Source organism: Methylacidimicrobium tartarophylax, from assembly GCF_902143375.2.
GTDB lineage: Bacteria > Verrucomicrobiota > Verrucomicrobiia > Methylacidiphilales > Methylacidiphilaceae > Methylacidimicrobium > Methylacidimicrobium tartarophylax.
Genome location: NZ_CABFVA020000086.1, coordinates 1 through 51962, shown reverse-complemented (window position 1 = coordinate 51962; position 51962 = coordinate 1). Strand labels below are relative to the sequence as shown.

Here is a 51962-nt window from a genome sequence, read left to right as displayed (position 1 = left end):
AAACCAAGGCGCAACGAAGCAAACAGGCCCATTTCGCAAGCCGCAGGAGATCGCTTGTGAGATATGCAGGCTAGAAACGGGAACAAGCACATGCCGAGCCCAAGGAAAGCAGACGCGCCTGGATTTGCAAGCCGAGGCGGGGAAATTCGCTTTCCGGTCAGCCGCCATGCAGGGTGGGGCGGGACGGCAAAAGGCATTCCTTTCGCTTTTTTCGGTTGTGCCGGTCCAGTTTCAGCCTATTCTTTCCGTAGAAACGGCTTCCGGAGAAGGAAGCCACAACGGATCGATCTATGGGAAACCTGACGCGAAGGGATTTGGTGGTGCAGGTTGCGGAGGAGACCAAGCTTCCGCAGCAGCAGGCGGCGAAAGTGCTGGGCTCCTTGTTGCAGATCCTGATGAAGAGCTTCGGGAGTCGGCAGAACATCGAGTTGCGGAACTTCGGGGTGTTCGAGGTCGCTTTGCGTCGCGCCCGAGTCGGCCGGAATCCCCGAAGTCCCGGACGGGACATCACGATTCCGCCTCGCGCGGTTGTTCGCTTCAAGCCGGGGAAACAGGTCAAGCGAATCCTGCAAAAGGTCACGAAAGAACTCCTGGAGGAGGAGGCTGGGAAAAAAAGCTCGCGCTGAAGCGTCTAGTTGGGAATAGTGCCTGATCTTGCCGACCCGCTTCATGTGAAGAGCGGGAGCCGCACCATGCAGCCTCTTCCCGGATTTCGTGATTTTTACCCGGAGGATCTTGCCTTCCGGGAAGCCATCCTCTGCCGTTGGCGGAGCACCGCCCGGCGCTACGGCTTCGTCGAGTACGATGGCCCGGTGCTCGAGCCCTTGGAGCTTTATCGGAAGAAATCGGGCTCCGAGATCCTGGAGCAAGTCTACCAGTTCGCCGATCGAGGGGAAAGACTGGTGGCCATGCGGCCGGAGATGACGCCGACGCTCGTGCGAATGGTCCAAGCACGCCATCGCGACTATCGAAAGCCGCTCAAATGGTTTTCGATCCCTCAGCTCTACCGGTATGAGCGGGCGCAGCGGGGCCGGCTGCGTGAGCACTTTCAGTGGAACTGTGATATCTTGGGAGAAGAATCTCTCGAAGCGGACGTCGAGATCATCTCTCTGCTGATCGATCTCCTGCGCGGCTTTGGCCTGGGGCCGGAGGATTTCGTGGTGCGGGTGAGCGACCGTGGGTTCTGGGTCCGGTTTTTCGAGCGGCACAAGGTGAGGGAAGAGGAGCGTTATGGGCTCTTCCAGGCGATCGACAAGATCGAGAGGCAGCCGCGGGAAACGACCGAAGCGGCGTTGGGTTCTCTGGCCGCTCCCGTCTTTCGCCTGATCGACGAAGGGGAGCCATGGGAGCCGGTCGAGCGGGTCTTGGCGAGCCTAAGCGCGCGAGGGCTTTCGGGGTTCGCCGAGCAAGATTACCGCGTGGTGCGGGGCCTCGCCTATTATACGGGTACCGTGTTCGAGGTGTTCGACCGGCAAGGCGCCTTCCGGGCCATCGCGGGAGGCGGCCGGTATGACGATCTTCTGGAGCGTCTCGGCGGAGAGCGGATGCCGGCGGTGGGATTTGGGATGGGGGACGTGGTTCTCGGAGAGCTGCTTCGGGCGAAACAAAAGCTTTGCGCGAGCGTCGCGCGGCCGGAGCTCTTTGTCGTGATTTCCGAGGAAGAGGTTCGTCCTGCGGCCGTTCGGCTGGTACAATCGCTGCGGGACCAGGGCTTTTCGGTCGATTATCCGCTCCATGCTGCCAGACCCAAGAAACAGTGGGAGCGGGCGGAGGCGGTGGGCGCCCGGCATGTTCTTCTCGCGGACTTCCGCGTCATGGAAGGGAACGCCGAAGTGCGGGAGGTGGCTTCCCGGAAGAGCCAGGTCGTTTCGCTCGCGGCAATCGGATCGCTTCTGCAGTCGGGAGGCAGGGAGCGCGAATCGGGCGGCGGAGCGCCCCAGTCCTAGCTTCTCGAATTGGAAAGGATCGGGATGAGAATCGCGAACCGGTGGCGCACCCATCATTGCGCTCAATTACGGGCGGCCGACGTAGGCAAGAATGTGCGGCTGTGCGGCTGGGTCGACCGGCGGCGCGATCATGGCGGGCTTGTCTTCGTCGATCTTCGGGACCGGGAGGGAGTTTCCCAGATTGTCTTTCATCCGGAGGAGCATCCCGAGACGGCGGAGATCGGGAAGGCTCTGCATGCCGAGGATCTGGTGCAAGTCGAGGGGCAGGTGGCGCGGAGACCGGAGGGAACCGAGAACAGCGGCTTGGCGACCGGAGAGATCGAGCTGGTCGCCCATTCTGTTCGGCTGCTGGGATCGTGTCCGCCGCTCCCGTTTCCCCTGGATGCGGTGGTCGAAAACGAAGAGCTTCGGCTCGGCTTCCGCTTCCTGGATCTGCGGCGGCGGAAGATGCTGGAAAACCTCCAGCTTCGTCACCGGATCAGCAGGGCGGTCAGAGAATATCTGGACGCCCAGGGGTTTCTGGAGGTGGAAACCCCGATCCTCTCGAAGAGCACGCCCGAGGGAGCGCGGGATTTTCTGGTTCCGAGCAGGCTGATCCCTGGTTCCTTCTACGCCCTCCCCCAAGCCCCACAGCAGTATAAGCAGCTTCTGATGGTCGCGGGAATCGAGCGCTACTACCAGATAGCCCGCTGCTTCCGAGACGAGGACTTGCGAGCGGATCGGCAGCCCGAGTTTACCCAAGTCGATCTGGAGGCATCCTTTGTCGAGCCCGAAGACATTCAATTCTGGGTCGAAGGAATGCTAAGGAAGATCTTTCGCGACGTACTCGACGTCGATCTGACGCTCCCCTTCCGCCGCATGAGCTACCGGGAGGCGATGGATCGCTATGGCAGCGACAAGCCGGATCTCCGTTTCGGGATCGATCTTTACGATGTCGGCGAGATTTTTCGCGAGTCGGATCTCAAAGTCTTCCGGGCCGTCCTGGATCGAGGCGGGGTCGTCAAGGCCGTGAATGGGAAGGGGCTGGCCCACATCGCGGCCTCGGAGTTGACCGGACTCGAGGATCTTGCCCGAAGCCTCGGAGGGAAAGGCTTGGCTTATGTTCGCGTGGAGAGTTCCGGGTGGAAATCGCCGATCGGGAAATTTCTGACGGCCGGGCAGCGGGATGCGCTTGCCCGCACGCTCGGGGCGACGGAGGGCGATCTGCTCCTCTTTGCCGCCGACCAGTGGGATCTCGCCTGCGAGATCCTCGGTCGCGTTCGTCTGCGACTGGCCGATCTCTCCGGGGAGCGGAAAGGAAATACGGAATGGAAGTTTCTCTGGGTGACGGATTTCCCCTTGCTGGCCTATGATCGGGAAGAGGGCCACTGGACCTCCATGCATCATCCGTTCACCCGGCCGCATGCCGAAGACCTTCCGCTTCTGGACGAAGGGCGCTACGGAGAGCTGAGAGCATTGGCCTATGACATTGTTCTCAACGGGACGGAGTTGGGCGGGGGCAGCATCCGGATTCACGAGGCGGATTTGCAGCAGAAGATCTTCTCGGTGCTAGGCATCGATGCCGAGACACAGGAGCAGCGCTTTGGCCACCTGCTCAAAGCCTTCCGTTACGGCGCCCCACCTCATGGTGGTGTCGCACTCGGCCTGGATCGGCTCGTGATGCTTTTGGCCGGAGCCGAATCGATTCGGGACGTCATCGCCTTTCCGAAGAATCGACATGGCATGGATCCGTTGACGGGATCGCCGTCGCGGGTCGAGGCGAAGCAGCTTCGAGAACTGAAGATCACTACCGGGAGGGGCGACGCATGAGTGCACGCGGAGAGAAGCGGGGGTCCTACCCCTACGATGCGTTGAGTCCGGACGTTGCCCCGGGGAGCGAGGAAGAGCAGAGAGAAGCGGTCGCGACGGAGCGCACGCGAAAGCGAAAGACAAGGATCATTGCGACACTTGGTCCGGCGAGCGAATCCGAAGAGAAGATCGAAGAGTTGATCGCGCGTGGAGTGGACATCTTCCGTTTCAATATGTCCCATGCTTCTCCGGATTGGGTGCGGAGGACGAGTGCGTTTGTGCGCGAGCGGAGCCGCCGTTTCGGCAGAAATGTAGGGCTTCTTCTCGACACCCAAGGACCGGCCATCCGCACGGGGGATCTGGCTGCCCGGCTCGAGCTTCATCCCGGAGACACGTTTACCTTCACGGTGCGCGGGGATCCGAGCGTTGACGAGCGATCCGTTTCCGTGAACTACGACGATCTGGCCCAAGATCTGCGGGTGGGCGACGTGGTTCTCGTGGATAACGGGGTGATTCAGATGAAGGTGCTCGACAAGCAGGGCTTCCGCGTCCGCTGCGAGGTGGTCACTCCCGGGGTGATGGGAAGCCGCCGCCACATCAACTTGCCTGGAGTTCGGGTGAACCTTCCTCCCTTGACCAATAAGGACTTGCAGGATATCGACCTCGGGGTGGAGTGCCAGATGGATTACTTCGCTCTTTCGTTTGTCCGGGAGGCGAATGATGTCGATCTTTTGCGTCAGATCCTGATCGCCAGGGGATCGAAGGCGGTCATCGTCGCGAAGATCGAAGACCAAGCCGCCGTGCGGAACCTGCCTCAAATCCTGGAGTCGGCCGACGCGATCATGGTCGCTCGCGGAGATCTGGGGATCGAGTGTCCTTTCGAGGATCTCCCGATCATTCAGAGACGGATCGTGAAGATTTGCCTGCAGGAGATGAAACCTGTCATTGTGGCAACACACTTGTTGGAGAGCATGACCCAGAATCCGGTCCCCACGCGTGCCGAGATTACGGACATCGCCAATGCCGTTTACGAACAGGCCGATGCCTTGATGCTTTCGGGGGAGACGGCGGCGGGCCGTTATCCGCTCGAGTGCGTCTCCGTTCTCGACCGGGTCATCCGGCGGACCGAGCGGAGTGGAGGAGCGGGCTATGCGACGCTCGCCGAATTAACCAAGGATCAGCAAGAGATCGCCAGTGCGGCCGTCCATTTAGCGGATCAGACTCGGGCTGCGGCGATTTGCGTCTTCACGCGTCAGGGCAAGCTCACGACTGCCGTGTCCGGTCTTCGGCCTCGGTACTCTCCGATCTACGCGTTGGTCGGAGAGGAGGATCTTTGTCGGAGGCTCATGCTCTGCTACGGAAGCGAGCCGATTGCGTCCCGGTATCCCACAAGCCAGGAAGAAGGGCTCGCGATTGCGGAAAGAGAGCTTCGGAAGAGGGGGGCAATCTCCTCCGGCGACAAGGTGGTTCTTCTTTCGGAGGTGCCGCTTCTCGGAGAGCGCGCTCGTTCGGTTGTGCTTTACCAAGTCGAATAGGACGAATGAGAAGGTGGTGAGGCAATCTTTTCTGGGCTGTTCGGCGTGGATCACCGGTGCCTCTTCCGGGCTGGGAGCGGAGTTTGCCCGACAGCTCGCCCCGGAAGCCGGGTGCCTGGTTCTCACCGCTCGCCGGGAAGAGCGTCTTCGAGAGCTGGCGGAGGAGATCCGGAAAAACCACCCGAAGGCGCAGATCATCGTCGCCCCCGCCGACCTGGCCGCTCCCGAAGGGATCGAAGCGGTGATCGATCGACTGGAGACCGAACGGGTCGAGGTGGATCTGCTGGTCAACAACGCGGGAGTGGGAGATTTCGGGCTCTTTTACCGCGCTGACTTGCGCCGCCTCCGCGACATGCTCGATCTCAACGTCAGGGGCTTTACGCTTCTCCTCTGGTGGTTGCTTCCGCGAATGATCCGGCGAGGCAAAGGGTGCATCATCAACATCGGCTCGATTTCGGGCTTGCGTCCCCTTCCTTATTATTCGGCCTATGCGGCGACCAAGGCCTACGTCCATAGCCTTTCTCACGGGTTGGAATGGGAGCTGGCGGGGACCGGAGTCACCCTGACCCAAGTCTGCCCCGCGGCCGTGGCTACCGAGTTCTTCGAGCGCGCGGTGCGGTGTCCGGAGGATCTCAAGGAGGTTGGTGGCCCACCCTTCATGTGGACCTCTCCCGAGGAGGTGGTTCGCTGTTCGCTCGAGGCCGCCAGCCGGGGAAAGTCCCAGGTCACGCCAGGGTTTGTGCCCAGACTTTGCGCGGCGATCTTCTCCTACGTTCCGCTCCCTCTGCTGCGGATCGTGTACCGGGCCGCGCTGTCGGGAAAGCGCAGGCCGGGCGGGGAATTGGCGGACGAGCGGATATTCATGGAGAAGAGAAGCGATGGGCGTCCACTCTGATTCTTGGATCCGGCGAAAGGCGCTGGAGGAGAAGATGATCGAACCCTTTGTGGAAGCCCAAGTGCGACGGGCCTCCTCGGAAGAGCCGGTGGTCAGCTATGGACTCTCCAGCTACGGCTACGACTTGCGCGTATCCAATGAGTTCAAGATCTTCACCAACGTGTTCAACACCGTGGTCGACCCCAAGCTCTTCGATCCCCGCTCCTTTGTGGATGTCAGGGCCGATGCCTGCATCATTCCTCCCAACTCCTTTGCCTTGGCGCGGAGCGTCGAACATTTTCGGATCCCTCGGAATGTGATCACAATCTGCCTGGGGAAATCGACCTACGCTCGGTGCGGGATCATCGTGAACGTGACCCCGTTCGAGCCGGAGTGGGAAGGGCATGTGACCCTGGAAATTTCGAATACGACTCCGCTGCCGGCGAAGGTCTACGCCAATGAGGGATTGGCCCAGGTCATCTTTTTGGAAGCGGCGGAACCGTGCGAGACTTCCTATGCCGATCGCAACGGGAAATATATGCGGCAGAAGGGGATCACTATCCCCTTGCCGTGATCGCCGCAGCAGAACGCTGGTGAGACAGGCAGACGAAAGGGGGCGACTGGACATGAAGCGGCATCTTCTCGACCAGACTCCCGAGGAGTGGGAGATGGGGAGCGGGCCGTCCTATCAGCGGAGGGTTCTGGGCCAATGGGTCTTCGAGAAACGGGCCTCTTCTTTTGCGCAGATGACGAGCCTGCCCCTCTCTTTGCGGAGGGAACTGGCCGACCGATACGAGTTGCGCTCCCTGCGGAGGGCTCGCGTGCGGCAGAACGGCGACGGCGTCCAGAAGCTGCTTTGGGAGCTACCCGGGGGCGATGCGGTAGAAAGCGTCTTGATTCCCGCAGAATCGGATGCCGCTTTGGGGAGGCTAACCCTCTGTCTTTCGAGCCAAGTGGGCTGCGCCTACCGATGCGCGTTTTGCGCGAGCGGCCTTCTCGGCTTCCGGCGCAACCTCTCCTCGGGCGAGATCGTCGAACAGCTCCTGCAAGCCGAAGAGGCCGCCGGAAGACGTGTGGACAACCTGGTCTTCATGGGGATGGGTGAGCCGCTCGCGAACTGGGACTCTCTTTTGCGATCCTTGCGGCTCCTCACCGCCCCTTGGGGTTTTGGGTTGAGCCCTCGGCGGATCACGGTATCGACCAGTGGTCTGGTTCCGGAGATCCGAAGGCTGGCCGAAGAGCCCTTGGCCGTGGGGCTTGCCATCTCTCTCCACGCGGCAAGCGATGCCCTTCGCTCCCGGCTGATGCCCGTCAACCGCAAACATCCGCTGCCTCTGCTCCTCGATGCCTGCGACGAATACAGCAGGAAGAAGCGGCAGAGGATTACCCTCGAATACATTCTCCTTGCGGGAGTCAACGACTCGGACGATGACGCCGCGGATTTGAGCAAGATCTCCCGCAGATTGCGGGCGAAGATCAACTTGATCCCCTACAATCGGGTGGATTCGTTGCCTTGGGACCGCCCCGACCCGGCGAGGGTGGATCGCTTCGAAAGTCTTTTGCAAAAGAGCGGCTGCCGCGTCACGGTACGGACGCGGAAAGGGGAAGAGATCTTTGCGGCCTGCGGCCAGCTTCGGCTGGCGACCCTTCCGGACTCCTCCCCCATGAGGATCTAGCCTGCCTGTCCCCCCAGCGTTTTCCTGCGGCTTGCCCCTGATCGACCTGTTTTTCCGGCCGCTGCCGCATTTGTTGCTGGCCCATCGTTGAAAAGGTCAGTAGCTTCGCGAGCCATGGACCTCCGTCCGCCGGGAGCCTCCGTTCAGGTGCGGTTCGCTGCGCTTCTCGCCACTCTTCTTTTCCTCTTCGGGACTTTTCGCGCCTGGGGCGAACAGGCGAGGGAGCCATACACCCTGGGCAATCAGTTCTCCGTGATTCAGACCACCCAGATCGATGGGGGAGTGACGATCGTGCAGCACCTCTATCGGGATGGCGACAAGCTCCGGCTCGAATCCCAGCAAGGTCCCGAAACGCAGATCATCCTGTTGCGGAAGGATCAGAAGAGAGTGTACACGATCCTTCCGGCGAGCAAGCTTGTCCTGGAGAGCAGCTACCGGGACACGGGATCCGCGGCCAACCTGGGCATCCCCGCAGAGGCTGGCGCCTCTTGGGTGTTGGAAGGGAAGGAGACGATCCGCGGACATGCCTGCGCGAAGTACCGGATGAAAGGAAACCAGAAGAGCGTCTACATTTGGGTAGAGGAAGCCGGCAAGTTCCCCTTGCGGGTGGCTCTGATGGATGCGAAGACCGTGGTCGATTGGGATCAGTATCAGGCGGGCCCGCAGCCGGCCGCTCTCTTCGAGCCCCCGGCGGATTATCAAAAAATCTCCATGAGCCTCGCCGAGGGGCCGCGGTAAGGTCTTGACCGCCCCACCTCGGGTACGAACTTTGTGAGACCGGCGGGCTAGTCATGAAGACGATTCTCCTGCTAGTCGTCTCCAATATCTTCATGACCCTCGCCTGGTACGGGCATTTGAAGTTTCGCGACAAGCCGCTCCTGCTTGCGATTCTGGCAAGCTGGGGGCTCGCCTTATTGGAGTATGTCTTTCAGGTGCCGGCCAACCGGATCGGATCGTATGAGTTTTCCGTAACACAACTCAAGGTGATGCAGGAGTGCATCACCCTCTTGGTCTTCACGGTCCTGGCCTACTTTCTCTTCGGGGCCGTCCCTCGATGGAATCTTCTGGTCTCCTACGGTTTCCTGGTGGCCGCAGTCTATTTCGCCTTTAAGGGCTAGCCTGCCTGTCTCACAAGCGATCTCCTGCGGCTTGCGAAATGGACCTGTCTGCTTCGTTGCGTCTTGCATCCAGGCCCATCCGCCGCGCCTCGGCTACGAACTTTGTGAGACAGACAGGCTAACCCCAGGCTAAGGAAACTGAAGGATCGAGTAGACGGGGTATCGGGAGAGGCGTTCTTTGCCTTTGAGCCCGCGCAGTTCCATCAGGAAACCCAACTCGACCAGGCTACCTCCGCAGCTCTCGACGAGTTTCGCTGCCGCCTCCGCCGTGCCGCCGGTGGCCAGAACGTCGTCGAGAATCAGTACCTGCTCCCCTTTTCTCATCGCGTCGCGGTGGATGGTCAGCGTATTGAGCCCATACTCCGAGGCGTACTGGGTTTCGAAGGTCTGATAGGGCAGCTTGCCCTTCTTGCGGATCGGGATGAGGCCGATGCCCAGAATGTGGGCGAGAGCGCCGGCAAAGATAAAGCCGCGCGCGTCGATCGCGGCGATCTTATCGATCTTTCGCCGCTGATACCGTTCCAGGAAGATCATCATCACCAGGCGGAAGAACTGGCCGTCCCCGATGAGGGGGGTGATGTCCCGGAAGAGGACCCCTTTTTTCGGGAAATCGGGGATGTCGCGCACCTTCTCTTTCAACCGGCACAGGGTGCTTTGGAGGAGGAAAGTCATCGGACGAGTTGACGCTTCTCCTTCTTTTCCAAAGCGCGGCGCACTTTCCGTAAGGCGATGTTTTGGAGCTGTCGAATCCGTTCCCGCGTTACGTGAAATCTCTTGCCGATCTCCTCCAAGGTCATCTCCTCGTTTCCCTCCAGCCCGAATCGAAGAGCGAGGATCTTCCTCTCCCGGGCATCAAGGGCGGGTAAGAGCTCCATCACGGTATTTTTCAGGTTCTCGCTTTGGATGACGGATGCTGGATCGAGGGCGCTTTCATCCTTCACGAGCTCTCCGAGCGAGGTGCCGTCCTCTTCTTCCCCTACCGACGCGTTGAGCGAAGCTGGCTGAATCGCGATCGTGCGAAGCTCTTCCACCCGGGAGCCGGAAATCCCAAGTTCATGCGCGAGCTCTTCATCGGTCGGCTCCCGGCCGAACTCCTCGGCCAGGCGGATTGCCGTCCGCCGCATCCGTGCGATCTTGTCCACCAGGTGAACAGGCAGGCGGATCGTTTTGCTCTGGTTGGCGAGGGCTCGCTTGATCGACTGCTTGATCCACCAAGCCGCGTAGGTGCTCAGCTTCCCGCCTTTGGAGGGATCGAAGCGATCGACGGCTTTCATCAAGCCGATGTTGCCTTCGGAAATCAGGTCGAGCAGGGGCAGGCCGCTGGTCGAGTAATCGTGCGCGATCTTCACCACCAGACGCAGGTTGGCCTGAATCATCTTCTGCCGGGCAGCCGCATCGCCCTTTTGGATGCGGTGGGCCAATTCCACCTCTTCTTCTCGGCGCAAGAGGGGAACTTGGCTGATTTCCCGCAAGTAGAGCTTGAGCGCAGAATCGTTGTCGATCATGCCAAATCTATAATACGCTAGAGGCTGCCCAAATGTTTAGCCAGCATTTCTGATAAAGTTCCTGCCAGAGGCGAAGCCGATGGCCATGGATACGAGGCGGGGCTCCGGTGTTTCACCGGAGTGGTAGGAGGACGGAAAACTCGGCGCTCTCCGCGACGGCTACGCGGAACCCACGCGGCGGCGGGCTTCTTCGGCCAGCCCGGTGCTCAAATACCGTTCCCCCGTGCTGGCTCCAACGGCGACGATCAGCTTCCCGCGGTTTTCCGGCCTCTTGGCCACTTCGATTGCCGCATGGACCGTCGCTCCAGTGGAAATGCCCGCCAGGATTCCTTCCTCTTCCGCTAGGCGGCGCGCCATGGCAAAAGCATCGGCATCGGCAACGGGAAATGCCTCGTCGACGACGGAGAGGTTGAGATTCTTGGGCAGAAAGCCCGCTCCAATTCCTTGGATCTTGTGCGGACCCGGCTTGATCGGCTCCCCGCGCAACGCCTGGGAGATGACCGGTGAACCGACAGGTTCCACGGCTATGGTGCGAAGGTCGGGCTTGCGCGCTTTGATCACCTCTCCCACACCGGTGATCGTGCCTCCCGTCCCCACTCCGGAGACGAAAACGTCGATCGCCCCTGCCGTATCCGACCAGAGTTCCTCCGCCGTGGTACGCCTGTGGACTTCCGGATTGGCAGGATTCTCGAACTGTTGAGGAACCCAGCAGTTTCCCCGTTTGTCCTTCATGGTCATCGCTTGGCGGATGGCTCCGGCCATCCCTTCGGCAGCCGGAGTGAGCACCAAGTTGGCTCCCAGGAGAGCCAACAGGGTGCGGCGTTCCAGGCTCATGCTTTCCGGCATGGTGAGAGTGAGGCGATATCCCTTGGCTGCGGCAACAAAGGCCAGGGCGATCCCCGTGTTGCCGGAGGTCGGCTCGATGATTTCGGTCTGCGGACCAAGGAGACCCGCCTTTTCCGCCGCTTCGATCATCGCGGCACCGATCCGGTCCTTCACACTACCGAGTGGGTTGAAAAACTCTGCCTTGAGTGCTACGCTGGCCTGGAGACCCTGCGTGATCCGGTTGAGCCGAATGAGTGGCGTGCGTCCGATCGTCGCGATGACGGAGGGAAAGATCGACATGATATGGTTCTCTATAGAGTTTTAGAACATCTGTCAAGCGAGGACGTCGGCCAAAAAAGGAGGCGATGAACGTGGGGATTTCCAGTCCCTGGACGGAGAGGATCCGGGAAGAAGATCTCCCCGTGCACAAGATCCTGGTCCTCAAGTTCAGCTCCCTTGGGGATGTCGTCCAGGCATTGCCCGTGGCGGCGGGCTTGCGGAGGCGATGGCCCTCGGCGCAAATTCATTGGATGGCCTTCGAGGCGTACCGGGATCTTCTGACCAACCACCCTGCGATCGACCGATTTGTGGAATTCCCGCGCCGGAGGGAGACGCCGGGCGGCCTTCTCCGTGACCTCGCACGCTGCCTTGCCTCCGTTCGAGGAGAGCATTACGACCTATTGCTGGACATGCAGGGTCTTCTGCGAAGCGGGCTCCTCTGCCTTTGGAGCGGGGCGCGGCGCCGGATCGGCCCGTGGAACGGGCGTGAAGGCTCGATCGTCCTTTATCGCGAGCGGGTCATGCCTCCACCTCCTCCTGCTCAGGAGAGATATCTCGCGTTCCTTCGGTATCTGCGGGTGCCGGCCGGGCCGCTGGATTATGGCCTGAGGGCGGGACCTCTGGACATCCCGGGATTGCGGAAGGGTGCCTACGTGGTTCTTCACCCTTATGCGCGATGGAAGACGAAGCTCTGGCCCTGGCGATATTACAGGGAACTTGTGCGATCGCTTCCGCATCTCTTTTTCGTGGCGATGGGAATGGGACCGTGGTTTCCCCTCGAGGAGCACAACATGCTAGACCTCCGCGGAGCGCTTCCGATGCGGAGGATGATGGCGCTCCTGGGCAATGCGGCGGCGACCGTCGGTCCAGATTCCGGGCCCGCCCATTTGGCGGCCGCCCTCGGAGTGCCGACTCTCATCCTTTTTGGTCCGACGGACTGGCGGGAATCCGCTGCTGTAGGAGAAAACGTGCACGTGCTATCCGCTGCGGCTCCCTGCGCGCCTTGCTGGCGGACCAGTTGTCCGCAAAAAAGGCCCGTAGCCTGTCTGGCCGACATTCGTCCCACACGGGTGGGCGAAGAGTTGGAAGCGATCTGCGCAAAAACTTTACAGGTGGCACAATAAGTGCTGTCATAAGGGAAGATAATTGACAGGAAATCAAACAAGGTTTATTCTTTTTGATTAAGACACCTATGAAAACCATCGAAGTTCCGATTGAGGGAAAAAATCGGGAATGGAGCGAAGCGATTCTCCTTCGGGAGATCCGTGCGTGGCACCGGCAGGGGCGTCCTCTCTACTCGCACTACATGCGCCAGCATTTCCAGGAACTTCTCGCTGCGGGCATCCGCTACTTCGGCAGTTGGGGCAAAGCGGTGGAAGCGGCAGGACTTTCGTATGCGGAGGTTCGCCGCTACCAACGATGGTCAAAGAAAAGCATTGTGGAGCGAATTCGTCTGCTCCATGCGCAAGGAGCGGATCTGTCGTTCCGGGCGTTGATGCTTAGCCCATATGCGCCGATGGTCTACGCCGCGATCCGGCCCGTCTATTTCGGGAGTTGGAGGAACGCCCTTCTCGCTGCGGGGCTCGCTCCCGCGGACATCTATCGATATCGCTCCTGGAAAGAGGCGGACATCCTGCGGGAGATCCGTCGCCTCCATGCGGAAGGGGAGGACTTGAGTTCCAAGTACATGGATGAGCGGGCCAACTCGTTGATTGCCACCGCCAGACGGAGGTTCGGGAGTTGGGGTGCCGCCGTAGAGCGCGCCGGGCTTGATTATGCGAAGATTCGAAAGAGGAAACGCTGGACCGAGGCCGAAATCCTCGATCAGATTCGCGCCCTCGGGGAGCAGGGGGTGTCTCTCACCAGCACCGAAGTGCGCAATCGGGAGCCGTCCCTCTTCGCGGCTGCATGCAAGCGCCGATTTTTCGGGAGCTGGAGACAGGCGGTCGAATCCGCGATCGGCAAAGTCGGTAAGCAAGCGGGGACTCAGGGGCGGGGCCAAGTAGAGGCCGTCTAGATTTAGAAGAGGCCGTTTCGATCGAGAGAGAGAAGTAACGGAACGCCGCTTTCGGATGGAGGGAAGGTCCCGCGGTTAGGAGAAAGTCGTCGCGGGAGCCATGGTGTCTGATCGGAGCGGAGTTCGACCTCGACGCATGCGGTTTTGGGCAGGAATCGCCGCGCTTGGTACTCTCTTTCTTTTCGGCGGTTCTCTTTTTTCCGGGATCGCAGCCGACAATATCCGCGCTTTCTCTCCCGGTCCCGCTCCGGTTCTTCGCGTCGCCGCGAGCGAGGAACCTCCGTTCGCCTGGCGGGATCCTTCGGGCGAATGGCAAGGCATGGCGATTGACTTGTGGCGGGAGATTGCCGGGGATCTCGGACTCGCCTATCGATTCGTCGATTTGCCGGTCGACCCCGTCGCTGTGGTCCGGGCGCTGAAAGAAGGTCGAGTCGATGTCGTGGCGTTGGGACTCGCCGTTACGCCGGAGCTGGGTCGGGAGGTCTCTTACAGCTATCCGTATTATTCGTCTTCCCTGGCTTTGGCCTTTCGCTCCGAGAGCACGAGCACCGCATGGGCGGTGCTGCACTTCCTTTTCAGCCGGGAGTTCGCCTACGTGATGGGCGGGCTCCTCTTCCTTACCTTTCTTGCCGGCATCATGATTTGGCTCGTGGAGCGCAGGGAGAATCCGGACCATTTCGGCGGGAAGACGCTCCACGGCATCGGAAGCGCTTTCTGGTGGGCAGCCGTGACGATGACGACGATCGGCTATGGGGACAAAGTGCCCCGGACGCCGAAGGGGAGAGCCATTGCCTTGGTCTGGATGTTTGTGGGCGTTGTCTTGATCTCCTTCTTTACCGCGTGGGTAACGGCGGGCGTCGCGGTGGAAAAGGTGAGCAACCAGTCCCTCCAGCAACGGGGAATGGAGGGGCTGCGCTTGGGTTGCGTTAAAGGCGGCATAGGAGAGAAGTTCCTATCCGGGGAAAAGATCCGCGCTCTGACCTTCCCGACCGCCAAGGATTGTCTGGCCGCGCTGATTGCCGGAAAAATCGACGCGGTTGTCCTGCGCGAACCCACGTTACGGTATTTGGTGCGAACTGCCCATGCCGGGGAGATCGAAATCACGCCGCGAACACTGGAACGCATCGATTATGCCTTTGCGTTTCCTCGCGGGAGTTCACTGCTCGGACCGGTCAACGAAGCAATCATCCGACGGATCGGCCAGTTGAGCGATCGGGCTCGCCACGGATTTTAACCTGCCAGAGAAGGCGCTTAAAAGAGCGGGATGAAGGCAAGGACCACGAGAGCGAGCAGCGCGTTGACGGCGACTCCTATGGAAGAGACCACCTTGGATGTCTTCCCTTGGCTCAATGCCAGAACGCCCACCAAGGCACCAGAAGCATTGAGCATAAAGCCCGTCACCGCGCAGAGCCCGAGGAATTCCGAAGTGAGTTCGGTGTGATTGTCTACGGCCCGAAGGATCAGATCGAGGAAGCCGACGGCAATCCAGAAGAAGATTCCTCCGACCGCCAGGGCAACGGATAGGCGGCCTCCGATCGGACTCAGTTTCTCCGCCGCTTCCGGTAGATGAACGGACATGGCATGTCAATGTAGCAGATGGGTGGCTGCGCCAAAAGAGAAAAAGAAGTAAAGGGTCTGAACTTTTGTCCTGCGTCGGGCGACCGGCGGCTTGACAAAAAGGGGCCGTCCACGCATGAATCCAATCATTAACGCGGTCTTAAAGCGTTGCCGGCATTCCTCCGGCGGCTAACCTCATTTCTTTCGGTTCAAAGGAGTAACTTCAGCTATGATGGCGCTTGTCCGGTTGGCATTGCGCAAGCCCTACACCGTAGGTGTGATGGCGGCGCTCATCTTCGTCCTGGGTTTAATGACTATCGTGACGACGCCGACGGACATCTTTCCCGAGATCGACATCCCCGTGGTCAACGTCGTCTGGTTCTACCAGGGGATGACCCCGGAGGACATGACCAATTACATCACCACCTTCAGCGAGTTTACGTTGACCCAGTATGTCGACAACGTGCAGCGGGTGGAATCCCGGACGCTTTACGGGCTCAACGTCATTCGAATGTACTTTCAGCCGGGGACCAGCATCGATGCGGCTTTGGCGGAGACGGCAGGGATCTGCCAGACTATCATCAAGCGGATGCCCTTGGGTACCACCCCCCCCTACGTGCTCCGCTACTCCGCGTCCGAGGTTCCCGTGATCCAGGTGGCCGTGAGCGGAAAGACCAAGTCGGCCGCGGAGCTCTTTGACTATTCCTGGTATGTGCTCCGCAGGGATCTCGCGACCATTCGCGGCTCGACCTGGCCTCCGCCCTGGGGAGGAACGCCGCGGTTCATCATGGTCGACACCGATCCCAACCAACTCATCGCTAGAGGCATGACCGCAGATGGCGTCATGAGGTCGCTGAGCGATCAGAACGTCGATCTGCCCTCAGGGGACATCAAGATCGGCCAGTATGACTACTTGGTCAGCGTCAATAACATTCCGAAAAAAGTCGTCGAGCTCAATAACTTCCCGATCCAGAAGGTGAACGGGCAGCTCGTCTACCTCCACGATATCGGTCATGCGCGCGACGGCGGCGCCGTTCAGTGGAATGTCGCCCACGTCGACGGAGTCCCCGCGGTCGTCCTCCCCATGCTCAAGAACGGCATGGCTTCGACCCTGGAGCTCGTCAGCGACCTTCGAAAGCTTCTTCCCAAGTCGCTGGCCGCAGCCCCCGAAGGCGTCGACATCCGTCCGATCTTCGACCAATCGGTCTTCGTCCGCGAATCGATCCAGGGGGTGGTCAAGGAAGGGCTGATCGCAGCGACGCTGACCGGAATCATGATCCTGGTCTTTCTGGGCAGTTGGCGGAGCACCCTCATTGTCCTCACCTCGATCCCCCTCTGCATCTTGGTCGCGCTCTTCATCCTGAGCCGGATGGGATATACCATCAACATCATGACCCTGGGCGGCTTGTCGCTCGCGGTCGGCGTGCTGGTGGACGACGCGACCGTGGAGGTGGAGAACATCCATCGGAACCACGGACTAGGGAAGCCGCTCATTCAGGCAATCCTTGATGGGGCGGCGCAGATCGCGAATGCAGCCTTAATGGCGACCTTCTCCATCTGCATCGTTTTCACCTCCGTGATCTTCCTTGAGGGGCCGCCCAAGTTTTTGTTCACTCCCATGGCCTTGGGGGTGGTCTTTGCCATGCTCTTTTCCTATTTCCTTTCCCGGACGCTCGTCCCGACGATGGCCGACATGCTGATCACAGCGGAGGAAGAGGAGAAGCATCGTCAGCTGGCGGAAGGAAAGCCTGCGAGCCGGTTTCAGCGCTTCCACCACAAATTCGAGGAGCGCTTCGATGCGTTCCGCGACCGTTTTGCCGCGCTCTTGCGCCTGGCGCTCGACCATCGCCCGGCCGTGTTTGTTCTCTTCGCGGTCCTGGTCGCGGTGACTGGTCTCGTTCTGCCCGTGGTCGGGCGGGATTTCTTCCCCTCGGTCGACGCAGGGAAGTTCCGGCTCCACGTCTTTACTCCACCGGGCACCCGCATCGAGAGGACGCAGCGGATCTTCGGCCAGATCGAGCGCTACATCCGAAGCATTATTCCGGAGGAGGAGATCGACTCGGTCGTCGATAACATGGGAATCCCGTTTTTCTATCCCGCAGCCCTCGCCTACAGCGACACGATCAACGAGGGGACTTTCGACGGAGAGATCTTGGTGTCGCTCAAGGAGGATCACCGCCCGACGCCGTACTACATGAAAAAGTTGCGGGAGGAGCTGCCGCTCAAATTTCCCGGCTGCCGCTTCTTTTTCCAGGCCGCGGACATGGTCAACCAGATCTTGAACTTCGGATCGGCCGCCCCGATCGATATCCAGATCGCCGGGAAGAACGAGGCGCTGATTAGCGATGTTGCCGTGAAGATGGAGAAGAAGCTCCGGCAAATTCCGGGTGCGGTGGACACGACCATCTATCAGATGAAGCAACCCTATCTCCACATGGAGGTCGACCGGATTCGCGCGCTCGACCTGGGGATGACGCAAAAGCAGGTCGCCGACAACGTGTTGAATCAGTTGAGCTCAAGTTACGTCGTAGCTGCCAACTATTGGGCGGATCCGGAGACGACCATCAACTACCCGCTCGTGGTGCAGAGTCCCCAGTTCAAGCTCGACTCCCGGAACTGGCTGATGAATATCAACGTGGGCTATCCTTCAGACGAGATCTATTCTCGCCTGCTGACCACCCATCTCGAGCCGCAGCTCATCAGCAACCTTATGGCAATTAGTCGGACCAGGAGGGCGGCGGTCATCAGCCACTACAACATGAAACCCCTGAAGAACATCTTCGTGAATATCCAGGGTCGGGATTTGGGAGGGGTTGCGGGTGACGTGCAAAAGGTCGTCGACGAGTTTGGCAAAAAGCTTCCCCCGGGATACGATATCCATGTGCGCGGGCAGGCCCAGAGCATGAACAGCGCGTTCCTTCGCCTGGGCTTAGGCACGGTCTTTGCGATCATGATGGTCTACTTCCTGCTGGTCGTGAATTTTCAGGGATGGTTAGATCCTTTCATCATCCTGACCGCGCTGCCCGTCGGCGCCTGCGGCATCGTCTGGATGCTCTACTTGACCGGGACGACCTTTAACGTGCCCTCGCTCATGGGAACGATCATGACGGTCGGGGTGGCAACCTCGAACAGCATCCTGCTGATCACCTTCGCGAACGATGAGATGCGCAACGGGAACGACGCAACCACGGCGGCGTGGCTGGCGGGGAAGATTCGGCTGCGTCCGGTGGTGATGACGGCGGGAGCTATGATTCTGGGGATGTTGCCCATGTCCTTGGGGTTGGGCGAGGGGGGAGAGCAGAACGCTCCTCTGGGAAGGGCGGTGATCGGCGGGCTGCTCTTCGCCACGGTCGGCACCCTCTTCGTGGTACCGGTCATCTACTCCCTCATTCGAGGACGCACGGAGACAAGGGGATGAAGATGCCCGAAGGCTTTGAACCAATTGGAAACGGTGGGGGTCCTGCCAAGCAGGACAAGTGGATGTCGCAAGACCTCGGCGAGCAATGGATCGGAGTCCATCAGAGCGGAGACGGCGTGATCGATCCACCGGAACCGGAAACCGTGCCGGAGGAGGGGACTTCCACCAACAAAGCGGGTGGTGAATCCCCGAAACACGCGAAGAAAACGGGGGTGCGCCGTTTCGCCATTCTTTTCGGTGGTGTATTGCTCGCCTTATTCCTGATCGGCTTGATCCCGCGATTCTTCAATAAGATCGCACTCCACCGGGTGGTGGTTGCGGGCGAGAAGATCGCCGTGTCGGTGATGTTGCCGGAAAAGCCGAAGCCCGTGACCGATCTCCTCTTGCCGGGGACCGCGCGGGGCTATTACGAGACTCCCCTCTGGGCTCGAGTCAACGGCTACATTCAAAACTGGTGGGTCGATATCGGAGAGCATGTCCGGGAGGGGCAGCTCATGGCCGAGATTACGGCACCCGATATCGACAAATCGGTCGAGGCGTTCGAGGGTGCTCTCCACTCCTCGGAAGCAAACCTTGTCATCGCGCGGATCACGCTCGACCGTTGGAAGGGGCTCATCCTGACGCGTGCGGTCTCCCAACAGGCGCTGGACGAAAAGCAGGCGATGTATGATGCCGCGCTTGCGCGGGTGAACGCGGCGCGCGGACAACTGCAGCACTATGAGGAACTGAAGTCATTCGAGAAGATCGTGGCCCCGTTCTCGGGCATCGTCACGGCGCGCAACATCGATGTGGGAACCCTGGTGTCGCTGGGAAGCGATAAGGCCGTCCACGAGCTCTATCGGGTCGCGGTCAATGATCTGATGCGCGTCTACGTCGCCGTTCCGCAAAACTATGTACCCCAGATCGTGTTGGGGGAATGGGCCGACGTGACCGCCTCCGAGCTGCCCGGAGTCGTCTACCATGGAATCGTCGTCCGGACGGCGCAGGCGGTCGATCCGCTCTCCCGGACCCTGCTTACGGAGGTAGACGTCGGCAATCCCGACCAGAAGATCGTCGTCAACATGTATGTCGACGTGATCTTCCATCTGCCGACTGCCAGTACTCTGCTGCTCGTACCCGTCAATGCCGTCATCTATCGGTCGGAGGGGAACTTCCTGGCGACCGTGGATAAGCAGTCCAAGGTCCGCTTTCGGAAAGTGGAGCTCGGCCACGACCTCGGAAACCAGATGGAGATCAATTCCGGGTTGCGCCCGGATGAAAGAGTGATTCTTAATCCTCCGGATTCGTTGGAGGAGGGAGATCCTGTCATCGTTGCCGCCGATCTCACCAAGTTGGCAGCCGAAAAAGAGAAAAAGGAGGGAGGGCAGAAACATCATGGCAGCCGGTGAACCTTTGAGCCACGGCGGGCATGCGGTAACGGAAGGCGGAGGCGTCCGACAGGCAGAGGAACGAGTCGCCTTTTTCAGCATCGAGTCTCCGGGAAGAAGCTGGGTTTTCCCCTACGGCCGGATTCTCTTCGCTCATGCGGATACCGCAGGCAATCGCTTCTTCATGCGGACCATCAGCCACGATCTCTGGCTGACGGGTCAAAAGCTTGGGCAGTTGATCGCGCTCTTCCAACGAGAGTTGGTTGCCGATATCCGAACGGGAAGCAGCGAGTGGGGAACGATCGAAGAGATTGAAGTCAGCGAGAATCCGGCGGGCATGTTCCAATAGCTTCCGCGAGGGCCCCTTTGGGAAAGGGCGACGGAGCCCAGCTTTTGTGTGCGGATGAAGATCGGTGTCGTCGGGGCGGGCGCGGTGGGCGCCTACTACGGGTCTCTGCTGGCCCGCGCGGGGAGCGAGGTCACCTTTCTCCTCCGCAGCGATTGGGAAGCCGTTATTCGGCGCGGGTACTGGATCCAGGAACAGGGGAAAGAGACCTTCCAGCTCTATCCGGTGAGGGGATTTCGCCGGACCGAAGAGATGGGGCCGTGCGATCTTGTCCTCATCGCGCTCAAGGCTACGGCGCGGGAAGCCCTGCGCGAGCTCTTGCCCCCTTTGCTCCAGCCGCAGACCGTGCTCGTGGCTCTCCAAAACGGCTTGGGGAACGAGGAGTGGCTGTCAGACGTCTTCCCCAACCATCCAATAATCGGTGGCATCGTCTTTGGCTGCCTGACGAGAACGGCACCCGGGCGGGTGGAAAACGCCGGCTTCGGCAAGATCGAGCTCGGAGCCTACCGAGGGGCTAGGGAGGCCTTCCTGCGGGAGGTTGCCCTACAGTTCGAGCGGGCAGGAGTTCCCTGCTCGGTGGTCGAGAGCCTCGAAGCTGCCCGCTGGCGCAAGCTTGCCTGGAACATCCCCTTCAATGGCATCTCGGTCGCAGGGGGGGGATGCGACGTCGAGGAGATCCTGCGCGATGCCGAATTGAGTCGGCTCGCAACCGGATTGATGGAAGAAGTGGCTGCCGTGGCCCGAAGCCGGGAGCTGCCCTTTCCCGAAGATTGGACGAAGCGGATGATGGCGGACACCATGCGCATGGGGCGTTACCGTCCCTCCACCCTGGTGGATTTTCTCGCCGGACGCTCCATCGAGGTCGAGGCGATTTGGGGCGAGCCGCTGCGCCGTGCTCAAAAGCTCGGTGTGCCGACGCCGCGTCTGCAGGCGCTCTATGCCCTTCTGCGTGCTCTCGATCGACGCTCCGGCGCTGTGCCCAAACTCCACTAACGGGAGATTAGGAGGCCGTCGTAGCCGCGGAGGGCTCGCTCGGCGCGCTCTCGGCTCCGCCGGGTGTGAAGACCAGCGCACCATCCCGGGCCTCGACCACGATCGACTGCGCCTCGTCGAACCGTCCTCGGAGAATCTCCTCAGCCAGAGGATGCTCCACGTACTTCTCGACCGCACGGCGCAAGGGGCGTGCCCCATAGTTTGGGTCGTAACCCTTCTCGATCAGAAAGTCGATCGCAGCAGGAGTCAACTCCAGCGCCAACTTGCGGCTCTTCAAGCGGGACGTCACCTTTTCGACCTCGAGGGAGACGATCTTGACCATGTCCTCTCGACTGAGGGAGCGGAACACCACGAGATCGTCGACTCGATTCAGGAACTCCGGCTTGAAGGTCCTCCGGGCCGATTCGATCATCTTCTCCTTCATCTGTCCATACCCCGCCTCGTCGCGTTTTGCGGTGAAGCCCAGGACACCCTGCTTGATCCCCACCTCGGCCCCGACATTGGAGGTCATGATGACGATCGTATTCCGGAAGTCGATCTTCCGCCCCAGGCTATCGGACAGGATGCCATCCTCCAAAATCTGGAGGAGGACATTCCAGACATCCGGATGAGCTTTTTCGATCTCATCGAAGAGGACGACGCTATAGGGACGCCGCCGCACCTTCTCGGAAAGCTGCCCGCCCTCCTCGTAGCCCACGTATCCCGGAGGAGCTCCCACAAGCCGGGAGACGTTGAACTTCTCCATGTATTCGCTCATGTCGAGCTGGATGAGTGCGTCGGCGCTTCCGAAGACTTGCTCGGCCAATGTCTTGGCAAGCATGGTCTTGCCAACCCCCGTCGGGCCGAGAAAGATGAACGAGCCGATCGGTCGCTTCGGATCCTTGAGATCGGCGCGAGAGCGCTGCAGAGCGCGCGCCAGCGCGTCGATCGCCTCGTCCTGGCCGATCACCCGCCCCTTGAGATCCTCTCCGATGCGAAGAAAGCGATTCTGGTCTTTCTCCGTGATGCGGGCGATCGGGATGCCGGTCGACTTGGCGACCACCTGCATCATGTCGTCTTCGGTAATGACGATTTCCTTCTGATCCCGATGCTGCCTCCACTCGTTCAGGACATGCTCGAGGCGCTCCTTGCTCTCTCGCTCTTTATCCCGAAGCGCCGCAGCCTTCTCGAAATCCTGAAGCTTGATGCACTCGTCCTTCCGGGCACGAACCTCGGCGAGCTCCGCTTCGAGTTCCTTGACGTTGGGCGGCCGCATCGTGGAGGCGATCCGGGCACGCGCCCCCGCTTCATCCATCACGTCGATTGCCTTGTCCGGCAGGAAACGCCCCGTCAAATAACGCTCGGAGAGGTGGACGGCCGCCTCGATGGCGGCATCGGTAAAATGGGCCTTGTGGTGGGCTTCGTACTTCGGCTTGAGCCCGTGAAGAATCTGCACGGCCTCTTCCGAAGAAGGGGCTTCGACCAGAACCGTCTGAAACCGACGCTCGAGCGCTGCGTCCTTCTCGATATACTTCCGATACTCCGCCAGGGTCGTGGCCCCGATACACTGAAGCTCGCCGCGGGAAAGAGCCGGCTTGATGATGTTCGAGGCATCCATGGCTCCTTCCGCCGAGCCGGCTCCGACGATGGTATGGAGTTCGTCGATGAAAAGAATCACGTTCTTGCTTCGGCGGATCTCCTCCATGACGGCCTTGATGCGCTCCTCGAATTGACCTCGGTATTTCGTGCCGGCCACCATGAGCGCCAGATCGAGGGTGATGACCCGCTTCTCCCGCAGCATCTCGGGCACGTTGTCGGCCGCGATCTCCTGGGCCAATCCTTCGACGATCGCTGTCTTGCCCACTCCCGCTTCCCCGATGAGCACCGGATTGTTCTTGGTCCTCCGGCAGAGGATCTGCATCACCCGTTCGATCTCATTCTTCCGGCCGATCACGGGATCGAGCTCTCCATGCCGGGCGAGATCGGTCAGAACGCGGCCGAAGGCTTTGAGCGCGGGGGTCTTAACCTCTTTCTTGGTCCCGGGCTCCGTTCCACCGGCGAAAGCGGGCTCGGACCCTTCCTCTTCCCCTCCTTCCGCAGCGGAGAGATTGGGATCGAGCTCCTTGAGAATCTCATTGCGGACGCGCTCCAAATCGATCTCCAGATTCTTGAGGACCCGCGCAGCGACGCCCTCTCCCTCCCGCAAGAGCCCGAGGAGGATATGCTCGGTTCCGACGTAGCTGTGGTTGAGTCCCTTCGCCTCCTTTTGGGCCAGCGCAAGCACCTTCTTCACGCGAGGCGTGTAGGGAATCGGAGTGGTCGGCTTGCCTTCGACCTCCATGCCCATCTGCTTTTCCAGTTCGGCTCGCACCGTCTCCAGATCGATACCGAGCTTCTGAAGAACGTTGACGGCAACCCCTTGCGCCAGCTTGATCAGCCCCAGGAGCAGATGCTCGGTTCCCACGTAATTGTGATTGAAGCGCTCGGCTTCCTTTCGAGCCAGAGCCAGGACTTGCTGTGCTCGTGGAGTAAAATTGGTCATGGATTTTCCTCTATTTTCTTAACTATGCAACGTTGGAGAGAGTTGTCCAGCCGCCGGAGGGGGAACATCCCGCAAGCGAGAGCGAAGAAAGTCCGCCCTGAGGGAGTCCCGCTGCTCGGTGGAAAGTCTTTTTTCCTGAAATAGCTGTAAGTGGGCCGGTTGCGTTTTGATCCAGCACTCCTCGTCCACGATGGATCGGCAGCGATCCGGGAAAAGCCCCATGTCGATTCCCAGGCGAAGCAGCGAAAGGAGATTGAAGGCCTCCTTGGAAGAGATCGTATACGCATTGCCCAGCACCCCGTAGGCGCGGCTGACCTGATCCACCACGAGCCTCGGCTGCTCTTCCATGAGCTTCTGGCGGGCGTTCTCCTCATGCTGGGCCACTTGCCCGATCACCTTGTGCATCCGCTCGAGAATCTCCTCTTCGCTCTCCCCTAGTGTCATCTGGTTGGAAATTTGGAAAAGATTGCCCAGGGCTTCGGTTCCCTCGCCGTAGAGCCCACGGACCGCGAGGCCGATCCGGTTGACCGCTTTGACGATCTGGCCGATCTGCTCGCTCAAGACCAGCCCGGGAAGATGCATCATCGCGGACGCGCGCAATCCCGTACCCACGTTGGTCGGGCAGGCGGTCAGGTAGCCGAGCTTGGGCGAGAAGGCGAACTCCAACTGTTCGTCGAGTTCCGTGTCGGCTTTGTCGGCAATCCGCCAAGCGGCTTTCAACTGCAGCCCGCCCTTGAACGCTTGAATGCGAAAGTGATCCTCCTCATTGATCATCAGGCTGATCGTTCGGGGACGGTTGACGACGACTCCGCTTCCCGCATTGCGGCCCGCATGCTCGCGGCTGACCAGGTGCTCTTCCACGAGGACCTGCTTTTCCACCGGGGTGAAGTGATCCATCGAGTCGGAGAGGATGGCCTCCTTCATGCCGCTGAGTCCGACTGCGGCGGGAAGCGCCAAGGCCAAGACCTTCTCCCGCTCGGTCCTTCTCGCCCAGCCGGGGAAGGGAAAGCGACTGAGATTCCGGGCCAGCCGGATGCGGCTGGAGAGCACAATGCGGCTATTCTGTTCCCCCGCGAGCCATTCACAGGGGGCTTGTAAAAGCGCCTGGATCTTCAATTCATTTCACCTTAGTCGAAGGGGCACCTTCCCGCAAGGCGGCCCTCTTCATTTCCGCAACTTGCCGCGGTCCCACCCGGACGGCGGCCGATCGTCCATGGGCGGCCAACCCTTCGATCTCGGCAAACCGGGCGATCTCCGGTTCCACCCGGGCGAGGGCCGACCGCGAGTATTCCACGAGGCTCGTCCGCTGAAAGAACTGCTCCATTCGGAGACCGTCGAAGGCTCGGGCCGAACCTCCGGTCGGGAGGGTGTGGCTCGGGCCGGCCAAAAAGTCTCCGGCGGCGACGGGGGAATAGACTCCCAGATAGATGGCCCCGCAATGGCGCACCTGTCCTGCGGCCCGGTGGGGGTGGCGGACTGCAAGCGAGAGATGCTCCGGCGCAAACTCTCCCACGAGATCCAAGGCTTCCTCCAGGTTCCGGGTCAGGACGAAGACCGCATGATCCCGCAGCACCGCCTCGACGATGCTTCGGCGCGGCAGCGCCTCGGCCTGCTCCTCGATCTGCGCCACCACCTCTTCCAAGACCTTCTGGCTCGAGGTGAGCAGAAGAATCCGGCTCGAGGGCCCATGCTCGGCCTGCGCCAAGAGGTCAGCAGCCACGAACTCGGCCCGCGCGCTCTCGTCGGCAACCACAGCGACCTCGCTGGGGCCGGGAAGCAGGTCGACCGCGACCATCCCGAAAAGCTGCCGCTTGGCTTCGACCACGTAGGCGTTGCCCGGGCCGAAGATCTTGTCGACCGGCCGAATGCTCTTGGTGCCGTAGGCGAGGGCGGCGACGGCCTGTGCTCCTCCCAAGGAGTAGACCTCGGTCGCTCCGGCGGTGCGCAGAGCGTAGTAGAGAACCGGATGGATCGGCGGAGGGCTGACCGCCACGATCTCCCGCACCCCGGCCTCGCGGGCGAAGGGGACGGTCATGAGGGCGCTGGAGACCAAGGGAGCGCTTCCGCCCGGGACGTAGACCCCGACGCGATCCAAGGGCTGAAACCGCTCCCCGACCCAGGCGCCTTCCCGGTTCCGCATCCTCCAGTCCCGAGGACGCGACGCCCGTGCGAACCGCCGAACGTTGCCCAGCGACCAGGCGATGGCCTTCCGAACGGCAGGGGCGGGGGGTTCAGCCGCTTCCTTCCGGCAAAAGTCCGCAGGGGAAAGAGCGACCCGGTCGAACTCTTGGGTCAACTCGGCCAGTGCCGTGTCCCCTTTGGCTTCGACCCGTGCGAGGATCGAGCGAACCCGCTCGGAAAGCTCAGGGCTGGGAACGGCGCGGCGGTGAAGCTGCTTGCGGATCAGGCTCAGGTCTTCTCGGTCGCAGCGAAGAATCCGGTAACGGCTTGTCATAGCCGCTTCATTTTAGCAGATTGCGCGCCAACCTCCCGCGAAATTTCTCTGTCGCCGCGCTCATTGCGCGGAGGGACCACGCCCACCGCCTTCCGCCCCGGGGGCGGCCTGCCGATCTCCGGAACAAGCTCTTACCCAAGGGGTGAGGGAAACGCTGGCTTTGCGCCGGCGGCCGTGATGTAATGACACGCACAAAACAATTGTGGACCTTTCGGGATGGCGCGTCGGTCCGCGCGACTGCCCGCTGGTTCCGTGCGGAGAATCTTCATGAAATACAATGCGCTGGCTAAGAAATCCTTGCTCTTGCTCTGCTCTCTCGGCTTGCTGGGAGGCTTTTCTCTTTTCCCCCTGCATGCCCAACATCATGGCGGAGCCAAGAAGGGCGACACAGAGCAGGCCGCCGACGACCAGGACGAGCACGAAGGCCATAAGATGAAGGGGATGGAGCACGGCATGAGTTGCGACGAAAAGGGTGGTGGCGGCATGGGCGGCATGGGTGGCATGAGCCACGACATGGGTGGAATGGGAGGCATGAGCCACGGCATGGGAGGGATGGGCGGCATGGGTGGCAGAGGCGGTGAGAACTGGGATCAGATCATCCAGGAAGTGGAAGAGACCAAGAATCCCAAGGCCACGGCGCGCAAGCTGCGGATGAAGGCGGACCTGATGAAGGCCGACGCGACCGTCTTGGAAAAGTACGCCAAGGAGTTGGAAACCGGGAATCCCTGAACGGATTTCCTTCTCCGACTCTCGGCGGCACGGCAGCCCCGCAGGAGCAGCAAGCTCATCATCGAATCTATGAAGAGACCCACGAACCTCATCGAATTGCTAGCGGAGTGGAAAAAGGAAGAACCGCTTGGGCCGGAAGATCAATTCCCGGAAATCGAGGATATGCCCGCCAAGCCGGAGGAGATATTTTGAGCGGCTCTCTGCTCGACACGAACCCCATCAGCGACAGGATCCTCAACCCGTTCGCCAGAGTGGAGAGCGTACGGGAAACAATCCCGGTGCCGGCTTGCCTGTCTCACAAAGTTTGGATCCGCGTCGACGTGCCTACTTTCGACCGTTGATTCGAGCTGCTGAGCCGGTAGACGCGAAAACCCAGGTCTCCTTTGTATGTTTCCTGACGGGCCCGAAGGGCTCGGGCCGCCCGGCGTATCCTTTCGGAGGTCATATCGGCAATCGTGGTCAACGTCATCCGCTCGTCATGCACGGGGCGGGAGAGCGGGTAAGGCAGCTGAACGCAGATAAACCTTCGGTTGCCGCCGTCCTGCACGTTCGCCTCTAACACCGCCTGGGCCGTCGTTCCGGAACCGGCAAAAAAATCGAGAACGATCTCCTCCCGATCGGGGCTCGTCGCCAGGTGGATCATCCGCCGAAGAAGCCGGACCGGCTTCGGGTTTTCAAAAATGCCGCCAAGGCCCAACGCCTTTAGCTCATTGTTGGCCTCATGGCTATGCCCGACCTCCTGATAGGGCCAGAGCGTGACCGGGGTGACGCCCTGTTTTACCTCACTCAGGAAGGACTTTCTCTGGGGGGTTTGTCCCCCTTTCTCCCCAAACCAGATCTCATTCCCTTCCTCCATTTGCTGCATGGTCGCGTCATTGAACCGGCGGAACGTCCCTTTGGGCGGAGCCCAGACGATCCCGTTCCGGAACGTAAACGACTTTGTGTTGGTGCCGCTTTTCGCATGGAGTGGCGTGGCTTTCCATGGACCTTTCGGATGGTGGTCCGGGTTGGTATAGCTTTTCAGCTGCTTCTGATTGCGCTCTTGCCGGTTCAGCCTTAGCCGCTCCTTGTTTTTCGCATAGGCCAGAATGTGGTCGTGGTTCGCCGAGAACCAGGTTGCATCGTTGGAGCGCGTGTACTTCTTCTCCCAGACAATGTGGGCAATAAAATGCTCTTCCCCGAAAAGCTCGTCGCAAACCTGGCGCAGATTGGCTAACTCGCGATCACCGATGGAGATAAAGATCACGCCCTCTTCGCAGAGTAGCTCCCGGGCGAGCTTCAGCCTCGGGTAGATCATATTCAGCCAATTGGTATGAAATCGGCCGCTTGCTTCGGTGTTGCTGCGGATCTTCTCCCCGCCTTGTCCCTTTCGGGTCCAATCCGGATCATTTTTGATGCTCTCCTGAAAACGGTCCGGGTAGACGAAATCCTTGCCGGTGTTGTACGGCGGGTCGATATAGATGAGCTTGACCCTGCCTCCGTAGCTCTTCTGTAGCAGCTTGAGGACTTCGAGGTTGTCGCCCTCAATCATCCGGTGGCGACTGGTGGCCCAATCGACGCTTTTTTCCGGGCAAGGGCGCAACGTGCCGGTGCTGGGGGTGAGCGCCAGTTGCCATGCGCGGCGCTTGCCGTACCAGTTCAGGCCATACTTCTCATCGGCATCGGTCACCGTTCTGTCGCCCACCAAGGCTTTGAGCCGATCCACATTAACGGCTGGACCGTTCTTGCCTTCGGTAATCAGCTCGGGAAACAGGGCCATGAGCTGTTGGATCTTGCCGGCCACGAAGTCTGCGGACCGGGCCTCCGGACTGGTGGCATCCCGTTTTTCAATCTTTGGGGGCGCCGTTATGTTTGTCTTCTGCAAAGTGGCTTGTGCGCGCAGGCCGACATTTAGCCCCCCTCCGCTCGCCGGCAGGTGCGCAGTTCTTCCCTGTGAGCAGCTACCTTGGCCCGCGTCTCCGTTCCGGGGAATCGGCCCCTCCCCATGGCTGCTTGCCAGGCGGTCAGACAATCCATCCAGGCCCATTTTCGCTGCGCCTCGGGTACGAAGTTGGTGAGAAATGGCGATTAGAATAGTCCCCGATGGGACAACCTCACTCCCACTCGATTGTCGCGGGCGGCTTGGAGGAGATGTCGTAGACGACCCGGTTGATTCCGCGAACCTCCTGGATGATCCGGTTGGAGATCCGGGAAAGGACCTCACCGGGCAGCCGCGCCCAGTCGGCGGTCATCCCATCGACGCTCTGCACGGCCCGGACCGCGGCGGTCAATTCGTAGGTTCGGGCATCGCCCATGACCCCCACGCTCCGGGCAGGGAGAAGAACGGCGAAGGCTTGCCAGACCTCCTCGTAGAGGCCCGCCCGGCGGATCTCCTCGACCACGATCGCGTCGGCTGCGCGAAGCAGCGCGAGATGGTGGGGATTGATCGGAGCCAGGCAGCGGACGGCCAAGCCCGGGCCGGGGAAGGGGTGGCGGAAGAGGATCTCCCGGGGAAGCTCCAGAAGCTCGCCCAGTGCCCGGACTTCGTCCTTGAACAGAAGGCGGAGCGGCTCGATCAGGTGCATCTTCATCCGCTTCGGCAGCCCGCCCACATTGTGATGGCTCTTGATCACCGCGGGCCGGCCGTGGCCCGCCGCGGCGCTTTCGATGCAGTCGGGATAGAGGGTCCCCTGCGCCAGGAACCGGACCGGTCCCAGCTTCCGGGCAGCCTCCTCGAATACATGGATGAACTCCCGTCCGATGATCTTCCGCTTCCGCTCCGGATCGGCCACCCCCCGCAGCTTCGCCAGGAAGCGCGCCGACGCATCCACGACGTGGAGCGCAAAGCCCATCTGCTCGCCGAAGAGATGGCGCACGGTCTCCACTTCTCCCTGGCGGAGGAGGCCGTTGTCGACGAAGAGGCAGTGGAGCTGGTCGCCGATGGCCCGATGGAGCAGGGCCGCGGCGACGCTCGAATCGACTCCTCCGCTCAATCCCAGGATCACCTGCTCGCCTCCGACCTTTGCCCGGATTTCGGCGCAGCTCCGGTCGAGAAAAGAGGAGAGCTTCCAGCTTGCCGGAGCGTGGCAGATCCGGAAGAGAAAGTTGGCGAAGATCTCCTTCCCCAGGTCGGTATGGGTCACTTCCGGATGGAACTGGAGGCCGTAGAGCCGGCGATCCGGGTCGGCGATCGCGGCATGGGGCTCTTCTTGGGTCCGCGCGAGAACGACGAAGCCCTTGGGCGGCTGTAATACCCGGTCGCCGTGGCTATTCCAGACCGTCGAATGGCTGGGAAGCTCGGCGGAGAGCGGGGAAGAGGCACGCCACTCGAGCGCCGCCCGCCCGTATTCGCCGGATTTCGCCCGCTCGACCTCCCCGCCCAGAAGCCGGGTCATGACTTGGAGTCCATAGCAGATCCCAAGCACCGGAAGTCCAAGGGTGAAGAGCGCCGGATCGGGCACGGGCGCCCCTTCTTGGGCGACGCTCGACGGTCCTCCGGAGAGGACGAGACCCTTTACCCCCGGCCGGGCCAGAGCGCGAGCGGGGGTCTCGGGAGAGACGATCTCCGAGAAGACCCCGAGCTCCCGGATCCGGCGGGCGATGAGCTGGGTGTACTGCGAGCCGAAGTCGAGGATGACGATCCGGCTTTCGGCCTCGCCCTCGTCCGCCCGCGTCGCGGACCCTTCTACTTCGGGGGTCTTCGCCAAAGCGGTGGGAGGAGGCGACATCGGCTTAGCGGGTGCCCATCCCGACCGACTGCACCATCTGAAAAAGCTTGCCTTCGGATTGAATGCTTGGCGCGATGATTACCTCGGTTTCTTGAAATTCCCGGATCGTGGCCGCCCCTGCGTTCCCCATCGAGGTCATGAGGGCGCCGACGAGGTTTTGTGAGCCGTCATCCACCGTCGCCGGCCCGAAGAGAATCTGTCGCAAGGGGCCGCTGATCCCCATCTGAATCCGCGTGCCTCGGGGAAGATTCGCATGGGGTGTGGCCATGCCCCAGTGGCTTCCTCGACCCGGGGACTCTTCGGCCCGGGCGAACGCCGAGCCGATCATGGCGGCATCCCCCCCGCAGGCGATGGCCTTGCAGAGATCTCCTCCCCGGCGCATCCCGCCGTCGGTGATGATCGGGACGTAGCGCCCCGTCTTCTTGTAATAGGCGTCTCGCGCGGCAGCCGAGTCGACCGTAGCCGTGACCTGGGGTACCCCGAGTCCAAGCACCCCGCGCGAGGTGCAAGCCGCCCCCGGCCCCACCCCGATCAGGACTCCGCTGACCCCGCACTCCATCAGGTCGAGGACGACGTCATAGGTGACCGCATTGCCGATGATGACCGGCGCCCGCATCTGGCGGCAGAAGGCGGAGAGGTCGAGGGAAGGGTACTGGCGGGAGATATGCTTGGCCGTGCTGACCGTCGACTGGATCAGGAAGAGATCGACCCCTACCTCCTGGGCGATGGCGCCGAAGGCGAGGGCCTTTTGCGGAATCGCCGAGACGGCTGCGGGCACCCCCTGCGCCTTGATCTCCTCGATTCGCTTGGCGATCAGGTTCTCCTGGATCGGTGCCGAGTAGATCTTTTGCAGAAGCTCGGTCACTTTTCCCTGGTCCGCCGAGATGATTTCCTGGATCACCGCGCGGGGATCCTCGTAGCGCGTCTGCACCCCTTCAAGGTTGAGGATGCCGAGGCCCCCCAATCGGGCCATCTCGACGCAAAAGGGGACGTCGGTCACCCCGTCCATGGCGCTGGCCAGGATGGGAATTTTGAGCCGGAGCGGCTCTCCCGAGGGATGAGGGATCGTAAAGCTCGTATCCACCTCATCGGGATTGATGGTGATTCTCCCCGGGACGAGTGAAATCTCGTCAAATCCGTAACAGACCCGCGCCTTACGATTCTTTCCAATCCACATTCCCATGATCAGATTGCCCCTTTCTCTTCTTTGGCGATCACTCGCTGTTCCGCCGAGCACGACGGACATCGAAACTCCTGGCGATTCGGCGGAATCGTGACCCTCTCCCCGCAGAACCGGCAAACGACCCCCTTTCGGGCCGAACGCCGCCAAGCGCCCCTTCTTGCGGCAAAAGAAAACCATACCCAAAGAAGGACCGCAAGAGGAACGGCGACGTAGAGGAGAAACGCCTCCGGCATCGTGATCCGCATCATGGCGCCTCCTGCTCTCGAAAATGCCAAAAGACCTTGACTCGCCCCCAGGTTACGAGTGAGCCGGGATCAGGCGAAAAGCGAAGCCGCTGGATCTCCCGGAGCGCGGACTCGTCCACTCGTCTCTCCCCGCAGCTCTCTTGGAGGAGGACAGCGCAGGGGACTCCCCGCGCATCGACGGCAAGGCGGACGATGGTCGGCCCCGTCTCCGAAAGCAGCCGGACCGAGGCCATCGGCGGCTTCCATGGAGTGGGCAGACGACGGGAAAGCGCCTCATCGAACTCGGCGACGCTTTCGGGAGGGACGGGGGCCTGCAGGCCTGCCGTCGCGGGCGGGGGGATGGGTGGAAGGGGCAACCAGAGAGCATTTCGGGGGTCCACGGGTCGAACAGGGAAGAGTTCGGGGTCATGCGAACCCGGGACGGGTTGGTCCATCTTTTCCCGCTCGGCCGGGAGGGGCTGCAACGCCACCGGTCGTGGAGCATCCAAAAGGGTGCTGCGGGGACGGATGAGACGGCTCGGGTCCGCGAGCTCGATCCAGAGGCCGATGTGGCGAGCGAAGGCGGAATTCGAATCGGCTGCCGAGAAGAGATAGACATGGCTGGTCGGGAGGGGTTCCAGAAGCGGCGGGACGTAGGTGACGTCACAGTAGATCAGCACCAAGAGGTGGACGGCGGCGGCCGCCGCACAGGTCAGCACGAGCCGCAGGCGGAGATCCCCTCCGGAGGACCGCCCCAGCTCCCCACGGCTCACGGCCCCCCCCGGCGTTCCCCTTCGGGCTGCGTGGCCAGCAGAACCGACCATTTTTGCGCGAGGGCAGCGTTCATGATCTCCACCAAGAGCCCGGCGGGAGCCTCCTTGTCTGCCCGGATCACCAGCGTCTGCGGCGGTCGGCCTCGGCCCGCGTCCTCGAGCAGCTTGCGGAAGCCGGGGAGATCAAAGATCTCGTCATTGCAAAAGATTAAAGGCTTTCGGCCGCCTCCCCCCTTGGTTTCCGGGGTCAAGGTCACCGAAACGATCCAGCCTCCGGCGGGGAGCCGAACCCCAAGGGAGCTCTTCGGGAGCTCGACCACGAGCCCCGGCTGGGTGACGAAAGAGGAGCCGAGAAGGAAGAAAAGCAGAAGCAGGAAAACGACCGTGACCAGGGGGACCAGGTCAGTCGTCCCGCGCAGCAGGGCCAAGCGAGGCTGCAATCTCGTTGGGGAAGGAAGCGGCACGGTTCGATCTTTTGCCGTCGGCGAGCGCGTGCAGAACCTCGATGGCTACGCGTTCGATGTCCTGCGCGATCGCCGTAACGCGGATTAAAAGATAATTATAAGCGATCGAGGTGGGAATGGCTACCGCGATTCCCGCGGCGGCGCTCACTAGGGCCACCCAGATGCCCGAGGCCAGGTCGCTCACCGAGACCGAGCCCGAGGCCCGGTTCATGGCGAGAAACGCCTCGATCATGCCGGTAATGGTTCCCAAAAGGCCGAGAAGAGGGGCGACATAGCTGATCGTCGCTAAAATGGGGAGGTGGGCTTCGAGCGGGGGCAGAGCGAGCTGGGACGCCTCCCGTGTCATCTCCCGCAGTTCGGCCGGCGGATAATCCCGCCGCAGGATTGCCTGCCGCGCGATCTCGGCCGCCCGGGCGGGCGTTTCCTGGCAGCGAAGGAGGGCTTCCTCGTATCTTCCCTTCCGCAGTAAGTTCCCAAGACCGGTCAGGAAGGAGTCCACATTGCACTCCGCTTTTCGGTAGAAGAGCATCCGCTCCAGGAAGACCCCGGCGGCGAGGACGCTGCAGAGAAGGATCGGCCACATGACGAGCCCGCCGCGGTGGATGATCTCAAAAAGGCTGATCGCTTCCGGGACCACGCGGGGATTCGCCTGGCCTGCCGCCAAAAGAAAAAGAGTATAGACCGACATCACCAGATAAAGGATTTGGCTTGGGCGACGATCCGGCTACCGTTGACCAGTGTGAAGCGCCACGCGTAGATCCGCCCATGTTGCGTGTAGTCGTCTCCGACCACTTGGAAGATCGACCGGACGTTTCCGTGCGCGTGCCGGGAGAAATCGACTTGCGACCAGACGGCCTCGCGCGTCTTCGTCTGCCGATACTCGAACCGGGCCAAGAAATCCCGCGGCTTCCCTCGGTTCTTCCAGCTGATCACGTAGATGTCGCCCTGCCGCATGGCCGTCTCCTCAGGGGTGATCGCTCCCCAGTTCCAGTACAGCTTCTCGTACATCAGGCTCTGGATGTTGCCCGTCTTGGACTTCTTAACCGGAACATTCAGGAGATTCCAAACCTTGGTCACCTTGACCCGACGATCGAGGGCGAGATACTCGCCTCCGGGCTGCAGTTCGTAGGCCCGCCGCACCTCCCCGGCCAACCCACTCGCCGGCAGCCCGAGCAGCCCGAGCAGCCCGACCCAGAGAAAAAGAGAGAACTTCCGCACGCTCCGTTCTTCTACACTACCGGGTTCGACCTGGAAAGACTAGGATCGGCTCCGTCTCCCCGTCCCTGATTTCTTCCGGACGCGCGCCTTGCTTCCTCGGCCCCTTCCACCACGATGCAAAACTCTCCTCTCGGCTCGCGGCCCTGGAACTCCGCCAGCAGCGCTTCCGTACTCCCGCGGAGAACCTCCTCGAACTTCTTGGTCAGCTCCCGGGCCAGGCAGATCCTCCGGCTCCCCAGGACCGGAGCCGCCTCTTCCAGCGACCGTCGCAGCCGGTGGGGCGATTCGAAATAGACCGAGGTGCAGGCGCGCGCCCCGGCGGCCGCCCACTCTCTGGTCCGCGCTCCCCCTTTTACCGGAAGAAAGCCTCCGAAATAGAAGGGGGTCGTCGAAAATCCGGAAGCCAACAGGGCCGCCAAGACCGAGGAGGGCCCCGGAATCACTTCCACCCGGATCCCCTCCTCGACACACCGCCGCAAAAGCCTCTCCCCGGGGTCCGAAATCCCCGGCATCCCTGCATCGCTCACCAGCGCCACCCTCTTCCCCTCGCGCAGCGATGCAAGAAGCCCCGAAAGCCGCTGGGCTTCATTGAACCGGTGGCAGCTCACCAAGGGCTTGTGGATTCCGTAGTGAGCCAGGAGCTGGCCCGTCCGCCGCGTATCCTCGGCCGCGACCAGATCCGCGTCCCGCAGGATGCGCAAGGCCCGCAGAGTGATATCTTCCAAGTTTCCGATCGGGGTTGCCACGACCCAGAGCCGGGGACCCTCACAGACCGGAGTCGCCTCGGTCTGGTCGCTTTCGCGGCCTTCCTCCCGGGGAGGCTCCTCGTCCTCTTTCCCTACCCTCTTTTCGTGCTGCCGCTTCATCGATGGCGTGAGAGATACGATAAGGCAAGGGGGCTCTGGCGCCAAGCGAGCCCCGCCTCGACAGGCGGGCGTCTGTTCGCTACGCTGAGCCGCAGAACGGGCTCGTGGCGAAACGGTAGACGCGCTAGACTTAGGATCTAGTCTCGCGAGAGGTCTGGGTTCAAATCCCAGCGAGCCCACCGGCGGACGCTCCGCGAGATGGCTTCGCCCGTCAAGGGCGGAACAGAGACTCTGGAAGCAAATAGAGCGTGATCGCAAAGAGTCTTGTGGGCCGGAGGGGTGAGGAGGCTATACTTCGCTACCCTGTCTACGCCAAGCGCTTCTTCCGGACGGTCGGTTGCCTCGCGCGCTCAGGCGAGCAATCTGGTAGGGGTCTCCTCTGCATTTTTGGCGAGCCCGGACTTCAACGAGCGGCCGCTTCGTCTTTCCATCCACGGGGTTCGCGAGATGAACCCGGGGTTCTTCCGAAAGTTGGGTGGGGCGCGGAATGCCGGCGAGGCGGCGCGGATCTTCGAGGAGTATATGGAGGTCCTCTTCGGCCTCGACGAAGAGCAGCGGATGCGTCCCGGCCCCGATGGGCGGCGGCGCTACCGGGCGAGCTACCGGCGGCTCCTGGAAGGATGGGCCTTCGACTCGAATGGCCCGGAAGGTGCTGTGCTCAAGGGGTGGGTAGAAAGCCGCTTCGGGCTCTTTCCGACTTATCATAAGCGCCCGATCGAGCGGTTTTCCTCGCCCACATGGGTCACCTACGTGGAGGAAAAGATGGCGAGCCGCTTTCACAACAATGCGATCCAGATGCAGCTCGATCTTCTTTACGAGTTCGCCCAGTGGTCGCTCGATCGGGCTTCGGGACGGGGGAAGCGCCACCGGACCCTCTACCGCGGGGTGGAGGGATTCGAGGAGAACCAGATTCTGGAGCGCCGCGGTAAGGGGAGCGCCCTGGTGCTCCTCAATAACCTTGTCTCCTTCACGACCGAGCGGGAAGTGGCCGAGCAGTTCGGAAGCTGGATTCTCACGGCGCGGATCCCTTTGGCGAAGATCCTCTTTTTTCGCGAGCTCCTTCCCCACCATGTCCTCCAGAGCGAGGCGGAGCACCTCGTCATCGGCGGAGCCTTTGAGGTCGAGATCGGTCGTCCATGACGGCGGTTTCGCGCGAAGAGCGCAGGGCCCGGGCGCTGGGAGCCTACCTCGGGTTCGCGGTCGGGGATGCGCTCGGGGCCACGGTCGAGTTTCTTTCGGCGGAGGAGATCGCGGAGCGCTACGGGGTCCACCGGCGGATGATCGGAGGCGGGTGGCTCGGGCTTAAGCCGGGGCAGGTCACCGACGACACCGAGATGTGCCTGGCCGTGGGGCGGGCGATCCTGGCGCTCGGAAGGTTCGATCCTTGCGCGATGGCGGAGGAGCTGGTTCGCTGGTATCGTAGCCGGCCGGTCGATGTGGGAGCCACCTGCCTGCAGGGAATCCGCCGCTATTTGACCGACGGGTCGCTCGAGGCGCTTCCCAGCCGCTGGCATGGGGGCAACGGGGCCTGCCTGCGGAATCTCCCCGTGATCCTGGCGACCCTGGGAGACGAGGAAGCCTTTGGTCGCTGGACGATCGGCCAGTGTCACTTCACCCACAATCACCGGTTTTCGGATGCCGGAACGCTCGCACTCAGGGAGATGGTCCGGAGCCTGCTGGGAGACGAGGGAATCTCGGGGGCGCGGGCCGCGGCCGATCGGCTGATCGCCCGGCACCCGGTCTTCGCCTTCGACCCCCATCCCGCAAGCTCTTCGGGCTACGTGGTCGATACGATTCAGACAGTCTTCTTCACCTTCTTCGGCAACGACTCCTTTGCCTCCTGCCTGATCGCGACGGTTAACCGCGGTGGCGATGCGGATTCGACGGGGGCGCTCGCAGGCATGCTCGCCGGAGCGAGATACACGGCCGAGAAGATCCCGCAGGGATGGCTCCGGAAGCTTCCGACCAAGGTCGTGAAGGAGATCGAAATCCAGGTCGACGGCCTGCTCGCTCTCGCCGATGCCCGGAGGAGATAGGGGGCGAGCGCCCGGCGGCGCTCCCGCTCATCCCTCTGCAAGAGCTTGGAGGTCTGCGTTGGCACTGCCTCCGGATGGTGCTAGGCTAACGGCGAGGCAAGCGAGAAGCTCTCGAGGAAACTTGCGCTTCGCCTTGCATCCAGGCGCATTCGCCGTGCCTCGGATTCGGACTTTGTGAGACAGGCAGGCTACCGTTGGTTCTTTCTCGCCCTCTCTTGGCTCCCAAGCCTCTGGGAGAGTTGTGAAAAGGGGGAGCCAAGAAGTGGGGGCGGAGCGCCGGGAGAGGGTCATTTACCGAGTTTTGATACGGCATCGGTGCATTTTGAGTCCTCGCGTCCGAGAAAAGGCCTTATAGAGGGAACGATGGCGGATACGATTTACGTGGTAGGGACTCTGCTCTTCTTTGCGTTGGCGATGGCCTACGGGGAGTGGTGCGGACGGATCTAAGGGGGAAAATGCTCGCTCTTCTCGGAATCGTCTGCGTGGGGCTCCTGGTCTATCTCTTTGCGGCCATGATTTGGCCCGAGAAGTTCTAAGCGGCTTCGAAAATGACAACCTCTTTTTGGCTGACTCTCGGGCTGTTTTTCGCGGTGCTCGCACTCGTAAGCTGGGCTTTGGCCCTCTATCTGCGAGCGGTGCTCGATCCGAACGGGAAGACTTGGCTCGACCCTGTCTTCGGGCCGCTCGAGCGCTGGACCTACCGGCTCTGCGGGATCGATTCCCGGAAGGAAGAAGACTGGAAGGGTTACTTCGCTTCTCTCCTGGTCTTCAACGTCGTCGGTCTCCTGTTGACCTATCTCATTCTGCGGATCCAGCAGTGGCTTCCGCTCAATCCCAAGGGCTTCGGCCCGGTTTCGCCCGACTTGGCCTTCAACACGGCGGTGAGCTTCACGACCAACACGAACTGGCAGAACTACCCGGGGGAGTCGACCGTCTCCTCCTTCTCGCAGATGGCAGGGCTCGCCGTGCACAACTTCACCTCGGCGGCCACCGGGATCGCGATCGCCTCCGCCTTCGTCCGGGCGCTGGCACGGGCGGGTGTGAAGACCATCGGCAACTTCTGGGTCGACTTGGTGCGGACCACCTATTATCTGCTCCTGCCCCTCTCCTTTGGGTTGGCGGTCGTTCTCCTCTCCCAAGGGGTACCTCAGAATTTCTCCCCGTATGCCCGGGCGCAACTCGTGGAGCCGGTCGTAATCACGGGTGCCGACGGGAAGGAACGCCGCATGGAAACGCAGGAGATCGTCCAGGGGCCGATCGCCTCCCAGGAGGCGATCAAGCAGTTGGGCACCAACGGAGGGGGATACACGAACGCCAACTCGGCCCACCCGTTCGAGAATTCCACCCCGCTTTCCAACCTGCTGGAAATTCTGGCCGTGCTCTGCATCCCCGGTGCCCTGGCCCTCTATCTGGGGCGGGTGGTGGGTCGGCAGGCCCATGGCTGGGCCGTCTGGGGAGTGATGGCGCTTCTCTTGTTCGGGGGCATCTTGGTCTGCTGGCATGCGGAGGCCGGAGGCAACCCGCTCCTGGTGGAGCAGGGGCTCTCCTCGGTAGAGGGCAACCGGGAGGGGAAGGAGGCGCGGTTTGGGACGCTCGATTCGGCGCTTTTCGCGGTTGCGACGACTGCCACCTCTTGCGGCGCGGTCAACTCCCTGCATGACTCCTACATGCCCTTGGGCGGTCTGGTTCCGCTCTTCAACATGGAACTGGGTGAGGTGGCTTTCGGAGGAGTCGGATCGGGACTCTACGGCATGCTTCTCTTCGTGGTGCTGGGGGTCTTCCTCTTTGGGCTCATGATCGGTCGGACCCCGGAATACCTGGGAAAGAAGATCGGGGCGAGCGAGGTCAAGATGGCCGCCTTGAGCATCCTCGTGCTGAACCTCTCGATCCTCGGGATGAGCGCCTGGGCGATCGCGAGCCCCTGGGGTTTGGCGGGAATCGCCAATCCGGGCCCACACGGGCTGAGCGAGATCCTTTATGCGTTCAGCTCCACCACCGCAAACAACGGGAGCTCCTTTGCAGGTCTATCCGGCAACACCCCTTGGTACAACACGACCCTCGGGATCGCCATGCTGGCCGGGCGCTACCTCATGATCGCGCCGGTCCTGGGGTTGGCAGGGCTCTTGGCGGCACAGAAGACGGCGGCGGCCACCCAGGCGGCCTTCCCGGTTTCCGGCATCCTGTTTGTCGTTCTCCTGCTCGCAACGGTCTTTATTGTGGGCGCGCTCAACTTCTTTCCGGTGCTCGCCTTGGGGCCGATTCTCGAGCATTTCCTGCTCCAGGCGGGCCAGACGTTTTAGAGGAGAAGCCATGAAGCCCAAGCAGTTTTCTTTTTCCGATCCACAACTCCTGGCCTTTTCCCTGCGGGGAGCCATTACGAAGGCGAACCCCTTCGTTCTCTGGCGCAACCCGGTCATCTTCGTCACCGAGATCGGTGCGCTGGTCAGCACGCTCGAAATCTTCCTTTCCAACGAGCCCAAGGTCTTCACGGTGCAGATTTCCGTCTGGCTCTGGTTCACGGTCTTGTTTTCGACCTTCGCGGAAGCGATCGCCGAGAGCCGGGGGAAGGCGCAGGCGGATAGCCTTCGCCAAGCCCGGACGATCACGATGGCCCGTCGGCTTCGCGAGGGGAGGGAAGAGACGGTCTCGGCGACCGAGTTACGGAAGGGAGACCTGGTGGTCTGCGTCGCCGGGGATCTGATCCCCGCTGACGGCGAAGTGACGCAAGGGGCGGCGACGGTGGACGAATCGGCGGTGACGGGGGAGTCGGCGCCGGTGGTCCGGGAGAGCGGCGGGGACCGGAGTGCAGTGACCGGCGGGACCAAGGTGATCAGCGACCGGATCGTGATCCAGATCACGAGCGATCCCGGCCAGACCTTCCTCGACCGGATGATTCAACTGGTCGAAGGGGCCAAGCGGCAAAAGACCCCCAATGAGATCGCCTTGGGGATTCTCTTGGCGGCCCTGACCTTCATCTTCCTCTTGGTCATCCTGACTCTGGTTCCGTTCTTGCACTATCTCGATGCTCCGGTATCGATCGCGACCCTGGCAGCCCTGGTCGTCTGCTTGATCCCGACGACGATCGGAGGGCTCTTGAGTGCGATCGGCATCGCGGGGATCGACCGACTGGTCCAGCACAATGTGATGGCAACCAGCGGGCGGGCGGTGGAGGCGGCGGGCGACATCGACGTGCTCCTCCTGGACAAGACCGGCACCATCACCCTCGGGAACCGGATGGCGACCGAGTTCGTCCCGGGGGCGGGGGTCGATCTGCTCCGGCTGGTGGACGCGGCGCAGCTCGCTTCCCTGGCCGACGAGACACCCGAAGGGCGCTCCATCGTGGTCCTTGCCAAGCAGCAGTGTGGGCTGCGGGGCCGGGAGGTGTTGGAGAACCAAGCGCGGTTTCTTCCCTTCTCGGCGCAGACGCGGATGAGCGGAGTCGACTTCCCCGAAAGCGACGGAAGCCCGGCGCGCTCGATCCGCAAGGGGTCGGGGGATGCGATCGAATCGTTCTTGCGAAAGCAGGGAGGGAGCCTTCCCGATTCGGTTCGGCAGGCGGTCGATCGAATCGCCCGCGATGGAGGGACTCCGCTGGTCGTCGCGGACGGGAAGGAGGCGCTCGGAGTCATTCACCTCAAGGACGTGGTGAAAGGAGGGATCAAGCAACGGTTCGCGCGGCTTCGCCAGATGGGGATTCGAACGATCATGATCACGGGCGATAACCCGCAGACGGCCGCGGCGATCGCGATGGAGGCCGGGGTGGATGATTACCTGGCGCAGGCGACGCCGGAGGCGAAGCTCACCCGGATTCGGCGGGAGCAGGAAGGCGGGCACCTGGTGGCGATGACGGGGGACGGCACGAACGACGCACCGGCCCTGGCCCAGGCGGATGTCGGCGTGGCCATGAACACCGGCACGCAAGCGGCCCGGGAGGCGGGAAACATGGTCGATCTCGACAGCAATCCCACCAAGCTCATCGAGGTCGTGGAGATCGGTAAGCAGCTCCTGGTGACCCGGGGAGCGCTGACTACGTTCAGCGTCGCCAACGACGTCGCCAAGTACTTTGCGATCCTTCCGGCGATGCTGATGGGCACCTTTCCCGTGATTGCCCCGCTCAACATCATGAAGCTGCGAAGCCCGGAGAGCGCGATCATCAGCGCGGTAATTTTTAATGCGCTCATCCTCGTGGCCTTGATTCCGCTCGCGCTGCGAGGCATCCGGCTGCGCGGCCTGACGGCGCAGGCGCTGCTGGTGCGAAACGCCCTGATTTACGGGCTGGGCGGCCTGGTGGCTCCCTTCGTGGGGATCAAAGCCCTCGACCTGCTCTTGAGTCTTTTCCCGTGGAAGTGAGGTTTCCCATGAAAGAGTTCTGGTCGCGTCTTCGGGTGGCACTTCTGCTGACGGCTCTGCTTGTCGTGGTTCTGGGCGGGCTCTATCCGCTGGCGGTCTACTGGACCGGCCGGCTCCTCTTTCCCTTCCAGGCAAACGGGAGCCTCGTGCGGGCGCCGGACGGAACCCTCCTAGGCTCGGCCCTGCTGGGGCAAAACTTCCGGGGGCCCCAATACTTCCATCCCCGCCCTTCGGCGGCGGGGGAAGCGGGCTACGATGCTACGGCTTCCGGCGGCCGGAATCTGGGGCCGACTTCAAAGAAGCTGGTGGACGCGGTCGCCCGGAGTGCTGCCGATTACCGGAAGGAAAATCTTCTCTCCCCGGACCAGAAGATTCCCGCGGATGCGGTCACCGCCTCCGCCAGCGGCCTCGACCCGCACATCAGCCTCGCCAACGCGCTTCTCCAGCTCCCCCGCGTCGCCCGGGAGCGGAAGATGCGGCCGGAGGAGCTTCGGGAGATCCTCGCCCGCTACACCAGCAAGCCCTGGCTCGGGCTGTTGGGCGAACCCGTCGTGAACGTCGCGATGGTCGACTGGGCGCTCGACGGAAAGCTCGGGGGCCGCTAGAGCGGTCCCTTCCTTGCTTACGACACCTGCGCGAAAGCGGGGTTGCCAGCGGAAGGCTTTTCCCCTAGGGTCCTTGGACTCACCGTCATGCGCCTTCCCTTTTCCCCTTACTGGTCTCTCCTCGTCCTTCTCTTCCTTGCCGGGTTATTGCAGGCCGCGATGCCCCTCCGAGCCGCGTCACCGGATGCAAAGACGGCCCCGCTCATCCCCCTCCGGGTCCTTTTCGAGGAGCCGAAACGTGCCTCTCCGCGAATCTCCCCCGACGGCAGGAGGCTTGCCTACCTGGCGCCCCACCAAGGAGTCTTGAACGTCTGGGTCCGCTCCCTGGGGAAGAAGAACGACCATCCGGTTACGGAGGAAAAGGGACGGGGAATCCGCTCCTTTTTCTGGTCGCCCGATAGCCGCTCGGTCTTCTATCTCCAAGATCAGGGAGGAAATGAGAACAACCATCTCTTTCGGGTCGACCTCGATCGCGGCAAGAGGACTGATCTGACCCCGTTCAAGGACGTCAAGGTTCATCTTCAGGCGGACGATCCGGCTCACGCCCGATCTCTGCTCCTCGACATGAACCAGCGAGATGCCAAGATCTTCGATGTCTACGACCTCTCTCTTTCCGACAACCGGCTCAGCCTGCGAGCGGAAAATCCCGGGAATGTGCTCGAATGGGAAGAGGATCATCAGTATGCGATTCGCGCCCGGCTGGCCATGCTGCCGGGGGCCCGGCAGGAGGTGAGCGCTCGGAGCTCGATCGACGCCCCGTGGAAGGTGGTGGCCTCCTGGGGACCTGATGAATCGGGGGGGGCGGTGGGCTTTTCTCCGGATGACCGTTCCCTCTGGATCCTTTCCTCCGTCGGGGCGAACGCCGAGCGGCTTCTGGAAATCGATCTGGAGAGCGGGAAGCAGACGACTCTGGCGGAGGATCCCCATTACGATGTTGCGGCCATCCTGACGCATCCAAAAACCTATCGCCTTGAGGCGGTCGCCTTCGAGCGGGAGAAGCTCGAGTGGCGCTTTTTCGAGCCTCAGGTCCGCGAGGCCTTCGATTATCTTCAGAGTCAGCATCCCGGAGAGGTGACGATCGCCAGCCGCGATTTCTCCGATAGGACTTGGGCCGTGGCTTTCTCCTCCGACATCGATCCGGCGAGCTTCTATCTCTTTCGGCCGCAGGAGAAAAAACTCGAGTTCCTCTTCGCCTCCCGGCCCGAGCTTGCCTCCTACCGGCTCGCTCCCATGGAGCCGATCTCCTTTCCGGCGCGGGACGGCCTGCTCCTCCACGGCTATCTGACTCTGCCGCTCGGAGCGACCGGCAAGGTGCCCTTCGTCCTTCTGGTCCACGGTGGGCCGTGGGCGCGCGACAGTTGGGGCTTCAGCCCGCTGGTCCAGCTTCTGGCCAACCGGGGCTACGGTGTTTTACAGGTCAATTTTCGAGGCTCGACGGGCTACGGGAAGGAGTTCGTCAACGCAGGGGACCGGGAGTGGGGCGGAAAGATGCAAACCGACCTGATCGACGCAAAGCAGTGGGCGGTCGCGCACGGTTACGCCGATCCCGACCGGTTTGCCGTCATGGGGATGAGCTACGGCGGCTATGCGACGCTGGCAGCCCTGGCCTTCGTTCCCGGGGAGTTCACCTGCGGCGTCGAAGCGATGGGCCCGTCCAACCTGCTCACCCTGAGCCACTCGATTCCCCCCTATTGGGAGCCGATGCGGGCCCTCTTTGAGAAGCGCCTCGGGAGCCCGGAAAAGGACGAAGCGTTCCTGCATGAGCGCTCCCCGCTCTTTGCCGCAGGCCGCATTCGGGTGCCTCTTCTGATCGCCCAGGGAGCCAACGATGTCCGGGTCAAGCAGGCGGAGAGCGATCAGATCGTCGAAGCGATGCGCAAGCAAGGGCTTCCGGTCGAGTATCTCCTCTTCCCGGACGAGGGTCACGGCTTCGTCCGCCCGGAGGATCGCCTCCAGTTCTTCCGGGCGACCGAGAAGTTCCTGGCCCAGCATCTCGGTGGACGGGCCGAGAAAGGGGCAGAGCCCAAACAGGCGAGCCGCTGAAGAGGCTAGCCGCCATTGCTCACAAATTTCGTAGCCGAGGCGCCGCAAATGGGCTTGGGGGCGAGGCGCGGCGCCGGTTTTCCACCGAAGCTGTATGAAGACATACTGCGAGGATGGAAAACCAAGCCCAACGAAGCAGACGAGCCCATTCTGCAAGCCGCAGGAGATAGCTTGTGAGAAATGGCGGCTCAATCAGTACCACCACTGCCAGGAGACGGTGGACATCCAGCCCATGCCGTACTGGATCCCGTTCCAGGACTGATAGCAGGGCACCACGATCTGGGCGGTGAGAAAGTTCCCATCAAGGGCGCTCGCGGGCGATGTCGCCATCTTTTTGAAGCCGTCGGCGGCGAAGCCGGGCATCCTCATGTTGACCCCCAAGCCGACTCCGGCCCACTCTCCTCCTGTCCAGGAGGCGACGATATCGGGCATGGCGACGAAGGGAGCGCTTCGGAGGGAAAGCTGGTTGACCGGGTTCGCTCCATGGATCCCACCTTGGTAGGAGCCCAAGCCGCTGAAGTTGAGGGAGATCGCGTCGGTGAAGTTGTAGGAGATCCATCCGTTGCCCAGGAACGAGTTGCCCCAGCCATACCCCTGGGAGTTGCGCCCGACGGGGATCGTGGCGTAGCCTTGGACCCCCCAGCCCCAGTGGCGGTCCTCGCTCTGGCCCAGGTAGGTGGCCGCCGTGATGAAGGCGGGTACTCCTAGGCCGAGCTGCATGTCGTAGGGATAGACATGGTGTCCGTCCATGTCGGGCATCGTCTCGTCGATCGACCCCGTCGGAACCGAGAATCCGTAGTTCATCTGCAGCCGGTTCCGGTGAAAGTCCAACACTTTCCAGATCGCCTGGAAGTTGATGTCCCCCAGACCGATCGCCTGCATCGACATCTCCGATCCCGGCGGCATCCTCTGGAGAGGGAGGCCGTTCTTTCCCTTCATGGGGCCCATCCCCATTCCGTGATGAACGTACCCCCCCATGGGCAGCCCGACCATGGTCATCTGCTTGTCCCAGATGGGGAACATCGCCATGAGGGTCAGGTTGTCGGTGATCCCCATCATGAGCATCGGCATGTACTGCTCCATGAACATGTTGGTATTTCCCATCGCCACCGGCTTCCCCGCGTATCGGACCGAGTCTAGGCCGTTGAGGTTCATGGCGTTGGAACCCTGGCAATAGTTCGGCCCCATGTTCATGTACATCCACCAGAACCCGACCATCGGCTGGTACTTCCGGTGCATGTGCCCGGTTCCCATGAGCGTGGCGGGGGTGTCGCTGGACGCAACCTGGTCACTCCAGATTTCCGGAGAATCGAGGCTCCACCTTGAGTTATCCCAAGGAGCGAGCACACTGGGAGCCTTGCCTTCGACGACCGTCTCCTCGGCGGTCGAACTGGGGAGGTTTTGGGAGAGCAGCGGCTTGCGCAAAGATTGCCCGTGCCCCGACTCGGCGGACGGTTCCTCGCCGGCGGCGACCTCCGGAGCGAATCCGGGGGCGGAAACCGCGTCGGCTCGGTTCCCCGGCAGGGAAAAAAGACCCGGCAGCAACGAAAGGAGAAGGATGGGGCGGAAAGTAGAACTCCTTCGGCGAATGAAACTCCGGATGTCAACGGCACCTCTTCCCGTGCTTGTCATGATGGTTGTCCAGTTTGTGCTGGGAGCGTAGCGGCGGGCGGGTAAGATCGGCTACCGACCGGCGCACCCGGTGCTGACACCTGTGCCGGAAAAACACCCTGGGGATGAAATCGGGGTTTCCCCAGGGCAGGGTGGGGGATGGCAGCCTTCCGGCTCTTCGCTATGACGACTTGCTCTCTCGTCGCGCGGAAGAGCGATCAGCCTGCGAAGAGCCTCGCAAGAGCCTTCATCGGCCGGAAGAGCTTCATCGGTTGATCGGGCAGCGGCAGGAGGCTCTCGCGTAAATAGAACCGACGGGCCGCTTCATCTTTGGCGTCCACATAACGGCAAACGACGCGGTCTCGCTACGAACCGCGCGATGCAATGCTCCCGCGAGGGGGGAAGGCGACTTTGCCATGACGCTTCTCCTCACGGGATTGTGCGGCCATTGCCGCGCGGCCAAGCGCCCATGGCGTGATCGGGGCCAGGCGGTTCGTGGTCGATCAGGCAAAGACCGGCGGCCGCGCCAAGAGGCTCATCTCTTTCGCTTGCGTTCGCCGCCTGCCGGCCTCTCACGAACCATGCCGGCTAGAATTTCCAGATTGCGGTTCCCTCGATCCAGAAAGGCCATCCCGCGACGATGTTTTCTTCGTCGAAGGTCCGCGTCCCGCTGGAGCCGACCCCGAAAGGCAACCAGTAATTCTGGTTGCCGAGGTTGTAGATGTACAGCCGGAGCTCCCACTTCGGTTGCGTGTAGAAAACCTGCAGGTTCATCAAAAATTGCGATGGGATATAGGTATCGTAGAAATAGTCCAAATATTGGCGGCTCATGGCGATCCCTTGCAAGGTCACGCCGATCCCGGCATCCGAAGTATAGGTGATGGTGCCGCTGGCGTACTGGTCGGGGAATCCGATCATGTTGTAGATCCCGGAAGGGAAAACGGAGCTCGTGTTGAGCGCCAGCCCCTCTTGCAAGGCGATCGCCGTTGAGTAGTTCTGTGCCATCGACGGGCCGTGAGGAAGAGAGCTCCAGTTTTCGATGCCGTGCATATAGATGTAACCGAGGCGTGCCCACCAGTTGCGATTCGGCTGGTAGGCGATGTTGACCTCGTAGCCGTTGATCTGCGCGAGGGTGGCGGGAAGGCTGATGTTGTTGAGCGCCTGGTTTTGGCTGAAGCCGGCGGCGGTCACAAAGAGTTTGTCATCGAGGAGGTTGAACTTGAGCCCGCCTTCGATCAACTGGTTGAGGAGGCGAAAGGAAGCGGCGTCGAACGTCGGAGCCGCCCCTCCGAACGCGGCGGCATTCGTCACATAGGACCAGTTGTAGGTGAAATAGGTCGTCATCCAGGGAAAGGGCTTGTAGACCGGGCTGATTTCCAGCAGCGGGTTGAGGGAGCTTTGCTGTAGGCTGGCGGAGGTCAGGTTGGGGATCTGGGGCATTCCGGCCGGACCGGCCGGCGTGGAATAGTCCCAGAAGTAGCCGGTGGCTCGGACGCCGAAATAGAGGCTCAGCTTTTCGGTGATATCGAGGTTGTTTTGAAAGAAGGGGGCAACGGCCCAGTAGTCGCCGAACGTGGTCCCGCCTGCGCCGTTGAGGGGTTCGTAGTAGTATCCTGCGGGAGCGCCGGGGATCTGCCACTCGCCTCCGCCGGATGCATGCGGATTATTGATGTAGCTGCGAAACTGTTTGGTGGAAGGAAGATAGAAGAGGGCGGGATTGGTCAGTCCGGGAGCCGCAGGGTTTGCGATGCTCCAGGAGTTGCTGTAATTCATCACGTTCTGGGAGAGATAGTCGTTGTTATATTGGTAGTGCCATTCCAGGCCGGTATCGATCACGTTATGGAGGCGGAGGCTGCCGAAGGCGGTTTCCAGGAGATCCTGCTCGCGCCGGCTTCTCCGGTGCTCGGACTGTTCCGCGAGTGGATCGTAGCTCCAGCGGACTTCGGTGCGGTTGTCGATTTCGTAATCCCCCGGAACATACTCGGAGTAGTAAACCTGAGGCTCCACGAACTGGGCGCTGGAGTACCAGAACATCGTGTTGTTGACGATCGCGAGGTCCTCGCTGACGGTCAGGCTCTGAACGAGCTGGGCGAGGCCGGTCGTTCCCTGTCCGCCGCCATAGGGGGACCAGAGAGTGGCGCGGCGATTGATCGGGACCACGGAACCCGCATACGTGGAGAACGCGGGATTGGTGGGCGAGCCGGTGATCGGGCCGCCTTGCGCGACGGACCCGGGGAAGCCGGGCACGACCCCGGTGTTATATAGGCCGTTGCGAATCAGGGCGTTGGTCGGCCGGTTCATCATGTCAACGAATTGCGGATAGAAGTCGTAGCTACCGTAGTCTCCATAGAAATCGATCTTGTAGTTCTCGTAAGGCTTGGCGCCCACGGCGACGTAAAAATTTTCCTGCCGGTTATACATGTACTGGTAGTAGCTGCCTTGGTCCTGCCCCATGTAGGAGAAGCGCCACGCGACCTTATCGTTGACCGGCCCGCCGGCATCGGCGCCCCAGAGGTACTGGTCATACATCCCGGTCGTGTCCCAGACGCGGCCGCGAAACTGATCGAAGTAGGGTTGCTTCGTAATGTAGTTGACGCTTCCGGTCGATGCCTGGGTCGCTCCAAAGACCGCATTCGCCGGTCCTTCTTGGATGTCCATCGATTCGACCATGTTCCAGCTCCAGGGGACCATCGCCTGGGCGTTGTTCTGCAGGGTGACTTCAATGCCATTGATGTAGGGGAGGGCCTGGCGTCCGCGGATCGTGATGGAGTCGTTCATTCCTCCGTTAATTTGCGTATAGGCAGTGGGCAAAATGGAGGAGAGGGAGATGGGATCGATATAGCCCTGATAGAGCGTTCCGGCGGCCTTGAGCAGGGTCTGGTTGACCGGAGTGATCTGGCGGGGCGTATCCATGACGTCGGTGGGAACGCCGTAGGTGGAGATGACGGGGGCGGCGGTAGGCAGAATCGGAGCGTTGGGCTCGCCTGAGCTGAGCTCCGGGGAGGTCCATTCGGAGGTAGCGGTGACATCGACCTCCGGCAAGGTCACCGTCTGGGAGGATGGCTTCGAGGCGGTTCCCGGGGAGAGATTGGCAGGCTTGCTTTTTTGCGTGGGAGAGGGAAGCGGATCAACTTCCGTCGGGGTCGAGAGGTCGGCATCGCTAGAAGCGAATGCTCCCGTTCCACCGAGCAGAAGCCACGAAAGAAGGCCAAACCGCGCAAGAAGGGAGGACCATTCCCATCGAGTCCTGCGCGACAATGACATTACGTAACTCATAAATTACGTATGGAAGCAAAAACAATGCCGTTCTCACGAGGAATCGAGAAAGTTCAGACCGAATTCTTTTCGCCCGTTCGGAGCGCGTCTTCGAGGGCGTGCCAGGAGAGCATGGCGCAGCCGACCCGCTGCGGGAAGCGTCGCACCCCTGCGAGGACGGCGAGGTCTCCCGGCAACTCGTCTTGGGGAGCGGAAGTGCCGGTGAGCAGACGCTGGATCTTCTCAAAGAGCGCTTCGGCTTCTTGGGCGGTCTTCCCTTGAACGGCCAGGGTCAGGAGGGAGGCGGAGGCCGTCGAGATGGCGCAGCCCGACCCACTGAACCGGACGACTTCGATTCTTCCCGCGGGGGAGAGACGGAGAAAGAGCTGGATCGCATCTCCGCAGCTCACATTCTTGGCTGCCGCCGACCGGTTGCACTCTTCGAGTGCGCCGAAGTTTCGGGGATGGCGGGCGTGATCGAGGATGGCCTCCCGGTAGAGTTCGTCGAGTTCCATTGGTATTGAGGGGGCCTCCGGCTTATCCCGCGAAATAGCGCCGAGTCTTTTCGACGGCTTCGATCAGGCGGTCGACCTCTTCCCGGAGGTTGTAGAGGTAGAAGCTCGCGCGGGCCGTGGCGGCAAGCCCGAACTTCCGAAGAAGCGGCTGGTTGCAGTGGTCTCCCGCGCGTAGCGCCAAGCCTTCCTGATCGAGAAAGGCGACCAGGTCGTGCGCGTGAACCTTGTCGAGCACGAAGCTGACGATCCCTGCCCGATGGTTGCGGGGTCCAAGAATTCGGATGCCGGGGATCGAGGCGAGGCCGGAGGCCGCGTAGGAGGCCAGGGAAGCCGTATGCTTCTCGACCGCGTCGAGCCCGACGGTCTGTAGGTAGTCAATGGCAGCCCGGAGGCCGATCGCCCCGCCGATGTTGGGCGTACCCGCCTCAAAGCGGTGGGGAGGACTCTTCCAGCTACTCTGATCGAGCCGGACCTCGGCGATCATCTCCCCGCCGGTCTGATAGGGGGGAAGGAGGTCCAAGAGCTCCTGGCGTCCATAGAGAACGCCGATGCCGGTTGGCGCGCACATCTTATGGCCGGAAAAGGCGAGGAAGTCACAACCGATCTCCCGAACGCTTAGATGCTGATGGCCTGCGCTCTGGGCGGCGTCGACCAGGGACAAAAGGCCGAGCGAGCGGGCGCGTGCGCAGATCTCTGCGGCGGGATTCACCTTGCCCAGGGAGTTGGAGACATGGGTAAAGGCGAGCAGCCGAATCCGGTGTTTCTTGGCTATTTCCTCGACCCGGTTCCAGTCGATGGTCCCCTGCTCGTCGTCAACGGGAAGGAAATGGAGGCGGATCCCTAAGCTGCGGAGCATCTGCCAGGGGACCAGGTTGGCATGGTGCTCCATCTCGGTGAGGAGCACCCCGTCTCCGTGCTGGAGAAGGGAGCGCCCGGCCGAAGAGGCGAGCAGGTTGATCGCCTCGGTCGTCCCCCGGGTGAAGATGATCTCTTCGGGCGAGGCGGCCTCGAGAAAGTCGGCAACCCGCCGCCGAGAGGATTCAAAGGCCTCGGTCGCCCGGACACTCAGGTCGTAGAGGCCCCGGTGGACATTGGCGTAATCCTTCTCATAAAAGCTTCGGACGGCGTCGAGCACGGCTCTGGGCTTCTGGGTCGTGGCCGCGTTGTCCAGGTAGGCGAGGGGATGGCCGTGAGCCGCCTGGGAAAGGGCCGGAAAGTCGGAGCGAAGCTCTTCGGGCGGGCGCATGACGTGGCAAGATACGGCGAAGCACTTTCCCGCACAAGGGGAAGGAAGTAGCGTCTTCCTCGGGCGCGCTTCCCCTTCGTGGAAGCGGCGACGAATGAACCGGCTCCGGCTCCATGGGATCGGAGGGAGGCCTCCGGATCGGCCCTCGGATCGGATGTCCCCTGGAAGGCGCACGCAACAGATGCTATTACAACTATTGACGTCGTGGGAACCGCCCGGATACATTTTTGCATGGCTACTATTCTTGAATCAATCCTGGATGCAAATCGGCGATATGCGCAAGGCTTTGGGGACAAGCGTAATTTGGCGATGCCGCCGTCACGTCGTTTCGCCATCCTGACGTGCATGGACGCGCGGTTGGACCCCGCAAAGTTTGCGGGCTTGGACGAGGGGGACGCCCATGTGGTCCGTAATGCGGGAGGGAGGGCGAGCGAAGACGCGATCCGTTCGCTTGTGATCTCCTACAAGCTTCTGGGAACCCGGGAATGGTTCGTCATCCACCATAGCGATTGCGGCATGGAGACCTTTTCCGACGAGATCATGCGTGGCTTGCTGGCGAAGAGCCTCGATCACGCCGTTCTGGAAAGTGACGGATGGCACGATCGAGGATCCGGCTCGGGCACGTCGGAGGCCCAGTATATCGACTGGCTGACGATTCGAAACCAGGAGGAGAGCATTGCAGAGGACGTCCGGCGTCTCCGGCGGCATCCGCTGGTCCCCTCTTGGATTCCTATCCACGGCTTCCTCTATGACGTCCGCTCCGGCGCCTTGCGCCCGGTAGCGGTGGCGGATTCGGTCGGCACGGCGAAATAGCACTCGCGGCGTCGGTCCCTCGGCCGCGCCTGCTCTAACCGGCATGTCTCACAAGCGATCTCCTACGGCTTGCGGAATAGACCTGTCTGCTTCGTTGGGCCTTG

Annotated in this window: 46 protein-coding genes, 1 tRNA gene and 2 pseudogenes; 28 read left to right on the top strand and 21 right to left on the bottom strand. The window is 61.7% G+C overall.

Features of this window, described 5'->3' with window-relative positions; all coding sequences use genetic code 11:
- Positions 1 to 290 precede the first annotated feature (290 nt).
- From MAMT_RS08140 to MAMT_RS08100, 9 genes are all read left to right on the top strand, one after another.
- The gene (locus MAMT_RS08140) at positions 291 to 626 is read left to right on the top strand and encodes an HU family DNA-binding protein (protein ID WP_142660480.1); all 336 of its coding nucleotides are present in this window, start codon (positions 291 to 293) and stop codon (positions 624 to 626) included.
- A gap of 66 nt (positions 627 to 692) precedes the next feature.
- Positions 693 to 1946 carry a histidine--tRNA ligase gene (gene hisS, locus MAMT_RS08135; RefSeq protein WP_142660479.1) on the top strand — a complete coding sequence of 418 codons (1254 nt, stop codon included), beginning with the start codon at positions 693 to 695 and terminating at the stop codon, positions 1944 to 1946.
- Positions 1947 to 1970: 24 nt separating this feature from the next.
- Positions 1971 to 3755: an aspartate--tRNA ligase gene (aspS, locus tag MAMT_RS08130; RefSeq protein ID WP_142660478.1), complete on the top strand. Its 1785-nt coding sequence runs from the start codon at positions 1971 to 1973 to the stop codon at positions 3753 to 3755.
- Positions 3752 to 5269 (top strand): pyruvate kinase, encoded by a 1518-nt coding sequence (gene pyk / locus MAMT_RS08125; protein WP_142660477.1) that lies wholly within the window; start codon positions 3752 to 3754, stop codon positions 5267 to 5269. Before aspS ends, pyk begins: the two co-directional genes overlap by 4 nt.
- 16 nt (positions 5270 to 5285) lie before the next feature.
- The gene (locus tag MAMT_RS08120) at positions 5286 to 6164 is read left to right on the top strand and encodes an SDR family NAD(P)-dependent oxidoreductase (RefSeq protein WP_178087021.1); all 879 of its coding nucleotides are present in this window, start codon (positions 5286 to 5288) and stop codon (positions 6162 to 6164) included.
- Complete coding sequence (gene dcd, locus MAMT_RS08115) at positions 6148 to 6717, top strand: dCTP deaminase (protein ID WP_142660475.1); 570 nt, start codon at positions 6148 to 6150, stop codon at positions 6715 to 6717. The genes MAMT_RS08120 and dcd overlap by 17 nt, the downstream gene beginning before the upstream one ends.
- A gap of 52 nt (positions 6718 to 6769) precedes the next feature.
- Complete coding sequence (rlmN, locus tag MAMT_RS08110; RefSeq protein ID WP_142660474.1) at positions 6770 to 7819, top strand: dual-specificity RNA methyltransferase RlmN; 1050 nt, start codon at positions 6770 to 6772, stop codon at positions 7817 to 7819.
- A 114-nt stretch (positions 7820 to 7933) separates the two neighbouring features.
- On the top strand, positions 7934 to 8557 hold the full coding sequence (locus MAMT_RS08105; RefSeq protein WP_142660473.1) for a DUF4412 domain-containing protein: 624 nt from the start codon (positions 7934 to 7936) through the stop codon (positions 8555 to 8557).
- A 53-nt stretch (positions 8558 to 8610) separates the two neighbouring features.
- Positions 8611 to 8937, top strand: coding sequence for a DMT family protein (locus MAMT_RS08100; RefSeq protein WP_142660472.1), 327 nt, complete (start codon positions 8611 to 8613; stop codon positions 8935 to 8937).
- 129 nt (positions 8938 to 9066) lie between these two features.
- Here MAMT_RS08100 and MAMT_RS08095 read toward each other — a convergent pair whose 3' ends face one another.
- From MAMT_RS08095 to cysK, 3 genes are all read right to left on the bottom strand, one after another.
- Positions 9067 to 9609 carry an adenine phosphoribosyltransferase gene (locus MAMT_RS08095; RefSeq protein WP_142660471.1) on the bottom strand — a complete coding sequence of 181 codons (543 nt, stop codon included), beginning with the start codon at positions 9607 to 9609 and terminating at the stop codon, positions 9067 to 9069.
- A complete protein-coding gene (locus tag MAMT_RS08090) occupies positions 9606 to 10442 on the bottom strand; it encodes a sigma-70 family RNA polymerase sigma factor (protein ID WP_142660470.1) in 837 nt (278 codons plus the stop codon). Before MAMT_RS08090 ends, MAMT_RS08095 begins: the two co-directional genes overlap by 4 nt.
- Positions 10443 to 10601: 159 nt before the next feature.
- Positions 10602 to 11567 carry a cysteine synthase A gene (gene cysK / locus MAMT_RS08085; protein WP_142660469.1) on the bottom strand — a complete coding sequence of 322 codons (966 nt, stop codon included), beginning with the start codon at positions 11565 to 11567 and terminating at the stop codon, positions 10602 to 10604.
- 65 nt (positions 11568 to 11632) lie between these two features.
- Here cysK and MAMT_RS08080 point away from each other — a divergent pair, with 65 nt between their 5' ends.
- From MAMT_RS08080 to MAMT_RS08070, 3 genes are all read left to right on the top strand, one after another.
- Complete coding sequence (locus tag MAMT_RS08080) at positions 11633 to 12670, top strand: glycosyltransferase family 9 protein (RefSeq protein ID WP_142660468.1); 1038 nt, start codon at positions 11633 to 11635, stop codon at positions 12668 to 12670.
- Between the two features lie 68 nt (positions 12671 to 12738).
- Positions 12739 to 13563, top strand: coding sequence for a homing endonuclease associated repeat-containing protein (locus tag MAMT_RS08075; RefSeq protein ID WP_142660467.1), 825 nt, complete (start codon positions 12739 to 12741; stop codon positions 13561 to 13563).
- Between the two features lie 100 nt (positions 13564 to 13663).
- Positions 13664 to 14797: a transporter substrate-binding domain-containing protein gene (locus MAMT_RS08070; protein WP_142660466.1), complete on the top strand. Its 1134-nt coding sequence runs from the start codon at positions 13664 to 13666 to the stop codon at positions 14795 to 14797.
- Between the two features lie 17 nt (positions 14798 to 14814).
- Here MAMT_RS08070 and MAMT_RS08065 read toward each other — a convergent pair whose 3' ends face one another.
- Positions 14815 to 15141, bottom strand: a complete 327-nt coding sequence (locus tag MAMT_RS08065) for a hypothetical protein (protein ID WP_142660465.1) — start codon at positions 15139 to 15141, stop codon at positions 14815 to 14817.
- A gap of 208 nt (positions 15142 to 15349) precedes the next feature.
- On the opposite strand from MAMT_RS08065, the gene MAMT_RS08060 reads away from it, so the two are divergent.
- From MAMT_RS08060 to MAMT_RS08045, 4 genes are read left to right on the top strand one after another with little or no spacing between them, the layout of a single operon-like run.
- Positions 15350 to 18538: an efflux RND transporter permease subunit gene (locus MAMT_RS08060; RefSeq protein ID WP_142660464.1), complete on the top strand. Its 3189-nt coding sequence runs from the start codon at positions 15350 to 15352 to the stop codon at positions 18536 to 18538.
- A gap of 2 nt (positions 18539 to 18540) precedes the next feature.
- Positions 18541 to 19926, top strand: coding sequence for an efflux RND transporter periplasmic adaptor subunit (locus tag MAMT_RS08055; RefSeq protein WP_142660485.1), 1386 nt, complete (start codon positions 18541 to 18543; stop codon positions 19924 to 19926).
- Complete coding sequence (locus MAMT_RS08050) at positions 19913 to 20254, top strand: hypothetical protein (protein WP_142660463.1); 342 nt, start codon at positions 19913 to 19915, stop codon at positions 20252 to 20254. Before MAMT_RS08055 ends, MAMT_RS08050 begins: the two co-directional genes overlap by 14 nt.
- A gap of 54 nt (positions 20255 to 20308) precedes the next feature.
- Positions 20309 to 21244 (top strand): 2-dehydropantoate 2-reductase, encoded by a 936-nt coding sequence (locus tag MAMT_RS08045; protein ID WP_142660462.1) that lies wholly within the window; start codon positions 20309 to 20311, stop codon positions 21242 to 21244.
- Between the two features lie 7 nt (positions 21245 to 21251).
- Here MAMT_RS08045 and MAMT_RS08040 read toward each other — a convergent pair whose 3' ends face one another.
- The 3 genes from MAMT_RS08040 to hisD are packed head-to-tail and all read right to left on the bottom strand — an operon-like array spanning position 21252 to position 26220.
- Entirely contained in the window at positions 21252 to 23765 is a 2514-nt protein-coding gene (locus MAMT_RS08040; RefSeq protein WP_142660461.1) for an ATP-dependent Clp protease ATP-binding subunit, read from the bottom strand.
- 18 nt (positions 23766 to 23783) lie between these two features.
- On the bottom strand, positions 23784 to 24881 hold the full coding sequence (locus MAMT_RS08035; protein WP_142660460.1) for a protein arginine kinase: 1098 nt from the start codon (positions 24879 to 24881) through the stop codon (positions 23784 to 23786).
- A 1-nt stretch (position 24882) separates the two neighbouring features.
- On the bottom strand, positions 24883 to 26220 hold the full coding sequence (gene hisD, locus MAMT_RS08030) for a histidinol dehydrogenase (protein ID WP_246186595.1): 1338 nt from the start codon (positions 26218 to 26220) through the stop codon (positions 24883 to 24885).
- A gap of 267 nt (positions 26221 to 26487) precedes the next feature.
- Here hisD and MAMT_RS08025 point away from each other — a divergent pair, with 267 nt between their 5' ends.
- A complete protein-coding gene (locus MAMT_RS08025; protein WP_142660459.1) occupies positions 26488 to 26949 on the top strand; it encodes a hypothetical protein in 462 nt (153 codons plus the stop codon).
- Between the two features lie 39 nt (positions 26950 to 26988).
- A pseudogene (locus tag MAMT_RS11695) lies at positions 26989 to 27141 on the top strand (AbrB/MazE/SpoVT family DNA-binding domain-containing protein); the annotation flags it as partial.
- A gap of 103 nt (positions 27142 to 27244) precedes the next feature.
- Here MAMT_RS11695 and MAMT_RS08015 read toward each other — a convergent pair.
- The 9 genes from MAMT_RS08015 to rsmI all read right to left on the bottom strand — a co-directional run bounded on the left by MAMT_RS08015 (position 27245) and on the right by rsmI (position 35384).
- A complete protein-coding gene (locus MAMT_RS08015; RefSeq protein ID WP_246186594.1) occupies positions 27245 to 28732 on the bottom strand; it encodes a site-specific DNA-methyltransferase in 1488 nt (495 codons plus the stop codon).
- A gap of 310 nt (positions 28733 to 29042) precedes the next feature.
- Positions 29043 to 30656 carry a glutamine-hydrolyzing GMP synthase gene (gene guaA, locus MAMT_RS08010; RefSeq protein ID WP_246186593.1) on the bottom strand — a complete coding sequence of 538 codons (1614 nt, stop codon included), beginning with the start codon at positions 30654 to 30656 and terminating at the stop codon, positions 29043 to 29045.
- Positions 30657 to 30660: 4 nt separating this feature from the next.
- On the bottom strand, positions 30661 to 31839 hold the full coding sequence (locus tag MAMT_RS08005) for a GuaB3 family IMP dehydrogenase-related protein (protein WP_142660457.1): 1179 nt from the start codon (positions 31837 to 31839) through the stop codon (positions 30661 to 30663).
- A gap of 2 nt (positions 31840 to 31841) precedes the next feature.
- Positions 31842 to 32087, bottom strand: coding sequence for a hypothetical protein (locus tag MAMT_RS08000; RefSeq protein WP_142660456.1), 246 nt, complete (start codon positions 32085 to 32087; stop codon positions 31842 to 31844).
- Positions 32084 to 32836: an energy transducer TonB gene (locus tag MAMT_RS07995; protein ID WP_142660455.1), complete on the bottom strand. Its 753-nt coding sequence runs from the start codon at positions 32834 to 32836 to the stop codon at positions 32084 to 32086. Before MAMT_RS07995 ends, MAMT_RS08000 begins: the two co-directional genes overlap by 4 nt.
- On the bottom strand, positions 32833 to 33276 hold the full coding sequence (locus tag MAMT_RS07990) for an ExbD/TolR family protein (protein WP_178087020.1): 444 nt from the start codon (positions 33274 to 33276) through the stop codon (positions 32833 to 32835). Before MAMT_RS07990 ends, MAMT_RS07995 begins: the two co-directional genes overlap by 4 nt.
- The gene (locus tag MAMT_RS07985) at positions 33239 to 33988 is read right to left on the bottom strand and encodes a MotA/TolQ/ExbB proton channel family protein (protein ID WP_142660453.1); all 750 of its coding nucleotides are present in this window, start codon (positions 33986 to 33988) and stop codon (positions 33239 to 33241) included. The genes MAMT_RS07990 and MAMT_RS07985 overlap by 38 nt, the downstream gene beginning before the upstream one ends.
- Positions 33988 to 34518: a hypothetical protein gene (locus MAMT_RS07980; RefSeq protein ID WP_142660452.1), complete on the bottom strand. Its 531-nt coding sequence runs from the start codon at positions 34516 to 34518 to the stop codon at positions 33988 to 33990. The genes MAMT_RS07985 and MAMT_RS07980 overlap by 1 nt, the downstream gene beginning before the upstream one ends.
- A gap of 11 nt (positions 34519 to 34529) precedes the next feature.
- Positions 34530 to 35384, bottom strand: a complete 855-nt coding sequence (gene rsmI / locus MAMT_RS07975) for a 16S rRNA (cytidine(1402)-2'-O)-methyltransferase (protein ID WP_142660451.1) — start codon at positions 35382 to 35384, stop codon at positions 34530 to 34532.
- A gap of 98 nt (positions 35385 to 35482) precedes the next feature.
- Between rsmI and MAMT_RS07970 the strand changes: the two genes are divergently transcribed.
- From MAMT_RS07970 to MAMT_RS07935, 8 genes are all read left to right on the top strand, one after another.
- Positions 35483 to 35563, top strand: a tRNA-Leu gene (locus MAMT_RS07970).
- A gap of 100 nt (positions 35564 to 35663) precedes the next feature.
- Positions 35664 to 36524: an NAD(+)--dinitrogen-reductase ADP-D-ribosyltransferase gene (locus MAMT_RS07965; protein ID WP_246186592.1), complete on the top strand. Its 861-nt coding sequence runs from the start codon at positions 35664 to 35666 to the stop codon at positions 36522 to 36524.
- Complete coding sequence (draG, locus tag MAMT_RS07960; RefSeq protein WP_142660450.1) at positions 36521 to 37420, top strand: ADP-ribosyl-[dinitrogen reductase] hydrolase; 900 nt, start codon at positions 36521 to 36523, stop codon at positions 37418 to 37420. Before MAMT_RS07965 ends, draG begins: the two co-directional genes overlap by 4 nt.
- A gap of 431 nt (positions 37421 to 37851) precedes the next feature.
- Positions 37852 to 37956 carry a K(+)-transporting ATPase subunit F gene (kdpF, locus tag MAMT_RS07955; protein ID WP_218579738.1) on the top strand — a complete coding sequence of 35 codons (105 nt, stop codon included), beginning with the start codon at positions 37852 to 37854 and terminating at the stop codon, positions 37954 to 37956.
- A gap of 12 nt (positions 37957 to 37968) precedes the next feature.
- A complete protein-coding gene (gene kdpA / locus MAMT_RS07950) occupies positions 37969 to 39720 on the top strand; it encodes a potassium-transporting ATPase subunit KdpA (protein ID WP_142660449.1) in 1752 nt (583 codons plus the stop codon).
- A 10-nt stretch (positions 39721 to 39730) separates the two neighbouring features.
- Positions 39731 to 41770, top strand: a complete 2040-nt coding sequence (gene kdpB / locus MAMT_RS07945) for a potassium-transporting ATPase subunit KdpB (RefSeq protein WP_142660448.1) — start codon at positions 39731 to 39733, stop codon at positions 41768 to 41770.
- A gap of 8 nt (positions 41771 to 41778) precedes the next feature.
- Positions 41779 to 42375: a K(+)-transporting ATPase subunit C gene (kdpC, locus tag MAMT_RS07940; RefSeq protein ID WP_142660447.1), complete on the top strand. Its 597-nt coding sequence runs from the start codon at positions 41779 to 41781 to the stop codon at positions 42373 to 42375.
- A gap of 159 nt (positions 42376 to 42534) precedes the next feature.
- Positions 42535 to 44418 carry an alpha/beta hydrolase family protein gene (locus MAMT_RS07935; RefSeq protein ID WP_246186591.1) on the top strand — a complete coding sequence of 628 codons (1884 nt, stop codon included), beginning with the start codon at positions 42535 to 42537 and terminating at the stop codon, positions 44416 to 44418.
- 192 nt (positions 44419 to 44610) lie between these two features.
- On the opposite strand, the gene MAMT_RS07925 is transcribed toward MAMT_RS07935, so the two are convergent.
- Positions 44611 to 46050, bottom strand: coding sequence for a hypothetical protein (locus MAMT_RS07925; RefSeq protein ID WP_246186590.1), 1440 nt, complete (start codon positions 46048 to 46050; stop codon positions 44611 to 44613).
- A 104-nt stretch (positions 46051 to 46154) separates the two neighbouring features.
- On the opposite strand from MAMT_RS07925, the gene MAMT_RS11410 reads away from it, so the two are divergent.
- The gene (locus MAMT_RS11410) at positions 46155 to 46334 is read left to right on the top strand and encodes a hypothetical protein (RefSeq protein ID WP_178087019.1); all 180 of its coding nucleotides are present in this window, start codon (positions 46155 to 46157) and stop codon (positions 46332 to 46334) included.
- Here the strand turns inward: MAMT_RS11410 and MAMT_RS11690 are convergent.
- From MAMT_RS11690 to MAMT_RS07905, 4 genes and pseudogenes are all read right to left on the bottom strand, one after another.
- Positions 46248 to 46426, bottom strand: a pseudogene (locus MAMT_RS11690) (GNAT family N-acetyltransferase); the annotation flags it as partial. The gene MAMT_RS11410 and the pseudogene MAMT_RS11690 overlap by 87 nt on opposite strands.
- A gap of 191 nt (positions 46427 to 46617) precedes the next feature.
- Positions 46618 to 49305, bottom strand: a complete 2688-nt coding sequence (locus tag MAMT_RS07915; RefSeq protein WP_246186589.1) for a TonB-dependent receptor — start codon at positions 49303 to 49305, stop codon at positions 46618 to 46620.
- A 53-nt stretch (positions 49306 to 49358) separates the two neighbouring features.
- Complete coding sequence (sufU, locus tag MAMT_RS07910; protein WP_142660444.1) at positions 49359 to 49799, bottom strand: Fe-S cluster assembly sulfur transfer protein SufU; 441 nt, start codon at positions 49797 to 49799, stop codon at positions 49359 to 49361.
- A gap of 22 nt (positions 49800 to 49821) precedes the next feature.
- Positions 49822 to 51045: a SufS family cysteine desulfurase gene (locus MAMT_RS07905; protein WP_142660443.1), complete on the bottom strand. Its 1224-nt coding sequence runs from the start codon at positions 51043 to 51045 to the stop codon at positions 49822 to 49824.
- Positions 51046 to 51276: 231 nt separating this feature from the next.
- Between MAMT_RS07905 and MAMT_RS07900 the strand changes: the two genes are divergently transcribed.
- Entirely contained in the window at positions 51277 to 51858 is a 582-nt protein-coding gene (locus MAMT_RS07900) for a beta-class carbonic anhydrase (protein ID WP_142660442.1), read from the top strand.
- Positions 51859 to 51962 lie beyond the last annotated feature (104 nt).

Excerpts from the sequence above, each read along its gene's own strand:
- MAMT_RS08050 (WP_142660463.1), top strand. The coding sequence starts at position 19,913 with ATGGCAGCCGGTGAACCTTTGAGCCACGGCGGGCATGCGGTAACGGAA.
- MAMT_RS08040 (WP_142660461.1), bottom strand. The coding sequence starts at position 23,765 with ATGACCAATTTTACTCCACGAGCACAGCAAGTCCTGGCTCTGGCTCGA.
- cysK (WP_142660469.1), bottom strand. The coding sequence starts at position 11,567 with ATGTCGATCTTTCCCTCCGTCATCGCGACGATCGGACGCACGCCACTC.
- hisS (WP_142660479.1), top strand. The coding sequence starts at position 693 with ATGCAGCCTCTTCCCGGATTTCGTGATTTTTACCCGGAGGATCTTGCC.
- rsmI (WP_142660451.1), bottom strand. The coding sequence starts at position 35,384 with ATGAAGCGGCAGCACGAAAAGAGGGTAGGGAAAGAGGACGAGGAGCCT.
- MAMT_RS07985 (WP_142660453.1), bottom strand. The coding sequence starts at position 33,988 with ATGTCGGTCTATACTCTTTTTCTTTTGGCGGCAGGCCAGGCGAATCCC.
- MAMT_RS08000 (WP_142660456.1), bottom strand. The coding sequence starts at position 32,087 with ATGATGCGGATCACGATGCCGGAGGCGTTTCTCCTCTACGTCGCCGTT.
- kdpA (WP_142660449.1), top strand. The coding sequence starts at position 37,969 with ATGACAACCTCTTTTTGGCTGACTCTCGGGCTGTTTTTCGCGGTGCTC.
- rlmN (WP_142660474.1), top strand. The coding sequence starts at position 6,770 with ATGAAGCGGCATCTTCTCGACCAGACTCCCGAGGAGTGGGAGATGGGG.
- MAMT_RS08045 (WP_142660462.1), top strand. The coding sequence starts at position 20,309 with ATGAAGATCGGTGTCGTCGGGGCGGGCGCGGTGGGCGCCTACTACGGG.
- MAMT_RS08025 (WP_142660459.1), top strand. The coding sequence starts at position 26,488 with ATGAAATACAATGCGCTGGCTAAGAAATCCTTGCTCTTGCTCTGCTCT.
- MAMT_RS08100 (WP_142660472.1), top strand. The coding sequence starts at position 8,611 with ATGAAGACGATTCTCCTGCTAGTCGTCTCCAATATCTTCATGACCCTC.
- pyk (WP_142660477.1), top strand. The coding sequence starts at position 3,752 with ATGAGTGCACGCGGAGAGAAGCGGGGGTCCTACCCCTACGATGCGTTG.
- MAMT_RS08095 (WP_142660471.1), bottom strand. The coding sequence starts at position 9,609 with ATGACTTTCCTCCTCCAAAGCACCCTGTGCCGGTTGAAAGAGAAGGTG.
- MAMT_RS08105 (WP_142660473.1), top strand. The coding sequence starts at position 7,934 with ATGGACCTCCGTCCGCCGGGAGCCTCCGTTCAGGTGCGGTTCGCTGCG.
- MAMT_RS08075 (WP_142660467.1), top strand. The coding sequence starts at position 12,739 with ATGAAAACCATCGAAGTTCCGATTGAGGGAAAAAATCGGGAATGGAGC.
- MAMT_RS07935 (WP_246186591.1), top strand. The coding sequence starts at position 42,535 with ATGCCCCTCCGAGCCGCGTCACCGGATGCAAAGACGGCCCCGCTCATC.
- hisD (WP_246186595.1), bottom strand. The coding sequence starts at position 26,220 with ATGACAAGCCGTTACCGGATTCTTCGCTGCGACCGAGAAGACCTGAGC.
- MAMT_RS07925 (WP_246186590.1), bottom strand. The coding sequence starts at position 46,050 with ATGACAAGCACGGGAAGAGGTGCCGTTGACATCCGGAGTTTCATTCGC.
- kdpC (WP_142660447.1), top strand. The coding sequence starts at position 41,779 with ATGAAAGAGTTCTGGTCGCGTCTTCGGGTGGCACTTCTGCTGACGGCT.
- MAMT_RS07900 (WP_142660442.1), top strand. The coding sequence starts at position 51,277 with ATGGCTACTATTCTTGAATCAATCCTGGATGCAAATCGGCGATATGCG.
- MAMT_RS08060 (WP_142660464.1), top strand. The coding sequence starts at position 15,350 with ATGATGGCGCTTGTCCGGTTGGCATTGCGCAAGCCCTACACCGTAGGT.
- kdpB (WP_142660448.1), top strand. The coding sequence starts at position 39,731 with ATGAAGCCCAAGCAGTTTTCTTTTTCCGATCCACAACTCCTGGCCTTT.
- MAMT_RS11410 (WP_178087019.1), top strand. The coding sequence starts at position 46,155 with ATGAAATCGGGGTTTCCCCAGGGCAGGGTGGGGGATGGCAGCCTTCCG.
- MAMT_RS07905 (WP_142660443.1), bottom strand. The coding sequence starts at position 51,045 with ATGCGCCCGCCCGAAGAGCTTCGCTCCGACTTTCCGGCCCTTTCCCAG.
- MAMT_RS07915 (WP_246186589.1), bottom strand. The coding sequence starts at position 49,305 with ATGAGTTACGTAATGTCATTGTCGCGCAGGACTCGATGGGAATGGTCC.
- MAMT_RS08090 (WP_142660470.1), bottom strand. The coding sequence starts at position 10,442 with ATGATCGACAACGATTCTGCGCTCAAGCTCTACTTGCGGGAAATCAGC.
- guaA (WP_246186593.1), bottom strand. The coding sequence starts at position 30,656 with ATGTCGCCTCCTCCCACCGCTTTGGCGAAGACCCCCGAAGTAGAAGGG.
- MAMT_RS08080 (WP_142660468.1), top strand. The coding sequence starts at position 11,633 with ATGAACGTGGGGATTTCCAGTCCCTGGACGGAGAGGATCCGGGAAGAA.
- MAMT_RS08070 (WP_142660466.1), top strand. The coding sequence starts at position 13,664 with ATGGTGTCTGATCGGAGCGGAGTTCGACCTCGACGCATGCGGTTTTGG.
- MAMT_RS08065 (WP_142660465.1), bottom strand. The coding sequence starts at position 15,141 with ATGTCCGTTCATCTACCGGAAGCGGCGGAGAAACTGAGTCCGATCGGA.
- sufU (WP_142660444.1), bottom strand. The coding sequence starts at position 49,799 with ATGGAACTCGACGAACTCTACCGGGAGGCCATCCTCGATCACGCCCGC.
- aspS (WP_142660478.1), top strand. The coding sequence starts at position 1,971 with ATGAGAATCGCGAACCGGTGGCGCACCCATCATTGCGCTCAATTACGG.
- MAMT_RS08005 (WP_142660457.1), bottom strand. The coding sequence starts at position 31,839 with ATGGGAATGTGGATTGGAAAGAATCGTAAGGCGCGGGTCTGTTACGGA.
- MAMT_RS08055 (WP_142660485.1), top strand. The coding sequence starts at position 18,541 with ATGCCCGAAGGCTTTGAACCAATTGGAAACGGTGGGGGTCCTGCCAAG.
- dcd (WP_142660475.1), top strand. The coding sequence starts at position 6,148 with ATGGGCGTCCACTCTGATTCTTGGATCCGGCGAAAGGCGCTGGAGGAG.
- MAMT_RS08140 (WP_142660480.1), top strand. The coding sequence starts at position 291 with ATGGGAAACCTGACGCGAAGGGATTTGGTGGTGCAGGTTGCGGAGGAG.
- draG (WP_142660450.1), top strand. The coding sequence starts at position 36,521 with ATGACGGCGGTTTCGCGCGAAGAGCGCAGGGCCCGGGCGCTGGGAGCC.